The sequence below is a fragment of the Pseudomonas lactucae genome, from assembly GCF_016937615.1.
GTDB classification, from domain to species: Bacteria; Pseudomonadota; Gammaproteobacteria; order Pseudomonadales; family Pseudomonadaceae; genus Aquipseudomonas; species Aquipseudomonas lactucae.
The window spans coordinates 115,344-173,014 of sequence record NZ_JAFHKI010000006.1; the positions used below are offsets into that span (position 1 = coordinate 115,344).

Here is a 57,671-nt window from a genome sequence, read left to right on the forward strand (position 1 = left end):
TACCAACAGGTCATCCAGCAACACGGACTTTGGTCCAAGACGCTCCAAATCACGCAAAAGATTCTGGAAGGCAAAGTGGCTCTTCAGGTCCTTACCCAAGCCACAGCGCCAAGCAAAATCCTCTGCCTGCGTGACCGAGCAAGGCTCACCGAACCACAAAGGCGCTTGGGCCGCCAGATAGGCATGCAGGTCGTCAAAGTTATCGGGTGCCAAGGTATCCAGATCACTGGGCTGCGGGCTTTGGGTGAACTCAACTAGGGCTTCAGCGAGATAATCCCCAACCGACTCGCGGTCCTCGGCGATAACCGCACTGTCATTCAACACTTCACCAAACACATCACCGGCAAAGGCCAGCAAATCGCTAACGCCATCATCGCCCAGCGTTGCCGAAGTACCGACGCACACCAACTGGCCCGGCGGCGCCTTCAGACGTCCCTTGAGACGGCGAATCAAACAGGCCAGATCAGTACCCTGCGCACCGTCAAAGGTATGCAGCTCATCCACCACCAAATAACGCAGCGTGTCCGGCTGCTGATGCGCCCACAAAGGGGCATCTGCTGCACGCAGCAGAAGAAAGTCCAACATCTTGTAGTTGGTCAGCAGAATATCCGGCGGATTTTCACGCAGGGCATTGCGGTCGGTAATCACCGAATAACTGCCGCCACTCAATTCGGCGACCGTTTGCGACTCTACAGCCGGTGCATCGCCCACATACAAGCCTGCACGAATCCCACTAAGGCCAGCGGCCTTAACGATTTCCTTGGCCACGCGCCCAGATTGGTCGCTGGCCAAGGCATTCATGGGATAGAGGATGATCGCCTTGATGCCACGCCGCCCCTCGGCACGCGCCACTCGACAATGCTCAAGGATCGGATATAGAAAGCACTCGGTCTTACCCGACCCCGTACCCGTTGCCACCAACGTGGATTGAGCCTCTGATCCCGCCAGCCGCGCAAAAGCCTTGGCCTGATGTGCATGGGGCACAAAGCTGGCGGGTAACCAAGGAAAAGCTGGTAACCCGCCATTAAGCTGCTTGCGAAATGGCAGTGGCAATGTCAGATATGGCCCTTTGAAGATATTGCTGCGCTCAGCCAAAAAGCGCTCCAGCAAGCCCTCAAAACCAGTAGTAGTGGACGGGAATGCGGTGCGCAGAAAGTCTGCGACGCCCTGAGTGACCTGCTGAGAAACGATAAGTGGCTGCATATTTTTTACTCGGCAAGATCAGCTTCAGTGAGGGGCCATTTTTTCACTGAGAACTTGGCAATCTCGATGCTACGGGCAAGGATCGCATCCTTGGAAAAGGCTGGATTGGCACTAGCGTTCTTGGCCGCCCCCCCCTGGATTAACCTGAACTGCGAAGACCGGTACAATTTCTGATCGCGCATCTTGTTCTCCGCTGAGCAGTTATTGCAGGCACTGTTGATGCGCTTCTCAAGCGGTGCGAGATTACCGAGCAGATGGATATGCTCGAGATAGGCGTCTTCAGTGCGGAAACCATACAGACGGACGCCAAAGGAAGGCTCCTGCGGAAGAATATGCTCGATGGTCAGACCTGCAGTACTGATCTCGACCAGGTCTCCTATATCGAGCTGTGGCAAACCCACGGCGACTCTGGCTGCGCTCTCAGATTCCAACAAAACTCGCGCAAGCCCAGGGTTTCGGAACATCTCCTCCCCAGCCAAACGCGACTCGAACTTAGCGCTTGGCATAAACCGCTGACAAAAATTGATCAACCGCTCAGCAATCTCCTCAGTGGTTAAATGACTAAACGCTCGCATGAGAGCAGCCATGTCGGCTTGCGGATTCGTACCCTGCAGTTTAAACACACGAAGGTCTGCGAGCTCAATCAACTCAAGCATCGAATAATTCAGATAGCTAGGTACTTGCACCTCCAGCATCTTCGAAGTGAACAGGCGGATGATCAGCGGGTAAAGCGTGGCCGAGAGATCCTGAACAACCAGCAGCAGATAAAGGCCTCGGTTGGTTCGCCCCCCCTCAGCCAAACCGAGCAGACCTTTAAAGAACACCTCCAAATCACTGACATAATCACTGATAAACCTGGCTAAGCGCTCCTTGTCGCCGCGCATGGCTTTGAGTGCCGGCTTGAGGAAAGACTCCAGAACTGTTTCAGAGGTTGCGTTGTAATCCGCCCCGGACTCCACATCGTGTTGCTCGCCGTTAAACGCGAAATAGTGATACCGCAGCACGTCGTCTTCCCGGAACGGATCACGATTGATCAGACGAATCTGATAACCCGGCTCCGCCGCGAGCTTCTTGAGTTTGCTAAAGCTGCGGAAGGCCTCACCGAACTTATCAGCGATCATCGAATCCAATTCGCCATCCAGAAAGCGATTGGAGTAATAGATCAACAAACTCTTGACGATATCCATCTTCGCCAAAGGTACCCCCCGGTCGTTGACCGACTGGAACATGCGAATGGCTTTACCCTCATTGGCCTCGGTGAACTCAAGCACCTCAAGATGGCTGATGCTCAGCAACCAGCTCTTGATGGCTTCCTGTCCTTGGTGCACCTTGATGGCTCTGATGCGTTGGCGAATCCACTGGTAGGCAACCAGTAAACGCTGCTGGCCATCAGAATCAGGCTCTGGCATCTCATCATTCAGTAGTGCAGAAAAGAATGACTTGTTACTGCCAAGAACGGTGAACTTGGGGCCGTATACAGGATGCGTGATGTAGGTACTGCGGTAATGCTCCTTGATGGGCAACTCATCGACTGCATCAACCAAAGCATCGAGCAGCATGGTCAGCGTGGTAAGCCGCTGCTGACCATCCACCACTCGCACCGGTGCCATCTTTCCAGTCTGCGACAAGATAAAGGTGCCCAGATAGTGGCCACCGCCCAGCTCCATCGCTTCCTCGATATCCTCAAACAAGTCGTCGATATTGCTGGTCGTCCAGGCGTAGTCACGCTGGTACGCGGGAATTTCCAGGGTCTTGCCGGTGAAGAACTGCTCGATGGTTTGGGTAGCCAAAATCCGTTTCCTTATGGTGGTAGCTCAGCGGTGTGCTGGTATCCAGGCTTTAGCGGCTAGCGCACGAAATAACGATGGCTCGCGCCATCACGCTTCAACATCTGTTGCTCATACAATCCGTCAGCAGAACTTTGAGCTGTCCGATATCCGCCTTGCTGAGTCCTCCAGTAGGGTTAGCAATGGTTCGCCTCCTTGGCAAAATGCGCCCAGGCTACGTGATAGTCAGCTTCGCGGTCAGCCAGCGTGAAAGGGGCGGTGTATTGGATGGTGCGGTGTATTGGGCCGCCGGGTTGGGTGTCGTCAAGGATAGGGCACTCGATGACGGTGCCGTCGGGGACTTGGGGTTGGCCGTTTTTGGGTTTTACATCTTCCCAACCGAGACGACCGGTTTTGGTGCTGCCATCGGGCAGGCGCACGGTGCAGCTGGCGTCGCGCTTGCCGGCCTTGCGCTGCAGGCCCACGCCCGCAAGCCCAATGTTCACGGTGAAGATGATGCGCCCCTGAGCGTCGTACCATGTGTCACGCTCGTTCTGATGCATCACCGGGAACTGCACGCGGTAGATGGTGAGCAGTTCGTCAAGCGTGAGTCCGAGTGCCTGGGCAGCGAGCACGTCGATTTCCACCAGCGCCTGACGGCGAGCATAGTCGCTGCGCAGGGCACAGTTGCGCTGCCAGTCGGGGGTGAGCTGAGTGAAGAAGTCCTGCGTCAGGCGCGGGTCGTTACTGGCCCAACAATCCTGCTGAAAAGCGGGCTGCCAGCAGTCGCGCCAGAGGTCAGCGTAGTGAGTGGTGAGGCAGTTAAGTGTCAAGGTTCTCAACGCAGCAGCAGCCTGCATTTCCACCATAGGAAACTGCTCCCAGATAAAGTGCAGATTGCTTCGTCCGGTGGTTTTGATAAAGAAATCTGCGGTCAAAGACGACGAAAAGATCGCTTGATACAGCAGGTGCTCAACGCTTTTGAATACGGTGCTTTGCACGCCGTTAATATGCGCCTGTCCCGGTGCTGCAATTGAGCCAATCAAAGTACGCTCACCTGACTGGGACAGCATGCCGCGAAAAGCCATGCGATAATACCTTGTCGCCGCTCTCGCTTCGCGCTCGCCCTCTTCCACCCAGCTCACCCTTGGCACACGACGGGCGTACTCCTGTGCGTCGCAGGCTGGTAGGTAGTTAGTACGCGCCAGGTAGTCGTCAGGTAGTAATTCAAGGTCGAGCGGATCATAAGCACGTGGAGTTGTGCAAACCATACGAGGTGTCTTGTAGAACGGATTACCGACAAAGAAATGCGGGCCGGACAGCACAAACTCGGCGGGATCAGAGACAAAACCGTCTTCGCTGGTGTTACGGCGGCAGATGGTGCCGTCCTTTTGCGCGCCAGTTTCGTGCCACATTTCAAGGGTGCCATAATTACCCTGCAGATCTCCGAGTCTTCTTGGTACGCAGGCAAATTTTTCCAGCACTGCAACCAGCTCACGGCTATGTACCGCGGGCAAGCGGGCCTGCAATGCAGGAGTCCCAGGAATGTCATAGAGCTGAGCAAAGGTAGCCAGCAAGGCTTCATCCACTTCTATCACTCGACTGGCATGACCGGCCGTATTCCATCCACCTTCATTCCTTTTAATACCCGGAACGGAGCCACCGCCAGTATGTTCCAGGCTGGCCGCTACCGTCGCTGTCGCGAACAGGTTGGCCATTGTCCGGAAGCGAATCTCGTTCTGAACACGCCCATAAACGTTGATGGAATATCGGACCCAGATCATCACTTCCTGAAACAACAGATTCACATTGGTGAACTGGTAATGCGCCTTCAAGCGAGGATATAGGGATGCGCGCAGCTCTCCCGCCTTGGGGTCGTCATACACCCCCTCGGGGTGCAGTAGCGCCTGTACGCCACTACCGATCTGCCACACCAGCGGCAGAAAGCATTTGTACAGATTGTTCTGCTGACCCTTGAGTAGCGGATAGTTCTGTACGGCGTTGAGAAACTGCCCCATACCTTCTGTAGCCACGCACTCAGCCAGAAAATCAGCCTTTGCGTGCGGCAAGGCGGCAAACACCGCTTCACGCTGATCCGCCGTCTGCTTGGCGCTAAGCTTACGAATGGCAAAACGCGGATCAAAGTCCGAGAGCAGCGCCTGCTCGTTCCACTCCACCTTGATCCAAGGCGGGTTACCCAGCACTACATCAAAGCCGCCACGATCCTTGAAGACATCAGCAAACTCCAGCGCCCAATGCATAAAGTGCTGCTGGCCGGCCACTTGCTGCGCCACCTGCAGTTGAGGCAAGGCGTTGATCAGCGCGGCGATATCGACATAGCCGTAACGGTCACGCTCGGGAGCAAAGTCCAGCCCCTGCTGCGGGTGGGTTTCTGGGAATAGATCATCCGCCGACACACTGTTCAGGCTGGCATTGCCGAGCAGTACAGTTTCCAGCACAAACCACCAGTGTTCGCGGCTAGGCAACTCGCTGGCTTTATCCAGTGGCCAGAACCACAGGGCGCACCAGGCATCCATCACCAGTTTGAGGCGACGGTATGGGCTGGCATTTTTCTGCGCTTCGCTAAGCATTTCCCGCTGGTAGGCGGCATCTTTCTGCGCGGTGCTAGTCGGAGCGCGGTTCGCGGCCGGGTCGGGCCATACATGAAGCTCATCGCAAGTAGCGGCGCGCACACGGGCCAACTCCTGGGCGTGTTGCTGCCAGAGCTGCTCGGTGGCAACACTTAGCGCCTGTACCCGTTTGATTTCATCGCTACTCAGCGGCGCAGTAAAGGCGTTGCGCCATTGTTTGAATTGGTTGAAGGCCGCGGGCTTCAGTGCCTTTATCACCTTATCGCTGACCATACCCATGCCTTCAGCAGGTAGCAAAAAGTGGTATACATCGGTAGCGGCGGGCACTTGTGTGAGTGGCAAAGCACGCGGCGCGGCAGCGCGCCAGTCGCGTTCGGGCAGACCGTTTTCACCCCTGCCCGGGCTGAGCTGGGCGGTGCTAAACAGTTCGCGTCGCGCGCCCACCAGGGAGTTACCGTTGTACAGCTGCAAGCCAAACCACGGCACATGGCTGCCTTTGAAAATGGCGTTGAGCCACAAGGAGACTTCGGCTAGCTCCACCGCAATGGGGTTGAGGTCCACACCGAAGACATTGCTGTCGGCAATGAACATCTTCACCCGCTGTTTTTCTTCGGTGTACTGCTCGTGCGGGATAGTGCGGCCCAGCTCCTTCTGCTTGGCCTGCAGATAAGCTTCGGCTAATTGGCTGACGGCCTCGTTCAAGAACGCAGCGCTACCCATGGCCGGCTCGCACACGGTGAGCTTCAGAATTTCATCTGCCGACTTGCCGGGGACAATCTCCTTCAGCGCATGCTCGACCAGGCATTTGGTCAGCACTTCCGGGGTGTAATAGCTCGCCGATTTCTCGCGGGCACGACCGGCCAGGCGATAGATAAAACTGCCCTTAGGATGAATCTTCGTATTGCCACCAAACAAGCGTTCAGCGTCTGTATAGTGGCTGATGCTACTAGCAGGTACAAAATACGCCGCATCCAGCGGGTTGACCTCGGCATCTTTTTTCTTGTCGGCGGCGCTGGGGGTATCGAGGCCTTCCTCTCTGTCCGTATCACTCTCGCTCGAATCGTCTTCTTCGCTCTCGTCGCCCGTACTTGCCTTCTTACCCTTGGGGTCAGGGCGTACCTCGTAGAGATCTTCTTCGGCGAAAAAGCCACGGAAGGACAGCAGCGATTCGTACACCGCACCCAGTTGGTTGATACCGAGGGTGCCATAGCTGATACGCCCACGACGGCTCTTGCCACCGCCCCGGGACAATGACATTAGCTCGATCACTTTCTGCAGCACCGAGTTACGCAGCTTCACGCTACCCAGTAGCGGTGTGCGCGTAGGGTCAAACAGGTGTCCTTGTAGCGGCGCGATGGTGAAGCCGTTGTCGAGCAAGCTATCATGACTGCCACCCAAGTCGAGCTGACTCGCCCTGGCATCCCGGTGCGGATAGCCTTGCCAGATCAAGCCAAAGAGCTGCCTGAGGCTGTCGTGAAAATAGAAACCTTCCTGAGCTTCGCTGGTGATCAGCGGGGTTTGTTCCAATTCGCGCAGGTGCTCGATGCTGTAGCCCTTGAGGTAGGCCTCGGCATCGATGGGCGCATACCCCAGCTCGGGCCGCGCCTCGATATAAAACATAAACAGCAGACGGTACATGTAGCGCAGGCTTTCACGACTGAGCTGGTCGGCTAGGTCGGTATCGTTACGCTCAAACACCTTCTCTTTGGCCACCGTGCGTTTGTACCATATAGCCTCATTGGCAATCAGCTCAATGCATTCACGTAGGGCGTATTTGAGATCAGTGGATACCTCAAAGGCATGCTTGTGCGAGCTGTCGTCCAGGCTGTCGAGCAGCGCCACGCCGCCTTCCACCGGAAGCACCGACTGGCTGCCCAGCAGCGCGGCCATAGCGCGGAATTGCTTGTCATCACGCGGACCGAACAGTTCCGGCAGGTTGAAGCGCAGCAGTGCCTTGCGCCCCCATTTGCTGCGCTCGATCAGCAGCCACTCTTCATGGTGCAGCAGCAATACCCAGCGTGGCGGGTGGTCGTCGGCAAACAGGCGTTTGCTGAGGGTTTCCTCCCAATCGCTGTGGGCATATTTACCTTTGCCTTGTTCACTGGCCGCCGGCGCAAGCAATTGCAGTGGGCTGTTCTCGTCGTCTTCCGCATTGGCAATAGCTGCCGCAACAACCAACAGCGGCTGGTGCTTGGCATCGCGGTACACCGCGAGCACCGGCAATTCGCCTTCGGCCAACGTAAGGTTCTGAGGCACTAGCTCGTAACCTAGGGCAGCGAGCAGAGGCTGCACTAAGTCAATAAACAGGCTGGCGCGCTCGCTAGTTTTGCGCTCATTCAGAAAGCGCTCGCGGGCACGGAAGTAACCATTAGCGCCCGCAGCAGTGCGCAGACGAGCGACGGGGCTTTGCGCGCCCTGCTCTTTCCATTGGTCAAACAGCGGCTTGAGGTCTTTTTCGAGGATCTCGTCCAGGTAGTGCTGGCTGTAGAACTCGTTGGCATTGGTGAGGCCGGTGATGGCAAAACTCATGCTGTATTCCTTCCTTAAGCCATCAGTGCGGCAACAACGGTGAACTGAGCGCGGTCATCCAGTTGCAGGGTGTCGCGAATCCATTGTTGGTAGTTGCTGAACAGGTCTGCGGTGGCGCTTTCTTTCTGCTTACGTTTGGCTGCGATGACCTGTTCTATACCCTTGGCGAAATCGATTTCCAGCTGTTCGTTGTGTTTGAGCTGCAGGGTTTGCAGTTTGGCCAACTCGCGCTCCAGACGTTGGCGGCAGTTGGCATCGAAGGCCTGCTTGATCGGTTTGATGTGTTTTTCAGCTGCCTGAATAACCGCCGGTAGTGCACTTTGCAGGGCACGGCTGTCGGGCGCCTGACCATCGTTGGCCTGGGCTTTCGCGGTGCTGGTGAGTCCTGTGCGCTGTAGTGTTTCCGCCAGGCTGAGTACGCCTACCACCTGCCCAGCAGCATCGAGCTGTACACCGAGCCACTCGGCTAGCACGGCTTGACCCCGGCGATTGGGCACCTGGGCGAGCACCAGCACGATGGCTTCGCCTGCGGTCAGCCCCTTCGCAACGCGCAGCAGCGGCGCACGCTGGCGACGAAACAGTGCCATAAGTTTGTAGTCGAGCCACTGGGCAATTGGGTTGAGCGCCCAGAGGTAGTGCAGCTGCGGCCAGGCATTGGTGTCGCGCGCCTGTTTGATGGCCTCTTCAACCACAGCCTTATCGGCGCTCAAGGCAAAGGTATTATCGTTCGGCCACATTTCGCTGGCCAGATCACGCTTGAGCACCTGGGCAAGGTCGCGACTGGGCTGGAAGCTCAGCGTGCGGCTGGCATCATCCGTTTTGATTGCAGCATGTTCGCGCGGCGACTGTTGCGCCAGCCAGCGCAAGGCATCGCGAAGGTAAATGTAGCTGTCGTTAAACAGACTGGTGAGTTCAGCAGTGGGCACCATGAGCACTGCTGTGCTGGCGGGCGCAACGCTATCAGTGCCGGGTACGTTCGCGCCCCACAGGGCTTCGAAAGGGTCGATATCATCCCCAGCCAGTAGCGCGGCGAATTCCTCGACAGGGCGGTTGCCTTCAATGGCCTTGGCCACTTCGAAGGCTTCCAGCTCCTCGTCATACAGCCCCATAAAGGCTGATGGATCGCCGATATTCTTCGCCGCCTGCACGTCCTTAGCAATCAGGATTTCCAGGTAGCGCAAGTCACCGCGAATTCTCTCGTGGCGAGGTTCTGTCAGCAGGTAGCCGATTTTCGGGGCATGCAGTTGACCATATCGATCCACACGACCATTGCGCTGCTGGAACACCATCAGTGACCAGGAAATATCGAAGTGGATCAGCCGATGAGCTTGGTAGTGCAGGTTAAGACCTTCGGAGGCCACATCCGAGGCAATCAGCAGGCGCAGGGGCGAATGGGTTTTGCCGAAATCTTCGACCGCCTGCTGGATGTCCTGGTCAGGCAATTGGCCGTGCAGGATGGCTACGGCGTTGTCTTTTAACCCCAAGGCCTTGGGCAGCTCTAGCTGGAGGAATTTCAGTGTTTCCACTCGCTCGGTGAAGATCACCAGGCGGTCACTTGGATCTTTGCCATCCCAACGCCAGTGCTGACCTTGTTTGAGCTGGCTGATGAGGTGCTGGAATTTGCTGAATTTGTCGGCACTGATGGCCTGCACCAGAACTTGAAGATCACGCAGCCCCTCAAGATCAGGATGGCGTGCGTCTTTTACCTCGAGCTTTCGGATGCGCTCTTTCAGCGTTTGTAGGCAGGCTGCCGGGGAAGAGAACAGCGCCTTTTCCAGCACGGTGCGGAACAACATGGCACCGTCGCGCGCACCGGTCCCGTCGCTATTAAGTTTGAGCTCGGCTAGGGCATCGAAGGCGAGGTTTTCCGCCGGGCTTGCGGCGCAGGCCAAACGAAACACTTCTCGCTCTGGGAACTCCTGCGTCATCTGCTCGCGCACGTCTTTCTTGAAACGGCGAACAAAGAGGTGATCGACATCCTCACGGGTGTAGTCGGCCCCTGCTGGTAGCACCGTGGGGTCGAGCATGCGCACGAGGCTGGCGAAGCTGTCTTTTTTGCCGTTGTGCGGCGTGGCGGTGAGCAAGATCAGTGCATCGGAGCGTTGCGAGAGTAACTCAGCCAAGCGATTACTTTGGGTACGATTGCCCTTGTAGGAAACGTTGTGGGCTTCGTCGATGATGATCAGATCCCACCAGGCGCTTTCCAGGTAGTGCCGGTACTCGCTGTCGCGCTTCAAGGTATCGACCGAGATTATGGTGCGGTCGAAGTAGTTGAAGGGATTGTGATTGGCAGGGATATCGCGACGAATGCGCTGAATACCGGCTGAGTCCAGGCGGGTGAGCGGGATGGTAAAGCGGTTCCAGAACTCCTGCTGAAACTGGCGCATCATACTTTTGGTAGTGACCACCAAAATGCGGCGCGCTTTACCTCTGCGCATCAACTCAGCAGTAAGGATGCCGGCCTCAAGGGTTTTACCTAGGCCTACTGTATCCGCAATGAGCAAGCGCGGGCGCAGCTGCTGCAAGACCTGATGAGCGGGCTGCAACTGAAACGGCAGCGCATCCATGACCCCATGCTGACCAATCACTACCGACTCGCTTTGCAGCGCCGACTGACGCAGACGCGCCTCGATAAACAGCCGCGAAGCAATAAATGTGGGCGATTCGTCGTACACCAGCTCAGTCTTTGCTGGGTCAATCAGCGTGACGCCTTCGAGTTCAGTGAGGAAAAGCGCATGACGATTGCGCACGGTTTCCGACACGCCTATGCAGGAGAGCTGCCAGCCACCAAGATTGCATTGGTCGGCATTCTGGATAATCCACTCTTCATCGCGGATCACTGCACGTGCACCGGGGGCTGGGGCTTGGGTCAGTTGCATTGGTGCAATCCTTGTCAGGGCACTAGGTACACAGAAAACTGCATTAAGATAAATCGATCGCCTAATAAACCCAGACAGATCGGCACTCCGCTGATCAATTCATTACCGCTCAGTCGCGGCATGAGCCGATGCATTTTCAGCAGTGATAACGTCCGTCGAGGACGCCACCACGTCTATCTGGCGGGTGGCACTTTACCAGCTTTGCGCTTATTGGAACGGGCGGGGTTTCAACAGATAGGGTCATCAAGGATGCCAAAACGAAAGGACCTTGAAAGGGATGGTCGTAAAGACGGCCTCCGTCACCTCGAATCATCCACATGGTTGGCATATTGGTTCGCGCACCATCCTAGATTGGGGTAAAAATGCAGCAAGGGTGATAGCCTTTTGGAATGCAATTGATCATAACTGATACTCGACAGACGCAAGGCGATTAGCCATCATCAACTGCTATCGTTTTCCCTTTTGCGAGTCGCGGTACCGCTTCTACCGCTCGCCTTTGCATCGGACGCTCCCCCTTGAACGTAATGAATGTAATGCCTCAGCTTTCCCTTTCGCGATCTGGACCGGTGAACGAAGCCGGCGAGGCGGTGCACTTCCGCCAGGGGGATCTCGACGGGGCCTGTGGCCCCTATAGCTTGATGATGGCACTGGTAGCCAATGGCATTGTTACCCGCTTTGAAGCGAGTTACATGGGGTTGCACGATGGTCGAACCCGATTGGGAAAATTTTATAACCGGTTGATTGAGTTCGGTGGGCTAATCAATAACGGCACCGACGAGTACGACCTGGATTGGTTACTGGATTGCTTTCGTAACCAGCTCAGCCTGAAGAAATTCAACGGCACTACCCGTTCACTTGTCACTGATTTGGTCGCAGCGGTAACCGCTGGGTACTCAACGATTGTCGGCGTGGACTGGCCAGGCGGCGAGGGTCATTGGCTATTGGTGGTCGGCTATCAGAGTCAGGTGATTGACGGTCCGGAAGGTCGGGCCAAAACCATAGTGACTCACTTTTTGTGTCTAGACCCCTTCTTGGAAGCGCCCAGAGTGTCGCTTTGGAATGCCGTGCTAGAAGTCCAAACGACGGAAGGTACGGTAGTGAACGCCGGTCGTTATCCGTCCAACCATTGGGGTGGTCTCGAGCCTACGAAATGCCGGATTACCAATGGCCTGGGTATCGGCAAGCGATAAGCGCGGCGATGCTTGTTATCCAGTGTAAACGACAGCGCTTGCGCTAAAAGAGTACCCCCGAGCTCATACCAGAAAGCCCCTACCAACTGGCGACCGTCGAGGATGAGGATGCTCGTAGCGGCATTGCGAGCTATTTTTGATCAACGTCGCACCTTACAGTCTCGGATACCCCGTCACGTGAGCCATACATTCAAATTCCTGAGCCTCCCTCACCGTTCAGGAGAGGTCGCAAACGTCTTCATCCATGGCTACTCCGCCGGCCACGACATGGAAGACCGGTGCGCGCTGCGAAAGTGCATCCCTTCGTCCCTGCACAACTGCGTCAACATCTTTGCTTTCTGGCCGTCGGGTCACTGGAGTCAGTTCGATGCGTTGTCCAGCGGCGGAGTGTCGGCGATCACCCGGGTCAATGTCTTAGCGGGCGCTGCGGCTGCAGTGGTCGACCGCGCCGTGCACTTCAACAGCAGTCGCAAACGCGCAACCGCCATGGGCAAGACACTGCTGTCACAACTCGAGCGCTACCTCCTCGAATTTCATCCTTACGTGTCGAAGATCAACCTGGTCGGGCATTCACTTGGCGGACGGGTCGTCGTCAGTGCGCTGCTCGACATGCTGCACAAGCCCGCCAATCACGACCTCGAAATCGGCGACGTGCTGTTGATGGCCGCAGCTACCGAACTGTCGGGCAATGAGGCGCGTGCCATCCGCAAGCGCACCAACTGCAAGCTGTACAACGCTTACTCAAAAGATGATGACATTCTGCGGTTGAATATCGGGGAAAACAGCGCCGGCCGCCAACCAGTTGCCAACTGCAAAAATGTGCGCATGGAATCTTTCGGCCACACGGACTATTGGCCGCGACTGGAGCAGGTACTGAGAGAATCAGGTTTCCACAGTTACCAAAGTGGCCTACCCGTTTCTCTTCAGCCCCACCCCATCATCAAGAACCCCGATCCTGTGGTAACCGACCACTTTCTGTACGACCTGCTCGAACTGACCAGCGACCGCATCCGCGGCCAATTCGCCAAGCACTTGCGTAGCAGCAGCTGGACGACGCTGGAAACCGATCATTCGCTCTACCTGCTGAGCAAGGAATTCCAACTTCTGGGCGGGCACTGCCTGGTCAACGTGGCACGCGGCCGGGGCCTGAAGTATGTGCAGATTCTGTTGATGCTGGCGGAGCATTACGATCTGCTGAGCGAGTTACACAACTGTGCGCAGGTGGTGGAGATGGAAGCGCTACTGATCAGCACGTGTTTCCGCTCTTCGTTCGGTGAGGCTCATGTGCTTGCTTCGCGACAGGAGATTACTGAGCATATGGCGGCCATGACAGAGAAAGGCTACTTCGAACAGGTCGATAGCCTGGCCGCCAGCCTGACCATTACCTCCTATTTCTCGACTCCGGAGCCACCGGCGCCTGTGTATCGAAACAGCAGCTCGGCATTGTCGAGCGAGAGCAATGGATTGGCACTGGCCTCAATATCAATGCTTCCGTCGCTGACCGGGCTGATCTCGACCGAACGCATCAAGGCCGCAGTCACCAACCTGAAAAGCGCGGTCAAACCCGGCTACTCTGCGTTGATTCCAGCGGTCGCAATTCTGTTCTATGCGCGCTTGCAACTGAACAACGAAGGGCTGCGTTAGCACTCTGCAAAATGCCTGACCAGCCATGCCGCTGGCCAGGCACGGGAGATCGAACCTGATCTCGCCCTTGCCGCGAGCGCAGCCTATCCCCCGCTCCTAGTCTCGCTGAGCTTGCGCTCGAGTAACGCGAGCAAGTCGTCAGCATCCATTTTCTGAAAGCCACTTTCCTCTTGCTCTAGAATCATCGCAGCAAACGCCTCGCTGTACTCGAGCTCTTCCTCACCTGCAACTGGCGCACTAGCAGGGCTACCGCCCCAGACACGAGTGAAAATGCAGTGGACGCCTCTTCCAACCCCCCCTTTACCGCCATACAGGTAGATGTAGTAAGCCAGGAAGGCCAAATAGAGGCCGAAACCAATCTTGAAAGGACGGGACATTATCGCAAAGCCGATCAATGCGATGACGAGACCAATAACAACCACAATTAATTGCTGCTCCTGTCAGCTCGCGGGATAACCAAGCGAGGCCCACCACCCAAAACGCGACCGGCACAATATCAATAAGACATCACCAAAAAAATAATTGCAGCGCCACACGCTCACTGTCGAGCAAAAAACTTGGCCTGCTTTCGTTCTCCCCCACCCCGCTAGCTGTAAAACGAATAACGCCTAAATACTGGTTAAATACACAGGTAAAACTTTCAGGCATGCACCTCCGCACAAGGGCTTGAGAATGCGTCTTTCCGCTGAAGAAATCGTCGGAATATGGGCGTTTTGTTGACAGTTTACGATACCGAATCAAAGTGCCATCATGCAGGCAAATCACATCGCGCCGATCTATAGGATTTACCCAACGCCATCTCATCCGGGAAGCGATATGACGTCAGTTACAGGACATGCGCGATCAATACCCTATAAACAAGGACGTGTTCATGCCTTTGCCCCACGCCTTCAATTGCACTCAATGCTTTTGGACCGACGCTAAGCAGTGACGCGCTGACCTGGTGAACGGCGGGCCGGAGCCCTTCTCGCACGACGAATTAAAAACCAACAGTACCCTGAATATCCCAACGCTTAAGCCTCAGTGCCCTCTATGCCGAGGCTTCGCGCAGCCCCTCAACACTTAAAGGATTATCACCATGCTCGACAGCCAGAAAGCGTTCGCCACCTACTTGAAGAAAATGCAGGCGCTGCTCAACGGCCAAGCGTTTTCATTCGATCAGTCACTGCTCCCCAAAGTAATGGAGACCGAGCTTGTAGTTCCCGTAATCGGGGCCTTCAGCGCCGGTAAGAGCTCACTTTTGAACGCGCTGATGGGCAAGGACATATTGCCGGTTGGGATTGCGCCGGAAACTGAACTGGCGACCGAACTGCGTTATTCCTCCGAGCCCTATCTGCTGGCGATCAAGCCCGATGGTGTGCAGGAACGCTTGCCTGTCGAAGCGTTGAGCTCAATCAATCGTCGCTCCAGCGAGTTTTCACATTTGCGCCTGTACCTCGACAGCGAGGCGTTGAAAGCCATTGCGCCTCTGGTACTGGTCGACATGCCCGGGTTTGGCTCATCGCTGGAAAACCACAACAAGGCGATTGCTTACTACCTGCCGCGCGGTGTGCATTTTGTGGTGCTGACCAGCATCGAGGACGGCAACATTACGCAATCGATGCTGCGCAAACTCGACGAGCTGAAAACCTATAACACGGACTTCACGTTCCTACTAAGTAAATGTAATCTGCGCGCCGCCGACCAAGTGGAAGACGTGCAGGCTTACATTGACGACCAGCTCGGGGTGTATTTCGGCGAGCATTGCCGCAGCATTACGCTCGGCAACCGGGGCGGCGAAGAACTAACGCGTGCGTTGACCGCCTTGCAGCCCGACGCGCTGTTCTCGCGTCTGTTCATCGACATCCTCAAGGATCAGAACTTTGAATTGCTGGCGCAGATCAACCTAGCGCTGAGCATGCTGAAAAAGGACAAGACCGAGAGCGAGCAAACCGCGCGCGCACTCGAACAGGCCTTGGTCAAGCTGCTGGAGCAACGCAAGGATGTGGAGTCGGACCTGAAGGATCGCTACTCGGGGAAAATGCTCGACCGTAGCCTGCGCGGTCTGGACAACGCGCTGAATGATTCCCTGGACGAACTGGTCACGCTGGGCAGCAGCAAGAACTCGAGCGCCCTGTCGAATGCCCTCTCCGACATCATCCGCAGCAGCCTGGCCAGCACGATCAAATCTGAAGTGCAGGACATCTCCACCAGCATGGTCGACCGGATTGCCAGTAACCTGAGTGCCACCAGCAGCCAGATGTCTGTGCTGGACATCAGTGGTAACTGGAGCGAAGAGCTTTCCAACAAGGTCAAGTTCTCGCTGGAACGCACCACGGAAATGCTCAGCGACTGGTCTACACGCCTGAGCAACCGGGCCGAGGACGACAAAAAAAGCGGCGTCATGCTCTATCGCAGCCTTTCAACCGTGCTCGCCGTCACCACCACCGTGGTCAATCCACTGGTAGAGCTGGTGATCATTTTCCTGCCCGAAATCCTCAAGATGTTTAAAGGCGGCGGTAACGAGCGCGAGACGTTTCGCCAGAAACTGACCGGCGAAGTATTCCCCAACATCAAGGCGGAACTGCGCGGAAAGATTCCGGCAATTATCGACGAACAGCTCAACGCCATGCTGAAGAAGATCAGCGACGGCTTCGAAGAGCAGATCAACAAGCAAAAACACGTAATCGACTCAATCGCACAAGAAAGCCTGCAGCTTGAAGCTCAGATCAGCGAAAAGACCGCTGTTCTGGAAAACCTTGCTAACGCAGTAAAAGCCGCTGCAAACGAACACCTCTACAAGTAAGGCGGACGACCTAATGGATTACCAATCACTCGTCGCTTTTAGCGAAAACTTGCACACACTGGCCGCAAGTAACCAGGACCTGTTTGAGCGCGAAATCGAGCAATTCAAGCGGCTAAACGGCATCGACCAACCGCAACAGCTCGCGCAAGCATGCCAGACTCTGCAAGACCAGAACCGGCTGATGAACATCGGTATTGTCGGTCGCGTGAAAGCTGGAAAGTCGTCACTGCTCAATGCGTTGATCTTTGATGGCGAGCCGATCCTACCCAAAGCCGCAACGCCCATGACTGCTGCGTTGACCACCATCACCTGGGGCGAAGTGTTCCAGGCCAAAGTCGAGTTCTACAGCGAAACGGATATCGCCGCGATCCGCTTCAAGTCGGACCAGTTCGAGCAACGGCTGGCCGCGCGCAAGCGCGAATGCCTGGAAGAGCTGGTGAAGCGCCGTAACGCCCAGGCCAATGACGCGCCCCTCGATATGGCGCAGCTGACGCTCATGGCCGATAAAAAAGCCATGAGTGAACTGCAACGCGAAGAAGGCTTGTTCGCGGCATACGACCAGTACCAGCGTATGAAGAGGTCTGGTCTCGATGCGGCCACTCTGCACTTGCACAGCGAGATTCAGGCAGGTAACCCGAAAGAGCTGGCGGCTCGTTTGCACAACTATGTAGGTGCCGACGGCACGTACATGCCGTTCACCAAGACGGTTCATGTCGCCATGCCGCTCGAGGCGCTGCGCGATATCTGCATAATCGATACCCCCGGCATGAACGATCCGGTCCAGTCGCGCGAAGAGCGCACGGTCGAACTGCTGAAAACCTGCGACGTGGTGTTCATCGTCAGCCCGGCCGGCCAGTTCCTCAATGAGCAAGACCTTGAGGTGATGGGGCGTATTACCCAAAAGGAAGGCATTCAGGAACTGGTACTGGTTGCCAGCCAGATCGACACACAGCTGTACGGCAGCGAAAAGCGCGCGCGCTTGAGCGATGCAGTGGAAGCCATCCGCACCCAACTGTCGGCGCGGGCGCAGAGCACCCTGACAGACCTCAAGCTGAGCAGCCCGGAGGTAGGCTCGGTGTTCGACAACCTGATCGGCTCGGTGCACCGTAACCTGCTGCATAGCTCAGGCTTGTGCCACAGCCTCAACCGCCGCTTCAACTCGCAAGAAACCTGGGACTCGAACGAGCAGGTGACGTGGGACAACCTGTCCACCGATTACCCGGATTACTTCACCCGCGATAATCAGGAACTGTCGTTGAGCAGCCTGGACAGCCTGGCGAATATTGACGCGATCAACGCCATGCTTGCACAGGTGCGTGAGAAGAAAGCTGAGATCACACGCGAAAAAATCGCCAACCTAATGGTTCGCAAACAAAAGAACCTTGAGGCATTCAAGGCGCTGCTCATCAACTTGGCGCGTAACCAAGTCATCCAGATCAAGAACGCCAATGTGGATCAGCTGGACGAGCAGCTGGCTTCGTTGGAGTCGAAGCGACTGGATCTCTCGCTGGAACTGGATGTCAGCTTCAAATACACCATGGCTGACTACCGCCAGAAGTTGCGTGACGACATGCGCAAGATAGCTGCGCAATTGCTCCGTGAGACACAGTCCACTGTTAAAGACGCGGAAGGCTCTTTCAGTGAAACCATTACAGTCGACAACGACGGGGTTGGAAGTTGGATTGCCCGCAAACTATGGGGTGGCGGTACTACAGAAAAAACGGTCGTCCGCGCCAAGATCATCAGTAGCCAAGTCATCTCCACCATCAACGAGTTCATGAACGACATCCAAGATGAGCTGGGTGCCAAGGTGGAGAGCTCTCACCGTGGATTGAACGAAGAACTGGCCCGGAACCTCACCCCGAAGATCCGTGAGGTACTTGAACAAGATGCCAATGGGCAAATGATCAAGCTCGCGATTAACTCAATCATTGATTCTATTCCAGATGATGACTTTGACCTGAGCATTCCTTTGCCCGAGAGCCTGAAAAGCAACGGCACGCTCAAGGGCTACGAAGCTGAACGCTTCAAGGACGCAGCCGATGACTTCATCGGTTCGTTGGGCAGCAAGGTCAAAAGCAAGATCAGTTCGTTTATCAACGATGTTGAGCGCAAAGCGCCTTCCACCATCTCCGATTCGTTCGTCGACGAGATTCAACGCAGGATCAATGTGCTCAAGGATCAGGTCGACAACGCGGCTCAAACCATTGATCGGCTTGAACGTCTGGCGCGCAAGGCCGAAGAGGTCACCCTGTGAGCAACCCGCCAAGTATCAATGAACAGGCACGATCGACGCTGGAGTCGCTCTCCCGGTTCTGGCAGTTCAAGCGTAAGAAGTTGGCAACTGAACTTAAGGGGCATCTGGACGATGCCCAGTGGCAACTCGACACGTTGTTTAGCACTAATCAGCAATTGACCACTCAGTGCGCTGGCCAGAACGACGAAATCGGCTTTCTGAAGTCGCGCAACGACTCGCTTACCGAGGCTTTGCAGGTTGAAACAGCCAACATGGCGTCGACCGCCGAAGCCCTTGCGCAGGAGAAGAGCAAGCTCCAGAAGGCCATGCTCGCGCTGACCCAGGCCAAGGTTTACACGAAGGACCTGGAAGAGCGACAGGCTCAGGCCTTGGCCCAGATCGCAGGGCTCGAAGAGCACCTTGCCGATCACAAGCAGCAGCTTGTCGACAAGGAACAGTGCATCACAGAGCTTCAGCGCACGCTGACCAATACTAGACAGCAGCTCGAAGAACTGAATAACGTCAAACAGATGTTGACCGATCAGTGCGCCGAGCAGGCAGAGCAGATCCGCACGCTGGAATCGCGTAATGAGGTGCTCACCACCCAGTTGCAGGCAGAACGGGTCAATGCGGCAGAGCAGGAAGAGCGTAAGGTTCAGGCGCTTGCCGAGATCGCCTCCCTTAAAGAGCACCTGGCAGATCGCAAGCAAGAACTGATCGAAAAAGAACAGCGTATCGCTGAACTTCTACACACGCTGTCCGACGCGCGCCAGCAGATCGAAGCATTGAACGACGCCCAACACCGGTTGACCGAACAGTGCGCCGGGCAGGCTGCGCAAATCGGCTCGCTGGAGTCGAACAATGAAGCGCTCACTGCCCAGCTGGAGGCAGAACGGGCCAATGCTGCGGAGCTGGAAGAACGCAAGGCTCAGGCACTGGCACAAATAGCCGAACTGGAGACGTATCTGGAGGAACATAAAAACCAGTTACTGTCCACGGAGCAGAACGTCGACTTGCTGGAAAGCCTGACCGAGCAACTCAAGGCCTCTCAGCAGCACCTGGAGAACAACTACGCAGACATCAACAAGCAACACCTGTCGCTCACTGAAAAATTTTCCCTGGTGAGCAAAGTCCTGGCCCAGCAACCACCCACCAATGAACAGCTGGATAGATTCGCCGACCTGATCAACCACGACTACATGGAGTTCGCCAGTCGCGAATCGTCGTTGGCCGGCGAAGCCCAGGCAATGCTCGATATGCAGGCGATTCTCGCCGAGATGCAGATGCTGAACAACTTCCCGAGCATTGCCGGCAAAACCATCCTGAGCATTGCTGGCGGCTTCAGTAGCGGCAAGTCGGCGTTCGTCAACAGCTTCATCCATAACCCAAGCGTGCAACTGGCGACTGGCATTAACCCGGTGACCGTGGTACCCAGCTACGTTGTATGTTCCGAAGAAACCCGGATCAAGGGCTATTCGTATAACGGAGGGGCCATCGACCTGGAGCCCAGCCTGTACGCATCCATGTGCCACGAATATGTCCAGGCCTTCGGCTTCGACCTACGGCGCATCCTGCCCTTCATCAGCGTCAAGGTTCCCATGGATCCGGACTTGTTCGGCAACCTGTGCATCATCGATACGCCCGGCTACAACCCTGGTAATACGGGTGGGGCTGCGGCTTCCGACCGCAGCACTGCAGCTTCCCTGGTCAATCAGGCATCGGCACTGGTCTGGGTCATCGGACTCGACCGGCCGGAACCATCGACCAGTCCGATATCGAGTTCATCGAATCCACGCCGTTTCGCGGAGAGTCGCTGTACATCGTGCTGAACAAGGCAGATGTGAAGTCTCAAGACGACATTAGCCAGATCATGGATCAGGTAGCCGACGACCTGAGCTTTGCTGGTATCGAATACGCGGGCATGTGCGCCTATTCATCCACACGCAAGAAAGACTACCCCTCGAGCCGCCGGACGTTTGACCAGTTCCTGCGCTCTATCAACCGTAAAGTGGATGTGGTCGGGAAAGTTACCAGCAAGCTCGACGCAGTGTTCGATGCCTACAAGCAGGCCCTCAAAACCGATATAGCGCAGCTGGAGAGCCGCAAAGGCGAGTTCAACGGGTTCAAGCTCGATGCGCTGGAAATAGGGGGAACGGTGTTGTTCGACAGAATAGATCGAGCATTTCCCATATCTGAGCAAATGTTCGATTCTTCCGGGCTGGAAAAACTGGTGGATGAATGCGAGGGCCTTCGTCGAAAGCTCAAGCTGGCCGCTCGAAAAGCCTTGGAGGCTTGCGAACTCGTTCGCACGAGAACCTCTGCCGAGCCTGATGACTTTCTGCGCACTCGAATACGCCGCTAAATGCCTGAACGCGCACTTTTGGGAACCCGGGTCTGCCCTATAACAGGCCCTTACAGGCCAGGATGCACATCCCCGGCCTGTACGTTAGTCGATCAGGCAGGTGCTACGGTCATCCGCCACCCGCTCAAAATCGCCGCCGCGCCAACAGCTCCGCCACCGCCCCCGCAAACCACCCCGCAGGGCGCATCTTCAGCGCCTTGCTCCCACACTTCGGGCACTGATCGATCCACTCACCGGGCGCCAACGCATCACTCTGCGGAGCCACTGTTTTCGTCCAACCACAACCTTCACATTCAAAAGTGAAGGGTCTGGGTTTGATCGGCATTTTAAGCTCCTTTTCCGCTGCGCAAGTTCACTGCCTTCACCGTGCTCAACTCCCCGGATACGCCAGTTCAATCTGCTCATCAAACTCGCCGTCAAGCCCACAGTACGCATGCGCAACGTGTTCAAGATCTTCAGCTACCTGCGTAATCACCTGACGCAGTTCCAGGCGCTCGAGCCAGCGAGCAGGAACGGTGGCGGTGCCATACTGCGCGCCCAACAAGTGCCCGACGACAAGCCCTGTACTGCTGCTGTCACCACTGTGATTGACCGCCGTGACCAGCCCTTCTTCAAGTGATCGTGCGGTCAGCGCGCACCACAGGCCGATGGCCAGCGCCTGTTCTGCGACCCAGCCACCGCCAAAATCGTCGATGCGTTGCGGGGTGGGCAAGTAACCCTCGTAAAAGTACAACAGCACGCGCTCGATGAGGTTGCGAGTTTCTTCCATGCCAGGCACTTGCCCATACCTGGCCAGACTTTGAGTCACTGCGTGTTCCAGGCTGTCGCGTCGATCGACAACACGCTGAAGAATGTCGGCAAACAGCCCAGCCGCCAGATAGCATGTCGGATGCCCGTGCGTCAGCCGTCCGGACTGGGCCGCGTGGTGGAATGCATTGGCAAAGAATGCACAGGGTGCAGCACGGACCAAGGCACCGTTGCCTTTGCTGTGGTTTTCGGCAACCGCCCCAAGCCACCCACTGGCCTTGAGTGCACTCAGGCAAGTTGAGTCGGGGGCACGCCTCGACCAGAGCTCCACATCCTTGATCAGCCAGCCATCTGTGGCGACCGGTATCAGCGAGGGGTAATCCTGGGTCGTCAGCCAACGTAGCAATGCGTGATGAATAATGCTGGGGACATGGCAAGGCTGCCGTGAACTCCCAAGCACATATGCCCGCAGCAAGCCTTCTGCGGTGAACAGCATCATCTGCGTGCTGTCGCCGATGGAGCCGGTGATGCCATACGCCGGGGCAAAATCAATCATGCCCTGCGGACCGAACCTGGCCTCGATGAGCGGCCACTCGAGAAACTCCACGGGGGCGCCAAGCGCATCACCGACAGCGCCACCCAGCAGGCAACCTTTGATCAGCTCAAGTCTGTTCATGTCCATTCCCTTATCCCTCAGCCGGGATCAATTCCTGCAAAATCACCAGCTTTCTTTGCAACTGCTCGATGTGTGCTTTTTCAGCGCGCAGTGCCGAACGCAACTCGCGGTTCTCTGCCTCCCAAATCCGTGCCCAGCGCGCACTCTTTTGGCAATCCATAGCCATCTGCCAGAGGTCACGCAACCTCAACCACTGATGCAGTAACACCAGCAGTATTGCCACCATCATCACCAACGCCCCTGTCGAAACCAATTCCGACATACTCATGCCCACTTCCTTCCGTGACTTCAATTCATTTCGAATGCCAGACACAAGATATGTAGTGTTAAGTGACAGGTCTAGAATGTAGACTTATACAGGTAAAGTATTCACGCACATGGAGAGGGTATGAAACGCAAACAATCCATCGAACAGGTCCGCTGGGACCTGGCACTTCGCTATCGCTTGATCGAGACAGTTGCCTGGTGGGAGGGCCGGTTGACCACGGGACACTTGATACAGAGCTTCGGCATCAGCCGTCAGCAGGCGTCCAAGGACATCAACACCTACATCACGGAACATGCGCCCAAAAATCTTACATATGACAAAAAAATAAAGGGTTACGTACCCAGCAAGACGTTCACCCCGCTGTTCATCGACGACAGCGCCAGCGCCTATTTGCACCTGCTTTATCAGAACAACGAACGCGCCCCGCACATCGATGGACTCGCCCTAGCCTACGCCCACACCAAGGTGCTGGAGGTCCCGGATCGCCCGATTCGCCCAGAGGTACTACGCCCGCTGCTCAAAGCGTGTCGCGATGGCCTGCGCCTGGAAACCGAGTACGTGTCGCTCAATACCCCTAACGTGGAAATTCGTCTCATCGCCCCTCACACGTTGGTCTACACCGGTATGCGCTGGCATGTGCGGGCTTACTGCGAGAAGAACGCCCAGTACCGCGACTTTGTGCTCAGCCGTCTACGGGGCCAGCCGGATTTGCTCGACGAATCGCCAAACACTCGTGAGCTGGATGAAGACTGGAACACCGAAATACCGGTGATATTTGCCGCCGATGGGCGATTGAACGCGGCGCAGAAGTCAATCATCGAAACCGACTTCGGCATGGTTGATGGCCAGCTAGTTGTGCCCAGTCGCAGGGCGCTGGTGAAGTATGTATTGCAACGCTATCAGATCGACCCCAGAAACCTGACCACTAATCCTGAAGCGCAACAAATCGTGGTGACCAATCTCAAGGAACTGAAGCCTTGGCTTATGAATGATTGACGCTCAAGTGGTGGATGGCGTGGACTTCCACGCCGGGAATCCGGCCTCCTTCTCACTGTTGACTGAGGTTCGCACTTGCAGTCTGACACTCAAGATCCCGAGGTGAGGAGAGTCCATCCCGTTGCTTCTGATTCATCACCAGCAAGGACTGCGCATCAGAATGCCAGCCTCTTTCGACACGGCATCTATCGCCATTCCACCCCTGACCCGAGCGCGACACATTACGACGCACCTTGGCCTCATGATCATGTCTTGCCAGTATCAGGAGTAGTCGTCGTGCCCATCCCGCGTTCGCTGAATCGCAGTAATGTACGTAGTTCCGGCCCCCATAACGCGGACACCTGCGCCCTGACCCTGAAGTGGTCGTTCATGATGATGCTCGATCTTGGCGGGCATCGGAATCTTATCCAGCGGCATGGCTTTAACGATGACGAACTGGCCATCGAACTGGGCCTGCAAGCGCTGGCCGATGAAGAGGATTTCCACCCACGCCAGGCGCTCTTGCGCTTGAAGGGCGAACGCAAGCTGTTTGATGAGACGTTCACCAGCTACGATACCCCGACATGCTGGAAGAAAATCTTGAGGCGCTGGGAGAGTTGCTCGAACTTGATGCGGCGGAACTCCGCATTCTCGGTTTTTGTGTCCTGATGCATACCGATCCGACGCTCACCAACGCTGCCGACGAGCTGGGAATGCTCGGTTTCAACCGCATGCTCGCTGTACTCAGCACCCTGTTGGATATTCCACAGCTGCAACTGACACGGTATCTGAGCAACGACGGTCAACTGGTCCGGTCGGGTCTGCTTGAAGTCAATACCCTGTCCTGCTCGGTCACCACCCTGAGCAGCCGCTTGAGCGTGGGTAATTCTGATTTGCCGGGATTGATGCGTTTCAATCAGGACGAGCCCATCGAGTTGTTCAAGTATGCGTTCAGGCTTAGCCCGCCGGGTGAGCTCGGGCTCGATATATACGAACACCTGCGTCAGCACGTAGATATCGCCCAAGCCTACCTGGCCAAGGGATTGGTCGAAGGCCGAAGCGGGGTAAACACTCTGCTTTATGGCCCGCCAGGTACGGGTAAGACACAGTTGAGCCGCCTGCTCGCCAAAACACTGAATACCGATCTGTATGAGATCGCCTGCACCGACAGTGACGGCGATCCGGTCAGTGCCAGCCAGCGCTTGTGCGCATTGCGCTCGGCCATGAGCGTCTTGCATTCGCACAAATCGCTGCTGGTCCTGGATGAAATCGAAGACATTTTCGATAGCCCCACACCCATGGGTATGGGTGCCCGCAGCAAGGCACAGAAAGGCTGGATCAATCGGATGCTCGAAGAAAACGCCCTGCCCTGCTTTTGGCTGAGCAACAGTGTCGAGTCGCTGGATGCGGCGCACATTCGCCGCTTTGATCTGGTCATCAACCTGCCAAACCCGCCTCGGGCACAGCGCGAGCAAATCATTAGGGAGTGCAGCGCCGACAAGCTGGGCAATGAGCTTGTGGAGAAACTTATCGATCATGAACATGCAACACCGGCAGTGATCACTCGCGCGGTTCGCATCGCCCGCAGCCTGAATCCCCGCGCCGGCAAAAAGCTTGATGCAACGGGCGAGTGCCTGGTCGACAGCACACTCAAAGCCCAAGGTTTTGACAAGTTGGAGGGCGCACAGGGCCAGCGATTGCCGAGCTTTTACTCGCCTGAACTGATCAACACCGATGTACCGCTCGATGGTCTGGTCGAAGGTTTACGCAAGCACGCTGAAGCACGCTTATGTTTCTACGGGCCTCCTGGCACTGGCAAAACCGCCTTCGGCTGTTGGTTAGCACAGGAACTGGACAGGCCACTGATGGTGCAACGGGTATCTGATCTTGTTTCCCCGTATGTGGGCCAGACCGAACAGAATCTTGCCGAAGCTTTTGCACAAGCCACTCAGGACGGCGCGGTACTGCTCTTCGATGAAGTCGACAGCTTTTTGCAGGATCGACGCAAGGCAAAGCAAAGCTGGGAAGTGACAGCGGTAAACGAAATGCTCACCCAGATGGAAAGCTATCGTGGCCTGTTCATTGCCTCAACGAACTTGATCCGTGATCTGGACGAAGCATCGCTGCGCCGCTTCGACATGAAAATCTACTTTGGTTACCTGGACCAACCCCAGGTACAGCAACTGTTCAGCACCCACTTGCAGGCACTTAAACTCAAGGACCCCACCAAGACGGCAAGCCTGCGGCTGAGAAGCGAACAGCAATTGACCCCAGGCGACTTTGCCTCGGTGGCCAGGCAAGCGCGCTTCAAACCCTTCGCCAATGCGAACGAGTTGGCCTGCGCGCTCATCGCTGAAACCCGCCTCAAAACTGCCGGGAAGCAGAGACCTATAGGGTTTGTACACTGACAGCGGACGTTCGGACGGGTGTTGACTGGCTTAGTGCCATCTATCACCCTTGTCGCCATACCGAGCTTAAGCACTACACAAGGAAGCCTGTCTTGCCCTCTGCCAAAGCCCAATCCACCGTCAGCCGTCAGTGGGAATTGCTTCGCCAGTTGCCATCCAGATCACCCGGAATCACCACCGCCGAACTCGCCACGCGCCTACACTTATCGGGTTATAAAATCAGCCGGCGTACGATTGAACGCGACCTGATCGATCTGTCGCTGATGTTCCCCCTGCAATGCAATGACGCAAGCGCGCCTTACGGTTGGTACTGGCAACCCGGTGTCAGCGTCGAATTGCAGGGAGTTACCCTGACCGAGGCGTTGAGCCTGGCTCTAGTCGAAGACGCAATCCGCCCACTGCTGCCTAACAGCATGCTCAGAGTGCTGGAGCCTCGTTTCAACCACGCGCGACAAAAACTCAAGTGATTGGGCGAGGAGAATCAAGCCGCACGCTGGCTGGATAAAGTAGCCAGCGTGCGCCCCGCACTTGAACCTGCAAGCGCCGGAGATTCCAGAGGAAATTCTGGAGACATTGCAACAGGCCTTGCTGGAGGAGAAACAGTTGCAATGTCAGTACTACTCCGCACACTCTGACAAAGTCAGCCAACTGAAACTCAATCCGCTGGCCCTGGTGCAACGTGGATTGATCACTTACCTGATCGGCACCGCCGACTCTTACACCGATGTGCGCCAGTACGCAGTCCATCGATTCCGCGAATTGTCCCTCTTGGAGTCCCCAACGCAGGGACTGAAGGATTTCAATCTACAGGCCTACTTGAATAGCGATGCGCTGCAGTTCGGCAATACAGAAAGAATCGCCTTCCAGGCTTGGCTAAGTGAAAAGCAAGCTCGCCTGCTGCGAGAAACGCCGCTGAGCGCAGATATGGCGCTAACCGACCTTGGCAATGGCGATGGCTATCGCGTCACAGCAACGATCAGCGATAGCTGGCAACTGCAGTGGTGGATCTTGTCGCTGGGCGATGCGCTAGTGGTTGAAATGCCGCTGAACCTACGCGAGCAAATTGCGCAAAAGCTGAGGAATGCTGCGGCTGGGTATGAGTGAGAGTGGAACCATGCAGGCTGAAAATAGCCGGTAATCGGAATCTCATCATCACGATTTTATCAGCATCGCACAATAAATAAGGACTTTAAATGACAGACGCCCTTGAATTCACTCCGAATCTCCGTCGGCCGAAAAAAATTGCACTGCTATTTGTCGTTGATACGTGGGGTATTGAGGGCCCATATGCTGACGGTAATTGGCATAAGTTGATCCATCAGGCAGCCCGTAGCTGGATAACGGAAAACCCCGATCAAGAGCCTGCCACATTATGTGTCGGTCGTGCGGCCGTGCGACTTTTTCGAAAATGGAACCTCGTGTTATATGACCTGTAGCACCAAGCTACCGGACATTTTTTTTGACCAACTCAATTCGTACATGGCTCAGTACTGTGGCCCCCATGTCACAGTGGCTGAGGTCGATTTCGATCTACCATTCAACAGCATCGAAGGGTGGCGCGCCTACCTTCACTTTGAGCAAGGTCAAATCTGGGAACAGTCAGACGCAATCAGTTGGCGTGCATTGGACTAGGGAGCTCACACAAAGCATGCACCGGGATGTCCGCTTCGGGCAGTTCACTGCCAATCATGGTGACGAGGCGTGCTCCGATGCAATCGGTGGTCAGATCGAATGCAAGCGGGTGGTCAAGTGGAGTGCAATTTCGCACGGCATTCCAATTGGTATTCCAACCAAAAATTGGAACCAATATTGACTCTATAAATCAATAACTTACCGAGCAGATTCAACTTACCCCGGCCCACCACTTCAACATCTAAAGACGTCCACGGACGTCTTTTTTTGTGCCTGAAATCCAGTAAATACGGGGGTTCAGGGCTGCTGGTTTCTCCCCGGCGTCAGGAATGATAGCGCGCGTTCAAAGCACAGATCTGTTGCGTCATCCCCTCCCTATCGCAAGCTTTATTCCATTTCGTCGCCTCGAAACTTGCTTGAGCCTCATGGGCACAGTTGGCTGGCGTTTCAGGTCGACCGCAAGGCTGAACAGTCGCGGGCGGGAATGCGCCCAGCGATCCAACTCGTCGCTGTAAGCGCCAGGCTCTGTACGAAATGCATCCGAGTTCACCCATGCCGCGTTGAAAACAGGCTCGATCGCAAGCCCGGTCGGGCGCGACCGGGTCGGAAAGCTCACTGGCAACCAGTCAACCCGAGAGAGGTCCCAGTCCGCTTCCTCGCCGGTTTTCGCCTTGCCGAACCTGCGTTTAAAAACCTTTCGTACACAACCTAAGAGGCTTTTTTATTTCGTGATTGCACGTAAAATTCGGCTCTGGAATTTTGGAAGCCAGAATCGTTCTGGTTTCGGATTTTCAGGTCTCGAGCCCCGCTCATACTAAGGACTGATTCGGTTAGCGCCATGTGCTGGTCACGTGGCGTAGGCCGTCAGAAAGGCGCCATGGACTTCACCAATTTTGATCCCGAATTGATCACTGCACTGAAAGGTGCGCAAAAGATCACCGTATTGACAGGAGCGGGTGTATCCGCTGAAAGCGGTATTCCGACGTTCCGCGATGCGCTGACCGGGCTCTGGGCGAATTTTGACGCGGAGAAGCTTGCCACGCCCGAAGCGTTCCAGCGCGATCCTGCCTTGGTGTGGGGCTGGTACGAGTGGCGCCGCGCGCAGGTTATTGCGACGCGGCCTAATGCCGCTCACGTGGCCATCTCAGAGCTCGCTCGCCGTGTCCCACAACTTACGGTGTTTACCCAGAACGTCGACGATCTGCATGAGCGTGCCGGAAGCACCGATGTGCAGCATCTTCACGGCAGTCTTCACCATCCGCGGTGCTTCGAGTGCGCGAGCCCGTACTCGTTGGTGGATAGCCTGTCTGAGGTTCCTGGGGTGGACGGGCGTTTGTCGCCACCCCAGTGCCAGACATGCGCAGGTAAGGTCAGGCCAGGCGTCGTATGGTTCAACGAGCTTTTGCCTGAGGGCATGCTAGATAGGGCATTTAAATCAGCCAGTTCATCCGATCTGCTCATCGTGGTGGGCACCTCGGGCAATGTTCACCCTGCCGCTCGGCTTCCAAAAGAGGCGAGCCGGGCGGGCTGCAAAGTTATCCAGATCAATCCAGAAAAAACCAAGCTCGACAGCGTCTGTACCTGGAATGTCCGGGGGAAGGCTGGAGTCGCCTTACCGGCATTAGTTAACTACGCCTTTATATGATTCGTGAATGTACGGAAATGGACGTGAGAGAACACTATGAAGGGACGCTGGATCAGAACAATGGACGATACGGCATCGCCGATGGCCGTAGTGTTTCTGCATGGGGTGCTGTCCGACGGTGAAACGTGCTGGCGCCATCAAAATAAAACCTACTGGCCGGATCTGCTTTCCCAGCATTCGACTATAGGGAGCGTGGGCATTTATGAGTTCACCTATCGCACGGAGATCTTCAGTGGGTCCTACAGCCTAGGCGATGTTGTCGATGCGTTGAAGGAAAGCCTGCACCTCGATGGTGTCAACAGGGCGCGGAAAATTGTCTTCGTTGCTCATAGCATGGGGGGTATCGTGGCCAGACGCTATATCGTGCAGCGCGTAGATGACCTTGTGGGGCGTTGTGCTGAAGTTGGGCTTTTCCTGATCGCCTCTCCCTCACTGGGTTCGTCCTATGCTAATTGGCTTGGGCCGATCGCAAAGTTCATGGGGCATGCTCAAGGTCAGGCGTTGGCGTTTTGTCAGAACAATGTCTGGCTCAACGATCTGAATAGCGATTTTCGCAATGTGGTGATGAGCCGCAAGCTGGTGATCTACGGTCGGGAATTAGTGGAAGACCAGTTCGTGGTGCTCAAGCGCTTTTTGTGGTTGCCGCAGATCGTGCCCCCGGTCAGTGGGGCCATTTATTTCGGCGATGCTCTAAAGGTCCCGTTATCAGATCATTTTTCCATCGCCAAGCCGGCGGATGCACAGGCCCTTCAGCACCGCGTGTTGTGTGATTTCATCGAAGGTATCGTGCAGCAAAAGGGCAATACCACCAATGTCTGGGAATGCCCCGGAGGCTTCTGTACCAGCGTCGGAGAGAGTGAGATCAGCATTGTCACTGGGCGTATCGAAAACCATCCGGTGGACGCGAAAACAACCGTGGTGGCGTTACCCTGCGATGAGTATTTCGAAGACCATTGCACCCACGATACTCGGAGTGCGTTGGGCGTTTATATCAACCGGCATTGCGCCGAAACGACGCTGGAATTTTCGAATCTTGTCAGGCAGCAATGCCAGATGCGCTTTGGCGTCGGTACGCTGCAGCAAAAGACGACGGATGCGTCTAGCGAAAGCTATGGTCCCGGCCGAGCCATCCTTGTTGCGGACCCCTCGAAAAACGCGGCCGCGATAGCCTTGGTTTCCACCACCACGCAGCGCGCCAAGCAAGGGCTTGCCGCCAGGATGTCCTACGTATTCGATGGTATGCAGGAACTGTTCGAGCTGCTTGCTGACAAGCGGATCAACGAAGTAGTCATGCCAGTGCTAGGCGCTGGGCACGGTGGAATTGAACCATCATTGGCGATTGCCGGGTTGGTGTTGGCGCTGACGGAGGCCGCTCGTTACGGTGCAGATAAGCAGCGTCGCAAAAAGATCACTATCGTTGTCTTCCAGCGGACAACACAAGACCAACCAGAAATAGCGTCTGATGCCATCCGTAAAACGCTGGAACTGGTGGCCAATAAGACGTAACGAGGGCAATGTATGGCGAGTGCGAAAGATTTGATTCGCAACTATCTGGGTTACGATGGCATGGACCATCGCCAACGTACATTAGCCCAGGCATTGGCTTGGGATGATGACGCTCTGGAAAGCACACATGACTTCATACAATGGTGGTTTCCGCTGCCTGACCCCAGTGCTTATAACAGCCACTCGCCAGTGGCGAGCCTTGCTGAGTTCGACGAGCTAGCGAACGACGAGCGCGTCAGAGGTGGAGTAGAATGCGCCATGCGTCGCATGCTGAGCTTCTATGGTTTACGCCACTATGCGTCAGGGCTGATCGAGAAATCAGACGACTGGGATAGCCGGAGTCAGAACTGGGCATACACGCAGAATCACAACGACCTGCGAATGACTCGCATCCTAAGATCGTTGTGCTTGCTGGGCCACCGGGCACAGGCGCAGAGGCTGTTTGTCATCCTGGAAGAGGTTATTCAGCAAACGCGTGAGCCATGGGAGCAAGTGCCGTTACGATTCTGGCGTGAAGCGCTGTCTCTCCCCTCATAAAATGCGCTCCTCAGGCCAACACCTGAGGAGCCTTGACGCGCTCAGCAAGCATCACGGCGCCTTCTTAAAGTGTTCGACCCTCGTCGACCTTTATGCTGGGGTTCGGAAGGTGTGTTCGCCATTGATTTACCTCACCTCGGCCAAAACGTCCAAGGAAGGCAAAGTCCCAAGTGAACGATAAAAAGGTGAACGAAGCGATCGCCAAATGGCGGCTCAGCTGACGACCTTGTGCAGCCAACCAACGGAAAGTAGCAAATAGCCACTCCTCGTAGTAGGCTCGTGTCCAAATTGACATCATCCCCCAAGCCCGCAGTACAAGGCAGTTACCATGTCAAAGCGAAGGATCCGCTACGCTGGCTTTAGGCCTTACTGTATCTGTTGCCCGAGCACCACTGCTGGTGCGGAGCAGACCGGGCACTCTTTGCCGGCGGTTGCCCTACCCTGTTCATTTCAGGCTCCCCTATGACCGAGACTCCCCCCTCCAGCGCCCATCGGCGTTTAATGGAGGCGACGCCCCCTGCGCAGAAAACGCCATTGCGCGAACCTCGTTTCAACCTCACCCGGGATGTGGTGCTCCATTCGCGCACCCGACTGCAACTGGACGAGTGCCTTGCACGCCTGCGTTTTCACACCAAGATCTACCAAGACTGGGGATTTGCCGCTGTAGACCCCATGGGCATGACCGCCATCTTGAATTTCTACGGCCCACCCGGCACCGGCAAGACGCTTTGCGCTGAAGCCCTCGCCGGCCAGCTGGGGTTGCCGTTCATGGCCTTGGGTATTGCGGAACTGGAAAGCAAGTTCATGGGCGATACGGCAAAAAACATTCAAGCCACGTTCGAACAGGCCCGGCAAACCGGCGCGTTGTTGTTCTTCGACGAAGCCGACACGTTGCTGGGCAAACGCCTGTCGTCAGTTACTCAAGGGGTGGACAACGAGGTCAATGCCATGCGTTCGACCTTGCTGATCGAGCTGGAGCGCTTCGAGGGCATAGTGGTGTTCGCCACCAACTTCGCCAAGAACTACGACGAAGCCTTTCGCAGCCGGATCGGCTATCACGTCGAATTCTGCCTGCCCGACTTAGGTGCCCGGCAACAGCTCTGGGAGCGTTTTCTGGTCGAGCAGATTCCGCTGGCCGAGCCGCGTGAAGCACTGATCGAAAGCGCCAGCCAGCGTTCCGACGGCCTGTCCGGCCGAGAAATACGTACCTGCATGCGCCTGGCCCTGCCCAAGTCGCTTCTTGCCGCCGAGCAGCACGGCCTACTTCCGTGCTTGCGCGCCGAACATGTGCATGCAGCCATAGATGAGGTTTTGGCCAGCCACCACCAGGTGTCGACGCCGCCTTCCAATAGAACACACAGCGAGCAGGACGTGGCGCGCGCCAAGAGCCTGCTGGGCCTTCAATAAATCAACAACGAGCAAAGCACATGGGATTCCTTTCAAAAGTTTGGGGCGGCATAACCAGTCTTGCCACATCTACAGTCAACATAGCCAAGTCGGCGTGGGAAAAAACCAAAGAGGTTGCCGGCAAAGCTATCGGCTGGATGGCGGAAAAAGCCGAAACCTTCGTGGGCACTGTGAAAAGCGTCTGGCAGAAAGTCAAACCCTACATTGCCAAGGTGGTGCAGCCCGCCCTCAAGGTCGCAGCCCAATGGACGGCTATGGCGCTGCCTGCCTTTCCTTGGGTCGCCGGCGCCATCACTGCCTTCGACAAAGCCCTGGATGCCTTATTGGCCTGGGACAAGACCTCTATGGCGAAAAAACTCGATGCAGCGATCCACTGGGTCATCCAGAGAGCCAAAGACCTGCACAACGTCAACCTCAATAAAGAGGAAATGTCCACCGCTGCGCAACACGAAGAAACTCTGCGCGAGGCCCGCAACGAAGTGCGGGGCGATGCTGCGAAGGCGATTGACCTGGCCAGCCTGATCACCAGCTATGCCCAGCTCTCCACTCGTATTGCGCACGTAATGGAGAACAACAATATCGAGGATTTCGAACACTATCTGCGCCTGCGCGCTGCGCAGAAGTTGCTCAAAGACACCGAGAGACGCCTGATGCTCGCCCAGGACATCCATGCCATCAACGCCGATGACCTATTCCTGATGGAGATCGGTGCTGAACTGCTCAAAAAAGTCCCGGCCATCAGCGATGCCGACACACAACACCTGGACCACGTCGTTTACGCGCGCTTCCAGCAGAAGCTGATCCCGTTTGTATTTGAAGAAATGATCATGGCCTGGGGCTGCAACCTTGACACCATGGAAAATGAATGGAAAGCCGAGAACCAAGCCATCTCCAAGGATCAGATACTGCTGCGCCGCTTAGAAATCGGCCAGCGCCTATCTGAATTGAATACCGAAGAAGCTGCAATGCTGGCTGACCTTCAACTTAAAGTCCCAGCCTTCAAAGCCCAGATGGACAGCAAGCGCAAGCGCACCAATGAAATGCGCAGCTACGTTTTTGCCGCTGAAGGTTTCCTGCAAATGCTCGAGAAAAATCCCGAGGACTTCGCCGACAAGGAGTACCTGCTCGAAGACAGCAGCGCCGCCGGCATGATCATCATCGAGTGTGCTCAGCACGGCAAACAATGGGAGGAACTCAGCGAATCCGAGCAATTCCTGATTATCGACTTCGCCAACATCTATGAAGAAGCCAGTCGCGCCCGAGCGGCCAAGCTGGTCGAGGTGGTCGTGTGAATCCGGAAGAAATTCTCGCTTTTCTAATACCGGGAAACGACCCTATCCAGCTGGTTTTTGGTAGCGTTTTCCTGATCCTGATCGCCACTACCCTGATCGGCGTATGGCGTGGTGCAACGCCGGCGTCCTGGGAAAAAAAAGTGGAATGGTAACGGCCTGATCGGCGACCACGCAGATAACCTGGACGTCGAACATGGCTCAGTCAATGAAATCAGTACGGCCGTCGCCAGCACCGGCGAAAAACTCGCTGACATCATGCCAGGCATTCTGCTGATTCTAGGTTTGCTCGGCACCTTCCTCGGCCTGGGTATCGCTTTGAACAAGGCCTCAACCATCCTGCTCGAAGCCAACGCGGGTGGCGGCATGGACAATGCCATGGCCAACCTGATGGGCATGATGGAAGGCCTGGGCACCAAGTTCAAAACTTCGACCTGGGGCATCATGGCTTTTCTACTGATTAAGGCCTGGTCCGCTCGCAATGGCTACGAGGAGCGACGGCTGCGCTGGTGTGTCGGCAAGATGAAAGCCGCCTTCGAATACAGCCGCCGGGCACAGTTGCAGGAGCGTCAGCAAACCCAACATGCACTGATCGAGGCCTTGGGCAGAATTGACCAGACGCTGGTCAACCAATGGCAAACCCAGCACGCCTTACTCGACACCCAATGCAAGCTGAATAAGCATGCCGGTATCACTTCAGTGGCGACCCACAAGGCCGTTCAAGACTTGCAACAAGCCCTGGTGGTAGAAGTTCGCACCCTAAACGTCAGCAATGCACAGGCTCGCGATACTCTGCTGGAAACCGTCAATAACCTGCAGCAACACGGCCTCACTCTGAGCGCGACCCACTCCGCCATTCAAGAGCTGCAGCAAGCGTTGATACCAGAGGTGCGCAGCCTCAACGCGAGCAATGCCCAGGCCCGCGATGCACTGAAAGAAACTGTCAGCAACTTGCAACAACACGGCCTCACTTTGGGCGCGACCCACACTGCCGTTCAGGAATTGCAGCAAGCACTGGTACCCGAGGTGCAGACCCTCAATGCCAGCAATGCCCTGGCCCGCGATGCACTGCAGGAAACCGTCAGCAACCTGCAGCAACACGGCCTCACTCTGGGCGCAACCCACTCCGCCCTTCAAGAGCTGCAGCAAGCTCTGGTACCCGAGGTGCAAGCCCTCAAGAGCAGCAGTAAGCTGGCCGTCGATATGCTGCGCGACTCCGCAAGCGCTCTGCAGCAGAGCAACGAAGGACAGCAGCTACAACTCAAGGCCACACGCACTGCGCAAAAAAGCCTGGAGCAAGTCGAAGCCAGCCTCAGCAACCTGAGTGCAATCTCCGACGCTGCCACGCAGATGGCCAGAGCCGCCAGCGATGTTGGGCGGTCCGCTGGTGAGTTGCAGTCGGTCATCAGTGGTTTCAAGGACGGTGTGGCGGATGTGCTGGGCGGCATCAAGCAGGATCTGGGTACTACCATCGACCAGATGGGCAACAGCTTCACAGACAACATGGCCACTATGTCCGCGACCATGGCCAACGCCACTGACGGTATTTCAAGGGCCGTCACCGATCTGTCCAGCAGCGTCAGCCAGACGATGGATAAGATGAAAAAGTCCAACGAGGACTCGATGGAGATCCAGAAGAAAGCCCAAATCGAATTCCTGGCGACCAGCCAAAACCTGAACATGAACATAGGAGGCATGACAGGCCTTGTCGAGGACCTGCGCGAACGCATCGTCTCGGGCCTCAAGGCCGTGTCAGAAAGTGGTCGGCGCATGATCGCCGTTGACTCTCAATTCAAGGAAGTAACAGAAAAGGCTGCCCGCAGCGCCGTAGCTATCGAAGAACTGGTCGCCGAACTGCAGAGCCTTCAGCACTCCAGCCCCTTGCAACCGGTCATGGACGCCGTCGCCGGCAGGGTAGATATGATCGGGCACAGTTTGCAGCGCCTCGACGAGCACCTGCTAGCGCTAAAGTCTGCAGCCGATGACGAGCGCCAGTTGCAAGCCATTAGCCAATTACAGGGCCCGCTGGAGCGGATCGTCGAGCGGCTTGAATACCTCGACACCCGTCTCGAGCAGTTGAGTCTCGATGCCGAAGAGGCGTGAAGGTAGCCCTCCATGAAAGACAAACCAAATGAATGGGTTTCCATCGCCGACCTGATGGCCGGGGTTATGGCCGTGGTCATGCTGCTGTTGGTGATGTCGGTGCTGCAGAAGACCTACTCCGACCTCAAGCACAAACAGGAGATGGAAAAGAGCAGCACCTCACAGCGCGAAAAGGTCGGCGTAATCCTCAGCCAGCTCAAAGCCTCGCTCGAAACCAGTGAGAACGACGGGCTGGTGGTACTGGATGTCAACGCCCAGAAGATGACCCTGCGCGACGGTATTTTCGGCCGCGGCAGCGCCTGCGTGACTGACCAGGCCAAGCAGGCATTCGCCAGCATCGAGGCGCGTATCGCCGATTTCCTGACCACGTTCAGCAACGGCAAAGTGTATGTCGAGGGGCACACCGACAACCTGCCGGTATCGCGCCCAGTCACCAACTTCGAAGTGTTCTGCACGGTATACGACGACAACTTCACACTTTCCGCCGCTCGCGCACGCGAGGCCCGCAAGCTGATCATCGGCGAACTTGATACGGCTAGCGCCAAGCGCGTAGTGGTCGCCGGTTACGGCGACTCCCAGCCTATCCCTGGTATCGCACCAGAGGATGCCCAGCAACGGCGCATCGAAGTGCGTTGGGTGATACAGGAAGATCGCTAGACCGGGTTCGCCAAACTTTTCACCACAAATAAAGGATTCCAGTCATGGGTATCACCTACAGACAAGATGACGACCTGGCGTTTCTCCAGTACTGCACGGAGGCAGACATCCGCCAGCTGGCCAAGTACCTGATGCTCGATAACGATGGCGAAAAGCGGGTTGCCAGCGAGATCGCTGACGATGAGCAATTCAAAAAACTGGAGGGCCAGCCGGACCAGTGGCGCCAGTGCTGGAAACTGGTGGCCGGTGAACTGCAGCATTTCGGTGGCGACTCGATCGTCAATTTGTTTCGCCGCCAGGGCGTGCTGTACAAGGAAATGCTGTGCGACGTCTGCGACAAGGCGAAAGCCAAGTACACCAGCAAAGCGTCTGCCTATGACATCGAAAACAAACTGATTGAGCGCCTGGTCGAGCAGTCTTGGGACAGCATGTCTGACGCCGAAAAACGCAAGGCCATGGAATCGATGAATATTCCTGATGCCATTGAATCCATGCCTCTGGCCGCCATCATCAAAGCTATCAGCTCAGGTGGCATAGGGTCCTTCGAATGGTCTGCCTGGCTCGCCAATTCCGCCCGCCAGTACTTCGGCAATGCCTTGGTCATGGGTGCCGGTGGCGCCGCCGCGCTGATTGGCGGACGCGCCGTGGCTGCCTTCGCCGGGCCGGTCGCTGCGATCGCTGTGACCATACCGTTACTGAGCGGCACCGCCTACCGGGTTACCATTCCAGCGGTCATCCAGATCGCCTACATGCGCCGCAAATACGAAAAAGAGGACCGTTTCTGATGCAAGCCGCCGCCGACCTTCTGCAGAAAATCTGGGTTCTCGATGAAGCCGCCTTCTCAAAAAAACTGCTCGATGCCTTGGCTCAGGGTAAAGCTGTCATTCATGACGGCGTTGCCTACTGGAAAGCAGGCAGCGGTGAGACAGGGATCATTCAACACTTGCCGTTCAAGGAAACAATGATCAAGTCCGCCGAAGAAGCGATCAAAGCTGCACAAATGACCACCGTCATGGCCGCAGCCGCTTCCACTTGCGTGATCCTCGGCGCGTTGATCATCCAGACCAAATATCTGGCCGCCAAACTCGACAAGATCCAGCACACCGTCGACGAAATCGCCAAAGACCTGCACGCCCAGAACATTGTCTATTACATGGACAAAGTCACCGACTACATCGGAGGGATAGAAGTTGCTCGCACCCTGCTGAAGGACCGCAGCCTGGCCCATGAGATCAGGGAAGTGGCCTACCCATTACTGGCTACCGCAGCGGCCAAGCGCAATCACGCGCTGTCCTTCATCGACAATATCCTCAACCTGGCGCATAACAGCAACGAACTGACCAACAAGCATTACGAACTGGTGGTGAACTTCGCCCACATGATGCTGGAAATCATGCCCTTGGGAATGCACACCGAATACCTGCTGGCCGCCCGCGTCGGCAAACCACAATTGGCCCAGCAAATCCTGGAAGACGGTGCCGAGCGCTACCAAGGGGCCATGAATCTCTACAAAAACTTCCTAAACGATCAACACCGCAGCCTGATCCGAGGCAGCATCGGCGAAAAGGCCGAAATATTCCATCGCATCGAACACAAAGCCAAACAACTGATCCACTCGGAAGAAAACCGGCTACTGCTGTCCCTGCCCAATGGTCGTATGGCTGTTCTGAAAGCCGCCTGAGTCCCAGCCAGCCTGATCGCTTGTGACAGCTTGCATGCAAGCGATCAGGCCCGGATATTCAACCAGGAATGCTCAGCTAATCAGACTCAGGGCCTCGCAATGCCGTTTACCAGGTCATAGACCAGCGTAAACGCTACGTCCGCTGGCGAGGTGTAACCCGAGCCCGCCGATACTATTTTTGGGATACCAAAACGTCTCTTCGGCCGCCCGCTCAATTGGGCAAGTCATTCTCCCGCGAAGTAATCACTGTCGAGTTGCTTTACTTCACAACATACCCCCTTTCAACCTTAATCATTCTCAACACCCCAAATAGCAAGTTAGCGAACTATCTATTCCTCCACCAACTGGATAGACAAACAAAAACCATCCATTGCTTTAACGATAAACCTCACCGTTATTTTGTTTTCAAATGCGTTTCAAATACCCACACCCATGCTAATGTCATTACGACACCAGTGTTGTTTCAACTAGCCTGGGAGGTTATTCGTTGCCCCACACTCTCTCTACTACCAAAGTCTAATAACATCATCTGTGGAGTCACCATATCCGAGGCGCGCACATCCTCTTCCAGACGCGTAATAAGAAGACCATCAGCAGAGGGCATACCATTTTGAAGGGCAATGAACTCAAGGATCGAGCACCCGGCGAGGCAAAACCATTCTGGCGGGATCGCGTGGAGCCCCCCTGCACCCAGGAGTGCGATGTTCAACCCGCCTCTGACCCCGCAGAACCGGCCACCTTGGCTCCTCCAACGTCCATGAAAGACGAACTGATCGCCGCGCAGGCGATCTGTGGCCGCGCCAAGTCCGCGGTGGTCGAGATGTTTGGCCATGCGCGCATGGGCCGGGCGCTGGAGTTGGCGCATATCGGCGCGCTGGTCGACGATATTTCAAGTTCCATCGCGCGCCATCCCAATGCGTTTATCAGCCTGGCACGCCTGAAAAGCATTGATGACTACACCTACATGCATTCGGTCGCCGTGTGTGCGTTGATGATCGCACTGGGCAATCAGTTGGGCCTGTCCACCGCCCTGATTCACAACGTAGGGCTGGCCGGGTTGCTGCACGATATCGGCAAAATGGCGATTCCCGGTGCCATCCTCAATAAGCCTGGTCGCTTGAGCGATGAGGAATTACAGGTGGTGCGAACCCATCCGCTTGAAGGTGAAAAAACACTGTTGGCCACTGCGCAGATGTGCGAGATGGTCGTGGATGTGTGCCTGCATCACCACGAGAAAATCGACGGCACCGGCTATCCCCATCAGTTATCCGGTGACCAGATCAGCCTTGTTGCGCGGATGGCCGCGGTCTGCGATGTCTACGACGCAATTACCTCGGACCGTTCGTATAACCAGGCCTGGGACCCTGCCGTCGCTATCCAGCAAATGTCGACATGGGAAGGGCATTTTGACGATGACGTATTCCGCGCGTTTTTAAAATCCGTGGGTATTTATCCCGTCGGTTCTATCGTGCAATTGCAAAGCGGCGGTATCGGTGTGGTGATAGAACAACATGCCGACTCATTACTGACGCCAAAAATAAAAGTGTTTTTCCTGCCGGCGTTAAATATCTATATCCCCCACCAAATAATAGACCTGAGCACCCAAAACCAACCCGATCGTATTATTGCGCGGGTGCCGCCGCAACGTTATGGTTTCAAAAATATCGAGCGTTTATGGCTCGACGACGATGCACCCAAAGCGCATTAAGCACTATACAGCGCTGTACAGCATGCCAATGCCAAAGCAGCCGATGACCCGATAAGTCGTGCGAATACAAAGACACTGGAATGTCGACATCCGATTATTTTGGCTTTATGAGCGTGGGCGGGAACATCATGAAATTCAAATCATTGCAGACTCGTATTTGCTTTACGGCCGGACTCTGCCTGTTTATTTCCTGCGCAAGTCTGGTGTTATATGGGCTGTATTCCTCCAAGGCCAATGAAGCCTATGTGGGCGCACAAGTATCGGCATTGATTGAAACCGCCACCATCCACGAAGTACAGAATCTGGCAGAGTCGCGTGCCACCGCCATTCAGGCAAAGCTGCAAAACGCGCTGGACTCGGCACGCACGCTGGCCAATACGCTGGGCGCGAGCAAAAGCGCGCAAAGTCCGCTGGTATTGAGCCGGGATTCAATCAATGCAATGTTGCTCAGCGTGCTCAAGGACAACCCAGACTTCAACGGCACGTACGCGTGCTGGGAGCCGGATGCATTGGACGGCCAGGATCAAGCCTTTCGTAATAACGAGGGCGGTAACAACCCGTTGACTGGCCGTTTCACCCCCTATTGGACGCGCAGTTCAGACGGTCACATCGCCGTGCAGCCACTGGTCGAATATGACTCCGATGCCCGCCACCCCAATGGTGTGTTGAAGGGCGGCTGGTACTCAGGCCCCCGGGACACCCTGAAAGAAAGCGTACTCGACCCTCTGCCCTACGTGGTGCAAGGCAAGAATGTATGGCTGACCACCCTGTCGGTGCCGATCACTGCCAATGGCAAGTTCTACGGTGTGGTCGGTGCCGACTTCGATATCTCGTTCATTCAGAAACTCAGCGAGCAGATGTCCGCCGACCTCTATGGCGGCAAAGGCTCCGTATCGATCCTCAGCCATCAAGGGCTGGTGGTGGCCGAAAGTAACCGGCCGGAACTGATCGGCCAGCCACTGAAAGCCTTGCTGCCCGACGCATGGGAGAAGGTGTTGGCCAATGTTCAAAAAGGCCAGGGCGACAGCCAAATCAACCAGGGCACCCAGGAAATCGAGGTGCAGATGCCCATCAACCTGGGCCGCACCGGCAAGCCTTGGGCCATCGTGATTCACCTGCCGAAGGCGGTCGTCATGAGCCAGGCCCTGGCCCTGGAGCAGGAACTGCAATCGCGCGGCGTCAACAGCAGTATCTGGCAGGTCGCGGTCGGCATCGCCATCTCCCTGCTGGCTTTGCTTACCCTGTGGTTTGCCACCGCCAAAATCGTCGGCCCGATTCGTGAGGCCGCCCGCCTGGCCGCTAACATCAGCCTGGGCGACTTTTCTCGTCGGCTGGTGCAAACGTCTGAAGATGAAGTAGGCCAGTTGTCCTTTGCCTTGAACGATATGTCGGAAAGCCTGCAACGCCAGGTGCGCGTGGCCGAACGTATTTCCGAGGGTGATCTGGACCTGGAGGTACGCCTGTCCTCGCCCAACGACACGCTGGGCAAGTCCTTGGAAAAAATGGTCGGCAACCTGAACACCTTGATTTCCGAGGTGCAGGCCAGCGCCACGCAGATCACCGGCAGCTCTGCACAGGTTACGCAGTTGAGCCAGTCACTGTCCGACGGAGCCTCCAATTCGGCGTCTTCGATCACCGAAATCAGTGCCGTCATGACCCAAATGGCGGCGCAGACCACCGACAACGCCGCCAACGCGAAAAAGGCCGACGAACAATCCCAGGCTGCACGCGCCGACGCGGGGGAAAGTGACAAGCTGATGAGCGAACTGATCGCGGCCATGGCCGAGATCGACAATTCGGGCAAAGACATTACCGCCATCATCACCACCATCGACAACATTGCCGCGCAGACCAACCTGCTGGCGTTGAACGCCGCGATCGAGGCGGCGCGTGCCGGGGAGCTGGGCCGTGGCTTTGCCGTGGTGGCCGATGAAGTGCGCAGCCTCGCGGCGCGCAGTGCCGAGGCGGCACAACAGACCGCAGCGCTGATTGCCGACTCTTCGACCAAGACGCAACGCGGCATGATCATCGCGGGCCGCACTGCCGACTCGCTACGCAACATTGTCGACGGCACCAGCACCGTCTCAAGCCTGGTGTCATTGATCTACCAGGCGTCCAGCGAACAGGCGTCCGGTTTGCAACAGGCGAGTATTGGCCTGGAGCAGATTGACGAGGTCACGCAGCAAAACCAGGCTAACTCCCAGCAATGCGCGGTAGCGGCCAGGAACCTGTCGGAACGGGCCAATGCGATGCAGCAGGGGTTGGGGCGTTTTAAAGTCAAAGCCTGAGCCGCTCAGGTTTGAGTATTGTTAGCTGAGAACTGGAGGGCGCAGGGAAGGCGCTTCGGAATGTTCCTTCACGATGTCGCGCCATGGGTGAACTGGCGCGCATTGACCAGCATGGACAGCCCTCCCCGATCTCTGCAAAACCAGCGACCGGGCCCCCTCCCCCCCTTGGAGTCCACCCGACTTCCCATTACCCTGAGCGCCCCATCAGACAACCGGAAGTCAGATACCCGTGTTCAAGCCCTTCGCTGTCATCGCGCTCGCCTGCGCGCCCTTGCTCGCCAACGCTGCCGACCTGGCCGGCGTCTGGACCGGCACCCTGGGTAAGTCCGCCATTACCGCCTGTTTCAACGGCGCTGACGGGGAGCATGGCAGTTATTACTACCAGCGCATCCTCACGCCGATTCAATTGACCCAGGCCAGCGACAACGCGCCGTGGGCCGAAGAAGGCAATACCGGGTTCTGGACGCTGGACAATCGCCCCGGCGATACGCTGGCGGGCGTTTGGAGCAAAACGAAAGGCGGCAAGCCGTTGCCGATCACCTTGCAACGTGTCGGCACACCCAGCGACGGCTGCGGCAGTGATGCCTACAACGCGCCTCTGGAGGCGGCGCCGCTGCCGGTCAAGACCGAGAAAAAATCCTTCGCCGATCACCGCTATGCGCTCAAGACCCAAGGTGCCCGCGTCACGCTCAAGCTTGAGGGAGAGGGCGCGCCAGTGCAGAAAATCAATCAGCAACTCGCGGCGCTGGCCATCAATGACGACGATCAAGTCGACTACTTGCGCGAACGTCGCGAGTACCTGGGCCGAAACGGCTCGGCCCTCACCAGTGAAATCACGGTTGAGCCGACGTATTGGTCGTCGCAGTGGATCACCGTGAAGTTCTACCGCTGGACCGCAGGCATGGGCGCCCGGGGGATCAGTTGGGGGCTGCATTCCTGGAACTTGCAGACTGGCGAGTCGGTTGATCCCTGGACCTGGCTGGGCGGGCATCAGCGATGGTATGACGCCTATTCAGGCGAAGTGACGCTGCCGGCCTCATTCAAGACATGGCTGGCCAAGCAAACCAGCACCGATGAGGGATGCCCGGCGGTCACCAGCTATTCCACGTTCGACCTGAGTTTCAACACCCAGGGCATGCAGCTCTCGACACGCGCCAACGGCGACGGGTGCGACAACGAATTGACCTTTACCTGGGAGCAACTGGAGCCGGTATTGACCGCCCAGGGTAAAGCCGCGCTGCCCAGCTTGAAGGCGCCGTAATACCTGAATAACAAAAAAACCAGCACTCGTTCACGAAACGTTCAGAAACACCGACAGATACTAACCGACTGCCACGGCCGCTCCCCCGAGCGGCCCACTGCCTCGGTAGCCACACCCCATGACACGCCCCGTCTCCCTGCTGCTCCTGCTCGCCGCTCTATTGTTCTTCTTTGCCCTGGGTAACCACGAGCTGCAAGGCTCTACCGAAGCCCGCGTCGCCGGGATCGCCATGGCCATGCACCTGGACAACAACTGGGTGGTGCCACAGTTGTTCCGCGAGCCCTTCCTGGAAAAACCGCCCTTGAGCCTGTGGCTGGACGCTGGGGCGATACGTCTGTTTGGCGCGACCACCTGGGCCGTGCGCCTGGCGTCGGCGTTTGCCGGTTTGTTCAGTGTGATGCTGTTCTACGCAATGCTGCGCCGGTTCGGACGCCCGCAGACGCTGGCGTTCAGCGCGGCCCTGATGCTGGCGACCATGGCCAGTTACTGGAGCAACGTGCGTGGCGTGGGCGAAGATTCCTTGCTCAGCCTCGGCGTGACCACGGCCCTGTTGGCGTTCTATCAGGCCGTGAGACCCGAGCGCGAAGGTCCGAATATCGGCGCATGGGCGCTGTTTACCGCCGGCATGGTGATCGCCACCTTGAGCAAAGGTGTACTGGGCCTGGCGCTGCCGGGCATCGTGATCTTCGTGTACCTGGCCAGCACCAGTCTGATGGACAAGCGCCTGCGCATCGGCGACTGGCTCAAACCGGCAGTGTTCACGCTGCTGGCATTGGTGCCGCTGCTGATCTGGCTGGGCTTTCTGTTCCAGCGCGGCGGCATGCAAGCGGTCGGCGAAGTGTTGTGGACCAACAGCGTCGGGCGGTTCAGCGGCTCGTTCGTCGAGGCGGGGCATTACGAGCCATTTTATTACTACATTGCCAAGCTGCCCGAGGCGTTCCTGCCATGGAACATCCTGGTGTACCTGGGGCTGTGGCATTTCCGTAAAAGCCTGGTAAGCAACCGCTATCGCCTGTTTTTCAGCGTCTGGCTGGTGGCGCAATTTACGCTGCTGACCCTGGCGTCGAGCAAACGCACGGTGTACCTGATGGCACTCACCCCCGCCGCCGCGGTGCTGGGCGCGGAATATGCGCGGGTGTTGCTGCAATGGCTGAAAGCTCGCAAACCCTCACTCTACAAACATCACAGGCCGCTGGTGGGCGGCGTGTTCACGCTGGCGGTGGGTTGCTACCTGATCGCGGCGTTCTGGTTCGCGCCCAAGGCCGATGTGCGCCAGTCATTCGTACCGGTGATCAGCCAGGTCCAGGCGCTCAAGGATGAAGGCAAGGAAGTCGTACTGTTTCAGCCCAATGAGCGTATCGCCGGGGCCAGCGTGTTTTACCTGCAGGCCTATCTGCCGATCCTGCAAACCGAGGCCGAGTTGCAACACTACTTGGCCGCCAAGCCCGGCAACGTTGCGTTGCTGGACCACACCAATGGGTTGAACCCTCAGGTCAAGGTGATCAAGCAGATGGCCATCAATCGCCAGCCTTACTACTTCGTCGAGCAGTAAGGCCGGCCCAGGGCATCAGTGCTTGGTGAGCTTGTCCAGGTAACCCATGGCAAACGCCGAGATCACGAAGGTCATGTGGATGATCACGTACCACATCAGGTGCTGCGGATCGACGTTCTTGGCGTCCATGAAGATGCGCAGCAAGTGGATCGACGAAATCGCCACGATGGAGGCCGCCACTTTCATCTTCAGCGACGAGGAGTCCATGGTCCCCAGCCAGTTGAGTTTCTCTTTGTTGTCATCGATATCCAACTGCGAGACGAAGTTCTCGTAGCCGGAAATCATCACCATCACCAGCAAGCCGCCGACCAGCGCCATGTCGATCAACGACAACAGCAGCAGGATCACGTCCGCCTCCAGCATGGAAAACACGTTGGGCAGCACGTGGATGATTTCCTGGAAGAACTTCAGCGCCAGGATCAGCAGGCCCAGGGACAACCCCAGATAAATGGGCGCCAGCAGCCAGCGTGAAGCGTACATCGTATTTTCAATAAAGCGTTCCATGGGGTCTCACACAGCTTGGCTAGAAATGGCGGCGAGTATACCAGCCGCTACAAGACGCCTGTCATCACGAGAAAACTGACCTGGGCGGCATCTGTAAGAGAATTTTTCTGCTAGTGTCGAGCCCATCAACTCGGCTCGATGATGTCGGACAGGAAAAAACTCAGATGATGGATGTGCGCTCTCCCTTGGCCGGTATCGGCCTGTGTGCGGCATTGTTGATGGGTGGCGGTTGCTCTCCCAGCGATGAGCAGAAACAGTCGACCCTTGAAGAGAAAACCGCCAAATTCGAACAGTCCCTGGACAGCATTCAGGACCCCAAGCTGCGCGACGCCATCGCCGACCTCGGCGGTTCGCTACTGTTGCTGGAGCGCGCACGGGGCAAGCTCGCCACCAAGCCCATCGAACCCGAGTACGGCGAAGATGCATTGGCCCTGCTCAAGCATTACCCCACGCCGCAAGCGCTGGTGGATACCTACATCAATGGCCTGTTCGTGCTGCGCAAAAACTCGCACTCTGACTACCTCACCGATCTGCAGCCGGTCTTCCCGTTCAACTTCAATATGCCGGACCAGTTCCCCTTCCCCCACGGGCTGGAATGGCAGTCCGTCACGTTGAGCAACAACAAAGTCATTCCCTTCCAGCCGGAATGGTCGGAAACCGACCCCGGCATCCAGTTGAGCCCCAGCAGCTCCAACCTGACCAACCCCGATGACCTGACGGTGACCTACCCGTTCATCGACGGCATCGAGACGGAAAACAAGAGCCAGCCGCAGCCCGTCAGCCTTAAAGGGGTGGTCGAAGTGGTCGCGCCGAGCAAGGTGCTGACGTTCGACCTGTCGAAAAAAGACGTAGGCCACCCACGCACCGAGGGCAATGTCACCGTCCATTTGCTGCTGCTTGAAAAGAACTACGCCGAGATCGAACTGACCAATAGCGCCGCGCTCTCCCCCGAGGTGGCCGACGAATCGCCGAACCCGCTGTTGGTGCAGGCACGGGACACCACCGGGCAATTTCTCACACGCTCGGGCTCGATCAACGAAAGCGCCGCGCAGGTGGCGTTCTATGAGAAACAACTGGCCGAGATGCAAAAACAGAAGGCCTGGTCCGACGCGTTCGAAAAACAGCTCGCCGACGAGCAAAAAGCCTTCGAGCACACACAGACCACCCATTACGCCAAGGTCTACTTCAACGGCCTGATCGACAACCTGCAGGTCAACGTACTGGACTTTTCCAACGCCACCGTAACCCGCAAAGACCTCGACCTGCCGGTGCGGCGCTTCGACAAAAACAGCCTGGAAAAGACCGTACAACCGCTGCCGATGCCAGTGACCGTGTACGACGACAGCGCCGCCGGCTGGCTCAAAGACGCGTCCATGACCGAAGAGCAACTGAAAAGCAGCGTCACCATCAGCCAGTCCATCGACGATGCCAGCGCCGCGCATATCGTGTTCGACCATCCGTTCACGTTCAACGACGACCTGGTGGGCGCTGAGCGCAACAGCAGCGAATCGCCGGTGACCTTCTTTGCCGCCGACGAAAAAGGCGAACGCGGTGAACCCATCGAATTGCCCACCGAAGCCTACGAGCTGAACCCGGCCCGCGGCACGCTCACCTACGATCTCAATCTATTCCCGGAAAACCCGGCCTTCGTGGTCGGCTCGATCCCGCTGTTCCTGGCAACCATCGAGAAAGGCGAGATGGATGCGGCCAAGCTGCCCAAGGGCCTGTCGCTCAAGGACAACGCGTTGATCGTCGATCAGAAGGCGTTCCCCGCCGACAGCTGGCGCTTCTACGCCAAGGACGCCAGCGGCCAGTACCTCAAGGAAATTCTCGGCGTCAGCCACCGCGCAGAGGAATACGGCACGGCGATGTTTGACGTGCACTATTTTTACGGCCGGCCGACGGCACTGGAAAGCTACCAGCGCACCGACCTGAGCACCGTGCAATATGGCTTCGAGGTCAAGTTGGACAAGCCCGAAAGCAAATGACCCGGCCTACAGCGCAAGTCGCTCCGCATTGCCATTGAGCCGTCGTAGATGGGCCTGCATGTGCAGGCACCAGATCGGCGGATCGCCCGCCGGCTCATAGCCGTACATCGTCAAGCTGTCGACGATGGATGCCAGAATGGCCTGTGCCGCAAAGGGCCCATGAAACGGACCTTCGGACTTGATGGTGGAAGGCTGTTCACCGGACATGCCGGCGGCAAACAACAAGGTCCACATTCCGGTATCCCCCGCGAGCGGGCGAATGGAGCATTCGATACGGGTGACCAGGCCTAAGCACTGGCGGGTAAGACAGAGGTTGCGCGACATGGCGGCGACCCTCGGCAGATCGGTGTTCAGCCCCGGCCCATGGCGAGGCTGTTTCTATCCAGCGACTCCTGTGGATATCCCTGAAGTAAAGAATAGAAGAAAAACACGACAAACCAAGGCTGTAGGGACCAACGGTGTCGGCCCTAAAAATAGAGTCAATTTTATGGCGGCCACAGGCCTGGAAGCGCCGAGTTTCCATTGTGGGAGGGGCTTGCTCCCTCCCACATTGGGATCGGATTCATTCTGCAAATTCGGTGTTTTAACCGAATAGCCCGATCAGCACCGCCACCCGTCAGCTCGGCTTGGCCTCAGCCAACGCCTGCTGCGCCAACTCCTTCTCAGCCTCCTTCAAGTCTTCTTCACTGATCATCTCGGCAATCGCACGCAAACGCTCGACCACGCGAGCGTTGACGCTGCCTTCCGGGAACTGCCCTTCGGCGTCCGGCTCACCGGCGTCCTCACCCACCAGCAGGCTCAAGGCTTCGTCCGCCTGGCGCACGGCGTAGATATGGAACTGCCCGGCGCGTACGGCCTGCAACACCTTTTCATCAAGCATCAGCGTGGCGACGTTGGCCTGGGGAATGATCGCCCCCTGCTCGCCGGTCAGGCCGCGTGCTTCGCAGAGGCGGAAGAAGCCTTCGATCTTCTCGTTGACCCCGCCCACCGCCTGTACTTCACCAAACTGGTTGATCGAGCCGGTGATGGCAAAGCACTGCTTGAGCGGGGTTTTCGACAACGCCGAGATCAGCGTGCACGCCTCGCCCAGGGACGCACTGTCCCCGTCCACATAACCGTAGGACTGCTCCAGCGCAATACTCGCCGAGATCGCCAGCGGGAATTCCTGGGCATACCGGCTGCCCAGGTAGCCGGTCAGGATCATCACGCCCTTGGAGTGGATCGGCTGGCCGAGGTTGACCTCGCGCTCAATGTCGACGATACCGCTGCCGCCCGGGTACACCGTGGCGGAAATCCGTGCCGGCACGCCGAACGCCGAATCGCCCACCTCCAGTACCGTCAGCCCGTTGCACTTGCCGACGGCCGCACCGGCGGTGTCGATCAGGATCACCCCGGCGAGCATGTCGTCGAGAATCCGTGCCGATACCCGCCCGGTGCGCGTGGCCTTGGCCTTGAGCGCGCGCTCGATGTGGCCGGCGTCGGTCATCTCATCGCCCGCCAGGTGACGGATAAAGTCCGCCTCGCTGACCAGCTGGAACAAGTCGCCGATGCGCGCCGACAAACGCCCCTGGTGCTCCGCCAGCCGTGCGCTGTAGGTCGCCAACCGTGCCACGGCGTCCGACGTCAGCGGCGCCATGCCTTCTTCCGAGGTGCGGGTCTTGAGCAACTGGGCGAACTGCTCCAGGCTTTCGTCGACCATCGGGATGTCTTCGTCGAAGTCCACCAGCACCCGGAACATCTCCTGGAAGTCCGGATCGGCGTCCTGCAACGCGTAGTACAACTGGCGCGAACCGATGATGATCACCTTGACTTGCAGCGCGATCATCTGCGGGTTGAGGGTCACGGTGGCCAGGCGGCCCAGCTCGCCCAAAGGCGATTCCATCTTCAGTTTGCGCGATTGCAGAGACCGCTTGAGGGCGTCCCACACAAACGGCTCGCTGAGCATTTTTTCGGCTTCGAGAATCAGGAACCCGCCATTGGCACGGTGCAAGGCGCCGGGGCGCAACTGGCGATAAGTGGTATAGAGCGCGCCCTGGTCGGTGCTGTATTCGATACGGCCAAACAGGTTGTCGTAGGTCGGGTGCGGTTCAAACACCACCGGCGCACCACCGTTGACCGGATGGCCCACCACCAGGCTCGGGCAGTATTGCTCTTCGAGCAGTTTGCGCGCCTGGGCGTCGGTCTTGGCGTCATCGACCAGTTGCTCGACCACGGTTTTCAGCAAGTACACCTGCATGGCTTGCAGATAACCGCAAACGGCTGCGTTCTCTGCGTACTTTTCCGACAGCGGCGCCAGCAAAGGTTGCAGGGCCAGGGTGATGGTTTCTTCGTTGAACTGGCGCAGTTGGTTGTTCGATTCGCGCTTCCACTGCGGCAGGCTGGCCAACTCTTCGTTCAGGCGTTCTTCCAGCTCGGAAATATCCGTGTGGAAACGCTCGCGGTCGGCTTCCGGCAGCTGCGAGAACTCGGCTTCGTCCAGCGCCTTGCCGTCGAGCATCGGCGTGAAGGCGATGTTGGAACTGTCGCGGTACAGCGCCACGTCCTTTTCCAGGGCCAGGCGCTCGATCACATCCAGGGCCTTGTCGTAACGCTGGTTGAAGGCGCGGTCGATGGCGCTTTTGCGCTGCTGATAGGTCGGGTGTTCGAACACGGCCGGGAAGGTCGCGACCAGGTTGTCGACCAGGCCATTGATGTCGGCGATGAACGCCGCCGCCGCGCCGCCTGGCAATTCCAGGGCGCGGGGCTCGCGGGGCTCATCGAAATTATTCACGTAGACCCAGTCCGCCGGGGTCTGCATGCGCTTGCCTTCAGCCTTCAAGTAGCGTTTGACGAACGAAAAGCGACCGGTTCCCGGCTCGCCCATCACAAATACGTTGTAACCGGGGCGTGGCATGGCCACACCGAACTGCAACGCTTCGACCGCACGTTCCTGGCCAAGCACACCGCGAAAGGGCTCCAAATCATTGGTGGTCGAGAAGCTGAACTGTTCAGCGGAGAAAGGACGGGTCAGCGCTTCGGGCGCTAGACGCAAGCTGGCAGCAACAGGATCAGGCATCGGGCTTCCTTACATCAGGCGGGGCAGATGTCGGCATTCTGGCTCCCCCTTGCGCGCTCTGGCAAGGCGCGCCGTTGGGAAAGCCTGGACACGGGATGCGTCCTACAAAAAAATCGCGACAATGCTGATTGTTTTATAAAAAACCACGGAACCCTTGGAACGTGCCTAAACTCCAAACTGCGCGGGTTGGACTAATAACTGGCCCCTAGGGCGCTATGAAAGTGCCTGAACCCTTGTCCATTGGTTTGCACACAAAGAGAACAAAGCTATGAAACGGATCCTTCTCGGTACTCTCTTCACCGTTGTCTCCCTCAATGCAATGGCAGAATCGCCAGGTGGCCCGAACTGCGGCTGGGGCAACATGTTGTTCGAAGGCCAGCGCGGTACCCCAGCTCACTTCCTGGCGTCCACCACCAACGGCACTTCGGGTAACGCCACCTTCGGCATGACCTCGGGCACCAACGGCTGCAGCACCAACAGCGCGCTGACCTACGGCGGCAAGTCCTGGATTGCCATGAATGGCATGATGAACGAACTGTCCGAAGACATGGCCAAGGGTAATGGTGAAGCACTGACCACCTACGCCGTGGTACTGGGCGTTGCGCCCGAAGATCGCGAGCACTTTGCTGCCGTGACTCACGAGCACTTCCAACAGATCTTCAGCAAGGCCGACGTGACCGCTGATGATGTGCACAACAACACCCTGGCAGTACTGAAAGGTGACGCCCGTCTGGCGAAATACGCCACCCAGGCTTAAGCTCGACCCACCCGCGCCTCCCCAGGCGCGGGTTTTATTTTTGGACCCGTCCCCCTTTGGGTCTCTCTAATTTCCGACTTAAGTTGCCCCTATGCTCAAACGCTTTGCCTGGATGGCACTCTTCGCCTGCGCCCCGCTGTACGCGGCACCGCATCTTGATGATCAACGTTTGCAGCAACTGGCCAATGATCCGTTCTGGCTGTCCCTGGGCCATTACGAAGCCGGTAAGCTCAAAGGCTGGCGCAGTTATGTCAGCGACCAGAAGTTCTTTCTCGCAGCCGATGGCGCCCACCATCCGGACGCCGAACTCAAGGCCACCGTTGAAGCGCTTTACGCTCCGGCCAGCCTGGGTGAAAAACACGCCCAATGCGTTTACCCCGCACGTACCCGTTGGCTCAAGGATCAGTTGCACCTGACCGACCTGCCGGCCGTGGACTGCACAGAATTCAAGCAATGGTTCAAGGACGTCGCCCCCCACAGCGCGGTGATGATCTTCCCGGCGGCCTACCTCAACAGCCCATCATCGATGTTCGGCCACACCCTGCTGCGTATCGACCAGGCTGACGTGCAAAGCAACAACACGGCGCTGCTCAGCTACGCGATCAACTTCGGCGCCTACATCGAAGGCTCCGACAACAGCATCCTCTACGCCTGGAAAGGCCTGATGGGCGGCTACCCCGGCCTGTTCGCGCTGGTGCCGTACCAGGAAAAACTCTCCGAGTACCGCAGCCTCGAAAACCGCGACCTGTGGGAATACCGCCTCAACCTCACCCAGGTCGAGACCGAGCGCATGGTCGAGCACGTCTGGGAGCTCAAGCAGATCCAGTTCGACTACTTCTTCTTCGACGAAAACTGCTCCTATCGCCTGCTGGAACTGCTGCAAGTGGCGCGCCCCGGCCTGCGCCTGACCGAACAATTCCCGCTCACCGCCATCCCGACCGACACGGTCAAAGCCGTTAAAGATGCGGGCCTGGTCGAAAAAATCGACTACCGGCCTTCACGCGAGCGCGAACTGCTGGAACGCGCCAAGCCGCTGGACGGTGACGAGCAACAATGGGTATTGAAGGTCAGCGACGACCAGACGCAATTGCAGGCGCCTGCCTTCAAGGCCCTGCCCCGCGACCGCCAGGCGCTGATCATCGACGCCGCCTATCGCCTGGGCCGCTACCGCGCCAACGGTCTGGAACGTGACACCGCACGTTCCCAACGCAGCTTCGAACTGTTGCGTGCGATCAACCAGAACCCCGCGCCGGACCTTAAGATAACGCCCCCCGGCCTGCCGGAAAACGGCCATGAATCACGCACCTGGCAAGCCGGCATGGGCACCCGTGGCGACAAGGCCTTCGGCGAATACGGCCTGCGCATGGCCTATCACGACCTCAACGACAACGCCGAAGGCTTCCCCTTGGGCGCGCAGATCGAAATCCTGCAAATGAAGCTGCGCCAGTACGAAGGCAACCACTGGCAACTGCAACAATTGGACCTGGCCACCATCCGCTCCCTGACGCCGCGTAATGCCCTGTTGCAGCCTTGGTCCTGGCAAGTCACCGGCGGCCTGGAACGCGTGCCGGGCAAACACGACGACGAAACCCTGGTGGCCCACGTCAACGGCGGCGCCGGCGGCACCTGGCAACTGCGCGACGACATGCTCGGCTTCGCCCTCGGCACAGTGCGTGTGGAGCACAACAACGACTTCAGCGAAGCCATCTCCCCCGCCGCCGGCTTCAACACCGGCGTGCTGTGGAAAAACCCGCTGGGCAACCTGAGCCTGGAAGCCAAAGGCGATTTCTTCACCAATGGCGAAGTACGACGCAGCCTCAGCCTGAACCAACAGTGGGAACTGTCGCGTAACCTCGGCCTGCGCCTGAGCGCCCAGCGTGAGTACAGCCACTTGTCGACACCGGTGAATGAAGTGATGCTTGAAGTGAAGTGGTATCACTACTGACCAAAGCCAGACAAGGATCCAAAATGTGGGAGGGGCTTGTCCCTCCCACATTTTGTTAGCATTGCCCGCACAATCAGGAGCTCAACCAACATGGCCGTTAGCTGCACCACACTCGAAGAAGTTCGCGACAACATCGACCGCCTCGACCAACAAATCGTCAGCCTGCTGGCTGAACGTGGCGGCTACGTCTCCCAAGCCGCCCGTTTCAAAAAAGACACCGATGGCGTCAAGGCGCCGCAGCGAGTTGAACAGGTGATCGCCAAAGTGCGGGACTTGTCGCACACGCTGGGCGCCAATCCGGGCGTTACCGAACAGGTGTATCGCGCGATGATTGCGGCGTTTATCCAGCAGGAGTTGGCTGAGCATGCGGCGCTGCCCCCCCTAGGTAGCCCGTTGACGTTGAATTGAGCGTTACCCCAACACCGTTATCACCTCGCCTTCACACCCTCCCGACAAATCCCCTTCTAAACTTCCCTTATCAGCCGTGAAACGGCCAGGGAGTACGCCATGTGGCGGTATGCGCTATTGCTGTGTGCGGTGGTGGAATTGTCGGGTTGCCAGTCCACCCATCAGGAGTTGCTCGCCCGCGGTTATCCACCCGCCTTTGCCGATGGCTTTGACGACGGTTGCAGCAGCGGCCGTCAGGCAGCCGGGGTGATTACCGGGGTGTTTCGCAAGAACGTACCGCGCTATCTGAAGGACCGGCTTTACGCCGAAGGCTGGGAGGACGGTTTCCGCCAGTGCAAGGCCATGCGCGAGAACGAGGAGCTGCGCGACTACAAGAACAACCACTGGGACGACCGCGAACGCGCCTGGCAGCAGGAGAAGGATCGCGATGCAGCGCGGGCCTATCGCTCGCAATAGGTCGCGTTCAGACATCCATCGAAACTAAAGCGCGGCGACCATGGCCCAAGCTCCATAGAGGGAGAACACCATGAGCCGAGCTTTTGTGAATGAAGACAACGCCGCCGCCCAGGCCGATCAGCCGGTGGAGCGCCAAGTCAGTGAGCAACCCAACCGCCTCACCGCGCAAGGGTTGACGCAGTTGCAAGCCAAGGTTGCGCAGTTGCAACTTGAGTACAGCGCCGAGTCCGCCAAGGGCGAAAAGGCCGATAAGCAGCGCCAGGCGGATCTTGAGCGAGATTTGCGCTACTTCAACCAACGGGTGCAAAGCGCTCAGGTCGTGCCGCCGGCGACCTCATGCGACAAGGTGCAGATCGGCAGTTGGGTGACATTTGCCAATGAACAGGATGAACAGCAGCGCGTTCAATTGGTCGGCGAGGATCAGGCCGACGCCAATGTCGGCCTGATCAACTGGGGGTCGCCGCTGGGTCGCGCATTGCTCGGTGCCCAGGTCGGCGACGAGGTACTGTGGAAACGCCCCCTCGGCGATCAGTTGATCGAGGTGCTGCGTATCGAACCCGAGGTTTAAACGATGCCTTGCGCCAGCATCGCATCGGCCACTTTCACGAACCCTGCGATGTTCGCACCTTTCACGTAGTTGATCCGGCCGTCTGCTTCGCCGTAATGCACACAAGCATGGTGGATCGACTGCATGATGCCATGCAGCTTGCTGTCCACTTCTCCGGCGGTCCACAACAGGCGCATGGCGTTCTGCGACATTTCCAGACCACTCACCGCCACGCCACCGGCATTCGACGCTTTGCCCGGTGCGAACAGAATGCCCGCCGCGATAAAGATATCCACAGCCTCAAGAGTAGTGGGCATGTTGGCGCCTTCAGCCACGCACATGCAGCCGTTGCGCAACAAGGTGCGGGCAGCGTCGGCATCCAGTTCGTTCTGGGTGGCGCAGGGCAGCGCGATATCGCAGGCCAGCTCCCAAGGCGTTTGGCCCTGGCGGAACTCAAGGCCGAAACGCTCGGCCAGTTCGCTGATGCGCCCGCGCTGCACGTTTTTCAATTCCAGAAGGGCCGACCATTGCGCTTCGGTCAAACCACTTTCGGCGTACAGTGTGCCTTCGGAGTCGGACAGGGAAATCACCTTGCCGCCCAAGTCCATCACCTTGCGCGCCGCGTATTGCGCCACATTGCCGGAGCCGGACACCGCCACGCGCTTGCCTTCGATGCGCAGGCCGTCGCGCTTGAGCATTTCTTCGGCGAAGTACACGCAACCGAAACCGGTCGCTTCCGGGCGAATCAGGCTGCCGCCATAGGTCATGCCTTTGCCGGTCAGCACTGAGGTGAACTGATTGCTCAGCCGCTTGTACTGGCCAAACAGGAAGCCGATTTCGCGGGCACCCACGCCAATATCGCCGGCGGGTACGTCCACGTCCGCACCGATATGGCGGTACAGCTCGCTCATGAATGCCTGGCAGAAGCGCATGACTTCGGCGTCGCTCTTACCTTTTGGATCAAAGTCCGAGCCGCCTTTGCCGCCGCCCATGGGCAGCGAGGTCAGGGAGTTTTTGAAGGTCTGTTCAAAGGCGAGGAATTTCAACACACCCAGGTTCACCGACGGATGGAAACGCAGGCCGCCCTTGTAGGGGCCGATGGCGCTGTTCATCTGGATCCGGAAACCACGGTTCACCTGGACTTTGCCATGATCGTCCACCCACGACACCCGGAAGGTAATCGCACGTTCCGGCTCGCACATGCGCTCCAGAATGCCGGAGTTCAGGTAGTGCGGGTTGGCTTCAAGAAACGGCCACAGGCTGCGCAGGACTTCTTCTACAGCCTGGTGGAATTCCGGCTGGTCGGGGTCGCGTTTCTTGAGGCGAGCAAGGAAGGATTCGACGGATTCGGTCATGAAAAGTCTCGGCAAATTGATTGTTGTTAAACAGAGATTGGGCCGGACTTTATCAATTCGTTTCGCACCGCGACAGGGCAAGATGTCGCCTTTGTGAATTTAAATGGTGCATTGGATATAACTGTATCCAGTTTTACTCGGGTTTACGCACTTAAAAGGGGATTTGAAATCTGAGGGACGCACCAAGAGGTAGACCGCTATCGGGGGCAAGCCCTCTGCCACATTCGACCGCATTTCAAGGTTGGAACCCGGTCAAATGTGCGAGCGGGCTTGCTCGCGAATGAATTCAACGCGGTACTCCTGAAAATACCAAAAAAAAACGGAGCCCGAGGGCTCCGTTTGTTCAAACCAGCCGAATCAGGCCAGTTTTTTGTGACGTACGCGATGCGGCTGAGCCGCCGCGTCGCCCAGGCGCTTCTTACGGTCGGCTTCGTACTCGGTGTAGTTGCCTTCGAAGAACACCGCTTGCGAGTCGTCTTCGTACGCCAGGATGTGGGTCGCGACGCGGTCAAGGAACCACCGATCGTGAGAGATCACAATGGCGGCGCCCGGGAAGTCCAGCAGGGCTTCTTCCAGCGAACGCAGGGTTTCAACGTCGAGGTCGTTGGACGGTTCGTCGAGCAGCAACACGTTGCCGCCCTCTTTCAGGGTCAGGGCCAGGTGCAAGCGACCGCGCTCACCACCGGACAGGTCCTTGACGAACTTCTGCTGATCGCCGCCCTTGAAGTTGAAACGACCGACGTAGGTGCGCGACGGGATTTCATAGTTGCCGATGCGGATCTGATCGGAACCGTCGGAAATCTGCTGGAACACGGTCTTGCTGCCGTCGAGGTCGTCGCGGCTCTGGTCGACACACGCCAGTTGCACGGTTTCGCCGATCTCGATGCTGCCGGAGTCCGGGGTTTCCTTGCCCATCAGCATGCGGAACAGCGTGGATTTACCCGCACCGTTACCGCCAATAACGCCGACGATCGCGCCTTTTGGCATGGAGAACGACAAGTTGTCGATCAGCACGCGGTCGCCATAGCCTTTGCACACGTTCTTGAACTCGATGACCTTGTCACCCAGGCGCGGGCCGGCCGGGATGTAGATCTCGTTGGTCTCGCTGCGCTTCTGGAATTCCTGCGATTG

General features: G+C 57.2%; 41 protein-coding genes and 2 pseudogenes (2 of these 43 cut by a window edge). 31 read left to right on the forward strand and 12 right to left on the reverse strand.

From position 1 onward, the window contains the following. The 4 genes from JWR98_RS01620 to JWR98_RS01635 form a co-directional block, all read right to left on the reverse strand. On the reverse strand, positions 1 to 1,203 hold the 5' portion of the coding sequence (locus JWR98_RS01620; RefSeq protein WP_205489173.1) for a DEAD/DEAH box helicase. The gene continues 5,130 nt to the left of window position 1, outside the view; only the first 1,203 of its 6,333 coding nucleotides appear in the window; its start codon is at positions 1,201 to 1,203; its stop codon lies off the left edge, out of view. Between the two features lie 5 nt (positions 1,204 to 1,208). Continuing rightward, positions 1,209 to 2,993, reverse strand: coding sequence for a DUF262 domain-containing protein (locus JWR98_RS01625; protein ID WP_205489174.1), 1,785 nt, complete (start codon positions 2,991 to 2,993; stop codon positions 1,209 to 1,211). Positions 2,994 to 3,166: 173 nt separating this feature from the next. Then, positions 3,167 to 8,089, reverse strand: coding sequence for an Eco57I restriction-modification methylase domain-containing protein (locus JWR98_RS01630; RefSeq protein WP_205489175.1), 4,923 nt, complete (start codon positions 8,087 to 8,089; stop codon positions 3,167 to 3,169). Between the two features lie 14 nt (positions 8,090 to 8,103). Further along, positions 8,104 to 10,968 (reverse strand): DEAD/DEAH box helicase, encoded by a 2,865-nt coding sequence (locus tag JWR98_RS01635; RefSeq protein WP_205489176.1) that lies wholly within the window; start codon positions 10,966 to 10,968, stop codon positions 8,104 to 8,106. Positions 10,969 to 11,534: 566 nt separating this feature from the next. On the opposite strand from JWR98_RS01635, the gene JWR98_RS01640 reads away from it, so the two are divergent. Further along, positions 11,535 to 12,158, forward strand: a complete 624-nt coding sequence (locus JWR98_RS01640) for a hypothetical protein (RefSeq protein WP_205489177.1) — start codon at positions 11,535 to 11,537, stop codon at positions 12,156 to 12,158. A gap of 177 nt (positions 12,159 to 12,335) precedes the next feature. Next, positions 12,336 to 13,802 carry a DUF726 domain-containing protein gene (locus JWR98_RS01645; RefSeq protein WP_205489178.1) on the forward strand — a complete coding sequence of 489 codons (1,467 nt, stop codon included), beginning with the start codon at positions 12,336 to 12,338 and terminating at the stop codon, positions 13,800 to 13,802. 83 nt (positions 13,803 to 13,885) lie between these two features. Here the strand turns inward: JWR98_RS01645 and JWR98_RS29210 are convergent, their stop codons facing one another. Next, a complete protein-coding gene (locus tag JWR98_RS29210; protein WP_341869702.1) occupies positions 13,886 to 14,224 on the reverse strand; it encodes a hypothetical protein in 339 nt (112 codons plus the stop codon). A 656-nt stretch (positions 14,225 to 14,880) separates the two neighbouring features. On the opposite strand from JWR98_RS29210, the gene JWR98_RS01655 reads away from it, so the two are divergent. The 4 genes from JWR98_RS01655 to JWR98_RS01670 are packed head-to-tail and all read left to right on the forward strand — an operon-like array spanning position 14,881 to position 21,185. Beyond that, on the forward strand, positions 14,881 to 16,587 hold the full coding sequence (locus JWR98_RS01655; protein ID WP_205489179.1) for a dynamin family protein: 1,707 nt from the start codon (positions 14,881 to 14,883) through the stop codon (positions 16,585 to 16,587). Between the two features lie 49 nt (positions 16,588 to 16,636). Continuing rightward, entirely contained in the window at positions 16,637 to 18,844 is a 2,208-nt protein-coding gene (locus tag JWR98_RS01660; protein WP_205489180.1) for a dynamin family protein, read from the forward strand. Continuing rightward, entirely contained in the window at positions 18,841 to 20,652 is a 1,812-nt protein-coding gene (locus JWR98_RS01665) for a hypothetical protein (protein WP_205489181.1), read from the forward strand. The genes JWR98_RS01660 and JWR98_RS01665 overlap by 4 nt, the downstream gene beginning before the upstream one ends. Continuing rightward, positions 20,646 to 21,185 carry a hypothetical protein gene (locus JWR98_RS01670; RefSeq protein ID WP_205489182.1) on the forward strand — a complete coding sequence of 180 codons (540 nt, stop codon included), beginning with the start codon at positions 20,646 to 20,648 and terminating at the stop codon, positions 21,183 to 21,185. The genes JWR98_RS01665 and JWR98_RS01670 overlap by 7 nt, the downstream gene beginning before the upstream one ends. 370 nt (positions 21,186 to 21,555) lie before the next feature. Here the strand turns inward: JWR98_RS01670 and JWR98_RS01675 are convergent, their stop codons facing one another. Further along, complete coding sequence (locus JWR98_RS01675) at positions 21,556 to 22,608, reverse strand: ADP-ribosylglycohydrolase family protein (protein ID WP_057711138.1); 1,053 nt, start codon at positions 22,606 to 22,608, stop codon at positions 21,556 to 21,558. 10 nt (positions 22,609 to 22,618) lie between these two features. Then, complete coding sequence (locus JWR98_RS01680; RefSeq protein ID WP_015093398.1) at positions 22,619 to 22,876, reverse strand: hypothetical protein; 258 nt, start codon at positions 22,874 to 22,876, stop codon at positions 22,619 to 22,621. Between the two features lie 120 nt (positions 22,877 to 22,996). Between JWR98_RS01680 and JWR98_RS01685 the strand changes: the two genes are divergently transcribed. The 19 genes and pseudogenes from JWR98_RS01685 (at position 22,997) to JWR98_RS01765 (ending at position 45,525) form a co-directional block, all read left to right on the forward strand. After that, positions 22,997 to 23,872 (forward strand): BrxR family helix-turn-helix transcriptional regulator, encoded by an 876-nt coding sequence (locus JWR98_RS01685; protein WP_057711074.1) that lies wholly within the window; start codon positions 22,997 to 22,999, stop codon positions 23,870 to 23,872. Between the two features lie 276 nt (positions 23,873 to 24,148). Then, positions 24,149 to 24,520, forward strand: a complete 372-nt coding sequence (locus JWR98_RS29935; RefSeq protein ID WP_341869701.1) for a hypothetical protein — start codon at positions 24,149 to 24,151, stop codon at positions 24,518 to 24,520. Then, positions 24,436 to 26,259 carry an AAA family ATPase gene (locus JWR98_RS01690; protein WP_341869700.1) on the forward strand — a complete coding sequence of 608 codons (1,824 nt, stop codon included), beginning with the start codon at positions 24,436 to 24,438 and terminating at the stop codon, positions 26,257 to 26,259. The genes JWR98_RS29935 and JWR98_RS01690 overlap by 85 nt, the downstream gene beginning before the upstream one ends. A gap of 92 nt (positions 26,260 to 26,351) precedes the next feature. Further along, positions 26,352 to 27,363 (forward strand): annotated as a pseudogene (locus JWR98_RS01695) (helix-turn-helix transcriptional regulator). A gap of 1,405 nt (positions 27,364 to 28,768) precedes the next feature. Further along, positions 28,769 to 29,536: an SIR2 family NAD-dependent protein deacylase gene (locus tag JWR98_RS01700; RefSeq protein WP_078734711.1), complete on the forward strand. Its 768-nt coding sequence runs from the start codon at positions 28,769 to 28,771 to the stop codon at positions 29,534 to 29,536. Positions 29,537 to 29,596: 60 nt separating this feature from the next. Then, positions 29,597 to 31,042 (forward strand): esterase/lipase family protein, encoded by a 1,446-nt coding sequence (locus JWR98_RS01705; RefSeq protein WP_179119958.1) that lies wholly within the window; start codon positions 29,597 to 29,599, stop codon positions 31,040 to 31,042. A 12-nt stretch (positions 31,043 to 31,054) separates the two neighbouring features. Beyond that, positions 31,055 to 31,579 (forward strand): opioid growth factor receptor-related protein, encoded by a 525-nt coding sequence (locus tag JWR98_RS01710; protein ID WP_078734713.1) that lies wholly within the window; start codon positions 31,055 to 31,057, stop codon positions 31,577 to 31,579. Between the two features lie 462 nt (positions 31,580 to 32,041). Then, positions 32,042 to 32,986 carry an ATP-binding protein gene (locus JWR98_RS01715; RefSeq protein WP_078734714.1) on the forward strand — a complete coding sequence of 315 codons (945 nt, stop codon included), beginning with the start codon at positions 32,042 to 32,044 and terminating at the stop codon, positions 32,984 to 32,986. 137 nt (positions 32,987 to 33,123) lie between these two features. Next, positions 33,124 to 34,278: a hypothetical protein gene (locus JWR98_RS01720; protein WP_078734715.1), complete on the forward strand. Its 1,155-nt coding sequence runs from the start codon at positions 33,124 to 33,126 to the stop codon at positions 34,276 to 34,278. Further along, positions 34,275 to 34,430: a hypothetical protein gene (locus JWR98_RS01725; RefSeq protein ID WP_205489183.1), complete on the forward strand. Its 156-nt coding sequence runs from the start codon at positions 34,275 to 34,277 to the stop codon at positions 34,428 to 34,430. The genes JWR98_RS01720 and JWR98_RS01725 overlap by 4 nt, the downstream gene beginning before the upstream one ends. Further along, on the forward strand, positions 34,390 to 36,378 hold the full coding sequence (locus JWR98_RS01730; RefSeq protein WP_205489184.1) for a hypothetical protein: 1,989 nt from the start codon (positions 34,390 to 34,392) through the stop codon (positions 36,376 to 36,378). Before JWR98_RS01725 ends, JWR98_RS01730 begins: the two co-directional genes overlap by 41 nt. A 12-nt stretch (positions 36,379 to 36,390) precedes the next feature. Then, positions 36,391 to 37,035 carry an OmpA/MotB family protein gene (locus JWR98_RS01735; protein WP_205489185.1) on the forward strand — a complete coding sequence of 215 codons (645 nt, stop codon included), beginning with the start codon at positions 36,391 to 36,393 and terminating at the stop codon, positions 37,033 to 37,035. Positions 37,036 to 37,079: 44 nt separating this feature from the next. Beyond that, on the forward strand, positions 37,080 to 37,820 hold the full coding sequence (locus tag JWR98_RS01740; protein WP_078734718.1) for a DUF3944 domain-containing protein: 741 nt from the start codon (positions 37,080 to 37,082) through the stop codon (positions 37,818 to 37,820). Next, entirely contained in the window at positions 37,820 to 38,716 is an 897-nt protein-coding gene (locus JWR98_RS01745) for a hypothetical protein (RefSeq protein ID WP_205489186.1), read from the forward strand. Before JWR98_RS01740 ends, JWR98_RS01745 begins: the two co-directional genes overlap by 1 nt. 610 nt (positions 38,717 to 39,326) lie before the next feature. Continuing rightward, a complete protein-coding gene (locus tag JWR98_RS01750; protein ID WP_225908499.1) occupies positions 39,327 to 40,424 on the forward strand; it encodes a cyclic di-GMP phosphodiesterase in 1,098 nt (365 codons plus the stop codon). Between the two features lie 440 nt (positions 40,425 to 40,864). Further along, a pseudogene (locus tag JWR98_RS30355) lies at positions 40,865 to 41,815 on the forward strand (PDC sensor domain-containing protein); the annotation flags it as partial. Positions 41,816 to 41,926: 111 nt separating this feature from the next. After that, complete coding sequence (locus JWR98_RS30360) at positions 41,927 to 42,712, forward strand: methyl-accepting chemotaxis protein (protein WP_482822851.1); 786 nt, start codon at positions 41,927 to 41,929, stop codon at positions 42,710 to 42,712. A 229-nt stretch (positions 42,713 to 42,941) separates the two neighbouring features. Continuing rightward, the gene (locus tag JWR98_RS01760; RefSeq protein ID WP_078734722.1) at positions 42,942 to 43,973 is read left to right on the forward strand and encodes a hypothetical protein; all 1,032 of its coding nucleotides are present in this window, start codon (positions 42,942 to 42,944) and stop codon (positions 43,971 to 43,973) included. 118 nt (positions 43,974 to 44,091) lie between these two features. Beyond that, the gene (locus tag JWR98_RS01765; RefSeq protein ID WP_205489187.1) at positions 44,092 to 45,525 is read left to right on the forward strand and encodes an ArnT family glycosyltransferase; all 1,434 of its coding nucleotides are present in this window, start codon (positions 44,092 to 44,094) and stop codon (positions 45,523 to 45,525) included. 15 nt (positions 45,526 to 45,540) lie between these two features. Here JWR98_RS01765 and JWR98_RS01770 read toward each other — a convergent pair whose 3' ends face one another. Next, the gene (locus JWR98_RS01770; RefSeq protein WP_003176188.1) at positions 45,541 to 46,029 is read right to left on the reverse strand and encodes a TIGR00645 family protein; all 489 of its coding nucleotides are present in this window, start codon (positions 46,027 to 46,029) and stop codon (positions 45,541 to 45,543) included. A 164-nt stretch (positions 46,030 to 46,193) separates the two neighbouring features. Between JWR98_RS01770 and JWR98_RS01775 the strand changes: the two genes are divergently transcribed. After that, positions 46,194 to 48,017, forward strand: a complete 1,824-nt coding sequence (locus JWR98_RS01775; protein ID WP_205489188.1) for a hypothetical protein — start codon at positions 46,194 to 46,196, stop codon at positions 48,015 to 48,017. A gap of 6 nt (positions 48,018 to 48,023) precedes the next feature. Here the strand turns inward: JWR98_RS01775 and JWR98_RS01780 are convergent, their stop codons facing one another. Next, positions 48,024 to 48,341 carry a PA4575 family protein gene (locus JWR98_RS01780; RefSeq protein WP_078734725.1) on the reverse strand — a complete coding sequence of 106 codons (318 nt, stop codon included), beginning with the start codon at positions 48,339 to 48,341 and terminating at the stop codon, positions 48,024 to 48,026. A 292-nt stretch (positions 48,342 to 48,633) separates the two neighbouring features. Further along, positions 48,634 to 51,072, reverse strand: coding sequence for a Lon protease family protein (locus JWR98_RS01785; protein ID WP_003176191.1), 2,439 nt, complete (start codon positions 51,070 to 51,072; stop codon positions 48,634 to 48,636). A gap of 268 nt (positions 51,073 to 51,340) precedes the next feature. Between JWR98_RS01785 and JWR98_RS01790 the strand changes: the two genes are divergently transcribed. The 5 genes from JWR98_RS01790 (at position 51,341) to JWR98_RS01810 (ending at position 55,206) form a co-directional block, all read left to right on the forward strand. Then, on the forward strand, positions 51,341 to 51,829 hold the full coding sequence (locus tag JWR98_RS01790; protein ID WP_003176192.1) for a DUF3015 domain-containing protein: 489 nt from the start codon (positions 51,341 to 51,343) through the stop codon (positions 51,827 to 51,829). 91 nt (positions 51,830 to 51,920) lie between these two features. Continuing rightward, positions 51,921 to 53,774: an Lnb N-terminal periplasmic domain-containing protein gene (locus JWR98_RS01795; protein ID WP_078734726.1), complete on the forward strand. Its 1,854-nt coding sequence runs from the start codon at positions 51,921 to 51,923 to the stop codon at positions 53,772 to 53,774. 90 nt (positions 53,775 to 53,864) lie between these two features. Further along, entirely contained in the window at positions 53,865 to 54,182 is a 318-nt protein-coding gene (locus JWR98_RS01800; RefSeq protein ID WP_205489189.1) for a chorismate mutase, read from the forward strand. Between the two features lie 99 nt (positions 54,183 to 54,281). After that, positions 54,282 to 54,638 carry a hypothetical protein gene (locus JWR98_RS01805; protein ID WP_205489190.1) on the forward strand — a complete coding sequence of 119 codons (357 nt, stop codon included), beginning with the start codon at positions 54,282 to 54,284 and terminating at the stop codon, positions 54,636 to 54,638. A gap of 70 nt (positions 54,639 to 54,708) precedes the next feature. Further along, positions 54,709 to 55,206, forward strand: coding sequence for a GreA/GreB family elongation factor (locus tag JWR98_RS01810; RefSeq protein WP_078734729.1), 498 nt, complete (start codon positions 54,709 to 54,711; stop codon positions 55,204 to 55,206). On the opposite strand, the gene gdhA is transcribed toward JWR98_RS01810, so the two are convergent. Together gdhA and ettA are read right to left on the reverse strand one after the other, a co-directional pair. Further along, positions 55,203 to 56,540: an NADP-specific glutamate dehydrogenase gene (gene gdhA / locus JWR98_RS01815; protein ID WP_078734730.1), complete on the reverse strand. Its 1,338-nt coding sequence runs from the start codon at positions 56,538 to 56,540 to the stop codon at positions 55,203 to 55,205. The two genes, JWR98_RS01810 and gdhA, sit on opposite strands and share 4 nt — an antisense overlap. 357 nt (positions 56,541 to 56,897) lie before the next feature. Further along, on the reverse strand, positions 56,898 to 57,671 hold the end of the coding sequence (gene ettA, locus JWR98_RS01820; RefSeq protein ID WP_078734731.1) for an energy-dependent translational throttle protein EttA. 891 nt of this gene lie beyond the right edge of the window; the window shows 774 of its 1,665 coding nt (coding positions 892–1,665); the start codon falls outside the window, past its right edge; the stop codon is at positions 56,898 to 56,900.

Coding starts and splice junctions, on each gene's coding strand:
- JWR98_RS01630 (WP_205489175.1), bottom strand. CDS start 8,089: ATGAGTTTTGCCATCACCGGCCTCACCAATGCCAACGAGTTCTACAGC.
- JWR98_RS01635 (WP_205489176.1), bottom strand. CDS start 10,968: ATGCAACTGACCCAAGCCCCAGCCCCCGGTGCACGTGCAGTGATCCGC.
- JWR98_RS01655 (WP_205489179.1), top strand. CDS start 14,881: ATGCTCGACAGCCAGAAAGCGTTCGCCACCTACTTGAAGAAAATGCAG.
- JWR98_RS01675 (WP_057711138.1), bottom strand. CDS start 22,608: ATGAACAGACTTGAGCTGATCAAAGGTTGCCTGCTGGGTGGCGCTGTC.
- JWR98_RS01680 (WP_015093398.1), bottom strand. CDS start 22,876: ATGAGTATGTCGGAATTGGTTTCGACAGGGGCGTTGGTGATGATGGTG.
- JWR98_RS01685 (WP_057711074.1), top strand. CDS start 22,997: ATGAAACGCAAACAATCCATCGAACAGGTCCGCTGGGACCTGGCACTT.
- JWR98_RS01690 (WP_341869700.1), top strand. CDS start 24,436: ATGCTGGAAGAAAATCTTGAGGCGCTGGGAGAGTTGCTCGAACTTGAT.
- JWR98_RS01700 (WP_078734711.1), top strand. CDS start 28,769: ATGGACTTCACCAATTTTGATCCCGAATTGATCACTGCACTGAAAGGT.
- JWR98_RS01705 (WP_179119958.1), top strand. CDS start 29,597: ATGGACGATACGGCATCGCCGATGGCCGTAGTGTTTCTGCATGGGGTG.
- JWR98_RS01710 (WP_078734713.1), top strand. CDS start 31,055: ATGGCGAGTGCGAAAGATTTGATTCGCAACTATCTGGGTTACGATGGC.
- JWR98_RS01715 (WP_078734714.1), top strand. CDS start 32,042: ATGACCGAGACTCCCCCCTCCAGCGCCCATCGGCGTTTAATGGAGGCG.
- JWR98_RS01720 (WP_078734715.1), top strand. CDS start 33,124: ATGGCGGAAAAAGCCGAAACCTTCGTGGGCACTGTGAAAAGCGTCTGG.
- JWR98_RS01735 (WP_205489185.1), top strand. CDS start 36,391: ATGAAAGACAAACCAAATGAATGGGTTTCCATCGCCGACCTGATGGCC.
- JWR98_RS01740 (WP_078734718.1), top strand. CDS start 37,080: ATGGGTATCACCTACAGACAAGATGACGACCTGGCGTTTCTCCAGTAC.
- JWR98_RS01745 (WP_205489186.1), top strand. CDS start 37,820: ATGCAAGCCGCCGCCGACCTTCTGCAGAAAATCTGGGTTCTCGATGAA.
- JWR98_RS30360 (WP_482822851.1), top strand. CDS start 41,927: ATGGTCGGCAACCTGAACACCTTGATTTCCGAGGTGCAGGCCAGCGCC.
- JWR98_RS01765 (WP_205489187.1), top strand. CDS start 44,092: ATGACACGCCCCGTCTCCCTGCTGCTCCTGCTCGCCGCTCTATTGTTC.
- JWR98_RS01770 (WP_003176188.1), bottom strand. CDS start 46,029: ATGGAACGCTTTATTGAAAATACGATGTACGCTTCACGCTGGCTGCTG.
- JWR98_RS01775 (WP_205489188.1), top strand. CDS start 46,194: ATGATGGATGTGCGCTCTCCCTTGGCCGGTATCGGCCTGTGTGCGGCA.
- JWR98_RS01780 (WP_078734725.1), bottom strand. CDS start 48,341: ATGTCGCGCAACCTCTGTCTTACCCGCCAGTGCTTAGGCCTGGTCACC.
- JWR98_RS01785 (WP_003176191.1), bottom strand. CDS start 51,072: ATGCCTGATCCTGTTGCTGCCAGCTTGCGTCTAGCGCCCGAAGCGCTG.
- JWR98_RS01790 (WP_003176192.1), top strand. CDS start 51,341: ATGAAACGGATCCTTCTCGGTACTCTCTTCACCGTTGTCTCCCTCAAT.
- JWR98_RS01795 (WP_078734726.1), top strand. CDS start 51,921: ATGCTCAAACGCTTTGCCTGGATGGCACTCTTCGCCTGCGCCCCGCTG.
- JWR98_RS01800 (WP_205489189.1), top strand. CDS start 53,865: ATGGCCGTTAGCTGCACCACACTCGAAGAAGTTCGCGACAACATCGAC.
- JWR98_RS01805 (WP_205489190.1), top strand. CDS start 54,282: ATGTGGCGGTATGCGCTATTGCTGTGTGCGGTGGTGGAATTGTCGGGT.
- JWR98_RS01810 (WP_078734729.1), top strand. CDS start 54,709: ATGAGCCGAGCTTTTGTGAATGAAGACAACGCCGCCGCCCAGGCCGAT.
- gdhA (WP_078734730.1), bottom strand. CDS start 56,540: ATGACCGAATCCGTCGAATCCTTCCTTGCTCGCCTCAAGAAACGCGAC.